55 protein-coding genes (2 of these 55 running past the window's edge) are annotated in these 56,805 nt (G+C 50.1%); 25 read left to right on the forward strand and 30 right to left on the reverse strand.

Annotated elements, in window-relative coordinates; genetic code table 11:
* The 3 genes from ACQ4MZ_RS20135 to ACQ4MZ_RS20145 all read right to left on the reverse strand — a co-directional run.
* Positions 1 to 303: the 5' portion of a hypothetical protein gene (locus ACQ4MZ_RS20135; protein WP_430847816.1), read on the reverse strand. The gene continues 102 nt to the left of window position 1, outside the view; 303 of the gene's 405 nt are visible here — the first part of the coding sequence; it begins with the start codon at positions 301 to 303; its stop codon lies beyond the left edge, outside the window.
* A gap of 2 nt (positions 304 to 305) precedes the next feature.
* Entirely contained in the window at positions 306 to 806 is a 501-nt protein-coding gene (locus tag ACQ4MZ_RS20140; protein ID WP_430847818.1) for a DUF4468 domain-containing protein, read from the reverse strand.
* A gap of 160 nt (positions 807 to 966) precedes the next feature.
* Positions 967 to 1,938 (reverse strand): GlxA family transcriptional regulator, encoded by a 972-nt coding sequence (locus ACQ4MZ_RS20145; RefSeq protein ID WP_430847820.1) that lies wholly within the window; start codon positions 1,936 to 1,938, stop codon positions 967 to 969.
* Between the two features lie 179 nt (positions 1,939 to 2,117).
* Between ACQ4MZ_RS20145 and ACQ4MZ_RS20150 the strand changes: the two genes are divergently transcribed.
* The 4 genes from ACQ4MZ_RS20150 to ACQ4MZ_RS20165 all read left to right on the forward strand — a co-directional run bounded on the left by ACQ4MZ_RS20150 (position 2,118) and on the right by ACQ4MZ_RS20165 (position 6,033).
* A complete protein-coding gene (locus ACQ4MZ_RS20150) occupies positions 2,118 to 2,609 on the forward strand; it encodes a VOC family protein (RefSeq protein ID WP_430847822.1) in 492 nt (163 codons plus the stop codon).
* Positions 2,610 to 2,617: 8 nt separating this feature from the next.
* Positions 2,618 to 3,028 carry a VOC family protein gene (locus tag ACQ4MZ_RS20155; protein WP_430847824.1) on the forward strand — a complete coding sequence of 137 codons (411 nt, stop codon included), beginning with the start codon at positions 2,618 to 2,620 and terminating at the stop codon, positions 3,026 to 3,028.
* A gap of 195 nt (positions 3,029 to 3,223) precedes the next feature.
* Entirely contained in the window at positions 3,224 to 5,479 is a 2,256-nt protein-coding gene (locus ACQ4MZ_RS20160) for an ATP-binding cassette domain-containing protein (RefSeq protein WP_430847826.1), read from the forward strand.
* Between the two features lie 122 nt (positions 5,480 to 5,601).
* A complete protein-coding gene (locus tag ACQ4MZ_RS20165) occupies positions 5,602 to 6,033 on the forward strand; it encodes an SRPBCC family protein (protein ID WP_430847828.1) in 432 nt (143 codons plus the stop codon).
* Positions 6,034 to 6,222: 189 nt separating this feature from the next.
* On the opposite strand, the gene ACQ4MZ_RS20170 is transcribed toward ACQ4MZ_RS20165, so the two are convergent.
* The 13 genes from ACQ4MZ_RS20170 to ACQ4MZ_RS20230 all read right to left on the reverse strand — a co-directional run bounded on the left by ACQ4MZ_RS20170 (position 6,223) and on the right by ACQ4MZ_RS20230 (position 16,088).
* Complete coding sequence (locus tag ACQ4MZ_RS20170) at positions 6,223 to 6,681, reverse strand: nuclear transport factor 2 family protein (RefSeq protein WP_430847830.1); 459 nt, start codon at positions 6,679 to 6,681, stop codon at positions 6,223 to 6,225.
* Position 6,682: 1 nt separating this feature from the next.
* A complete protein-coding gene (locus tag ACQ4MZ_RS20175; protein ID WP_430847832.1) occupies positions 6,683 to 7,075 on the reverse strand; it encodes a type II toxin-antitoxin system VapC family toxin in 393 nt (130 codons plus the stop codon).
* Positions 7,066 to 7,293: a hypothetical protein gene (locus tag ACQ4MZ_RS20180; protein ID WP_223405718.1), complete on the reverse strand. Its 228-nt coding sequence runs from the start codon at positions 7,291 to 7,293 to the stop codon at positions 7,066 to 7,068. Before ACQ4MZ_RS20180 ends, ACQ4MZ_RS20175 begins: the two co-directional genes overlap by 10 nt.
* Positions 7,294 to 7,382: 89 nt before the next feature.
* Positions 7,383 to 7,850 carry a GNAT family N-acetyltransferase gene (locus ACQ4MZ_RS20185; protein ID WP_430847834.1) on the reverse strand — a complete coding sequence of 156 codons (468 nt, stop codon included), beginning with the start codon at positions 7,848 to 7,850 and terminating at the stop codon, positions 7,383 to 7,385.
* 74 nt (positions 7,851 to 7,924) lie between these two features.
* The gene (locus ACQ4MZ_RS20190) at positions 7,925 to 8,506 is read right to left on the reverse strand and encodes a hypothetical protein (protein WP_430847836.1); all 582 of its coding nucleotides are present in this window, start codon (positions 8,504 to 8,506) and stop codon (positions 7,925 to 7,927) included.
* A 1-nt stretch (position 8,507) separates the two neighbouring features.
* On the reverse strand, positions 8,508 to 9,353 hold the full coding sequence (locus ACQ4MZ_RS20195; RefSeq protein ID WP_430847838.1) for a metallophosphoesterase family protein: 846 nt from the start codon (positions 9,351 to 9,353) through the stop codon (positions 8,508 to 8,510).
* Positions 9,354 to 9,364: 11 nt separating this feature from the next.
* The gene (locus tag ACQ4MZ_RS20200) at positions 9,365 to 9,754 is read right to left on the reverse strand and encodes a hypothetical protein (protein ID WP_430847840.1); all 390 of its coding nucleotides are present in this window, start codon (positions 9,752 to 9,754) and stop codon (positions 9,365 to 9,367) included.
* Between the two features lie 39 nt (positions 9,755 to 9,793).
* Positions 9,794 to 11,026 carry a hypothetical protein gene (locus tag ACQ4MZ_RS20205; RefSeq protein ID WP_430847842.1) on the reverse strand — a complete coding sequence of 411 codons (1,233 nt, stop codon included), beginning with the start codon at positions 11,024 to 11,026 and terminating at the stop codon, positions 9,794 to 9,796.
* A 126-nt stretch (positions 11,027 to 11,152) separates the two neighbouring features.
* Complete coding sequence (locus ACQ4MZ_RS20210; protein ID WP_430847844.1) at positions 11,153 to 12,052, reverse strand: hypothetical protein; 900 nt, start codon at positions 12,050 to 12,052, stop codon at positions 11,153 to 11,155.
* Between the two features lie 11 nt (positions 12,053 to 12,063).
* Entirely contained in the window at positions 12,064 to 12,630 is a 567-nt protein-coding gene (locus ACQ4MZ_RS20215; RefSeq protein ID WP_430847846.1) for a hypothetical protein, read from the reverse strand.
* 11 nt (positions 12,631 to 12,641) lie between these two features.
* Positions 12,642 to 13,151 carry an RNA polymerase sigma factor gene (locus ACQ4MZ_RS20220; RefSeq protein ID WP_430847848.1) on the reverse strand — a complete coding sequence of 170 codons (510 nt, stop codon included), beginning with the start codon at positions 13,149 to 13,151 and terminating at the stop codon, positions 12,642 to 12,644.
* Between the two features lie 193 nt (positions 13,152 to 13,344).
* Positions 13,345 to 14,982, reverse strand: coding sequence for an ArnT family glycosyltransferase (locus tag ACQ4MZ_RS20225; RefSeq protein WP_430847850.1), 1,638 nt, complete (start codon positions 14,980 to 14,982; stop codon positions 13,345 to 13,347).
* Complete coding sequence (locus tag ACQ4MZ_RS20230; RefSeq protein WP_430847852.1) at positions 14,907 to 16,088, reverse strand: hypothetical protein; 1,182 nt, start codon at positions 16,086 to 16,088, stop codon at positions 14,907 to 14,909. Before ACQ4MZ_RS20230 ends, ACQ4MZ_RS20225 begins: the two co-directional genes overlap by 76 nt.
* A 599-nt stretch (positions 16,089 to 16,687) precedes the next feature.
* Here ACQ4MZ_RS20230 and ACQ4MZ_RS20235 point away from each other — a divergent pair.
* From ACQ4MZ_RS20235 to ACQ4MZ_RS20250, 4 genes are all read left to right on the forward strand, one after another.
* Positions 16,688 to 19,966: a SusC/RagA family TonB-linked outer membrane protein gene (locus ACQ4MZ_RS20235; protein ID WP_430847854.1), complete on the forward strand. Its 3,279-nt coding sequence runs from the start codon at positions 16,688 to 16,690 to the stop codon at positions 19,964 to 19,966.
* 12 nt (positions 19,967 to 19,978) lie between these two features.
* Entirely contained in the window at positions 19,979 to 21,457 is a 1,479-nt protein-coding gene (locus ACQ4MZ_RS20240) for a SusD/RagB family nutrient-binding outer membrane lipoprotein (protein ID WP_430847856.1), read from the forward strand.
* Between the two features lie 69 nt (positions 21,458 to 21,526).
* Positions 21,527 to 22,624, forward strand: coding sequence for a sulfatase-like hydrolase/transferase (locus ACQ4MZ_RS20245; protein WP_430847858.1), 1,098 nt, complete (start codon positions 21,527 to 21,529; stop codon positions 22,622 to 22,624).
* 116 nt (positions 22,625 to 22,740) lie between these two features.
* Entirely contained in the window at positions 22,741 to 23,871 is a 1,131-nt protein-coding gene (locus ACQ4MZ_RS20250) for a metallophosphoesterase family protein (RefSeq protein ID WP_430847860.1), read from the forward strand.
* 6 nt (positions 23,872 to 23,877) lie between these two features.
* Here the strand turns inward: ACQ4MZ_RS20250 and ACQ4MZ_RS20255 are convergent, their stop codons facing one another.
* From ACQ4MZ_RS20255 to ACQ4MZ_RS20270, 4 genes are all read right to left on the reverse strand, one after another.
* Positions 23,878 to 24,654, reverse strand: a complete 777-nt coding sequence (locus ACQ4MZ_RS20255; protein ID WP_430847862.1) for a hypothetical protein — start codon at positions 24,652 to 24,654, stop codon at positions 23,878 to 23,880.
* Between the two features lie 91 nt (positions 24,655 to 24,745).
* Positions 24,746 to 25,531 carry a LytR/AlgR family response regulator transcription factor gene (locus tag ACQ4MZ_RS20260; RefSeq protein WP_430847864.1) on the reverse strand — a complete coding sequence of 262 codons (786 nt, stop codon included), beginning with the start codon at positions 25,529 to 25,531 and terminating at the stop codon, positions 24,746 to 24,748.
* Positions 25,532 to 25,535: 4 nt separating this feature from the next.
* The gene (locus ACQ4MZ_RS20265) at positions 25,536 to 26,645 is read right to left on the reverse strand and encodes a sensor histidine kinase (RefSeq protein ID WP_430847866.1); all 1,110 of its coding nucleotides are present in this window, start codon (positions 26,643 to 26,645) and stop codon (positions 25,536 to 25,538) included.
* Positions 26,646 to 26,828: 183 nt separating this feature from the next.
* Entirely contained in the window at positions 26,829 to 27,881 is a 1,053-nt protein-coding gene (locus ACQ4MZ_RS20270) for a sensor histidine kinase (RefSeq protein WP_430847868.1), read from the reverse strand.
* A 261-nt stretch (positions 27,882 to 28,142) separates the two neighbouring features.
* On the opposite strand from ACQ4MZ_RS20270, the gene ACQ4MZ_RS20275 reads away from it, so the two are divergent.
* On the forward strand, positions 28,143 to 29,420 hold the full coding sequence (locus ACQ4MZ_RS20275) for a PepSY-associated TM helix domain-containing protein (RefSeq protein WP_430847870.1): 1,278 nt from the start codon (positions 28,143 to 28,145) through the stop codon (positions 29,418 to 29,420).
* Here ACQ4MZ_RS20275 and ACQ4MZ_RS20280 read toward each other — a convergent pair.
* Positions 29,391 to 30,119: a hypothetical protein gene (locus ACQ4MZ_RS20280; RefSeq protein WP_430847872.1), complete on the reverse strand. Its 729-nt coding sequence runs from the start codon at positions 30,117 to 30,119 to the stop codon at positions 29,391 to 29,393. The genes ACQ4MZ_RS20275 and ACQ4MZ_RS20280 overlap by 30 nt on opposite strands.
* 177 nt (positions 30,120 to 30,296) lie before the next feature.
* A complete protein-coding gene (locus ACQ4MZ_RS20285) occupies positions 30,297 to 32,270 on the reverse strand; it encodes a glycoside hydrolase family 97 protein (protein ID WP_430847874.1) in 1,974 nt (657 codons plus the stop codon).
* Between the two features lie 809 nt (positions 32,271 to 33,079).
* On the opposite strand from ACQ4MZ_RS20285, the gene ACQ4MZ_RS20290 reads away from it, so the two are divergent.
* On the forward strand, positions 33,080 to 33,547 hold the full coding sequence (locus ACQ4MZ_RS20290) for a hypothetical protein (RefSeq protein ID WP_430847876.1): 468 nt from the start codon (positions 33,080 to 33,082) through the stop codon (positions 33,545 to 33,547).
* Positions 33,548 to 33,619: 72 nt separating this feature from the next.
* Here ACQ4MZ_RS20290 and ACQ4MZ_RS20295 read toward each other — a convergent pair whose 3' ends face one another.
* From ACQ4MZ_RS20295 to ACQ4MZ_RS20315, 5 genes are all read right to left on the reverse strand, one after another.
* On the reverse strand, positions 33,620 to 33,907 hold the full coding sequence (locus ACQ4MZ_RS20295) for a transcriptional repressor (RefSeq protein ID WP_430847878.1): 288 nt from the start codon (positions 33,905 to 33,907) through the stop codon (positions 33,620 to 33,622).
* A gap of 24 nt (positions 33,908 to 33,931) precedes the next feature.
* Positions 33,932 to 34,648 (reverse strand): DUF4198 domain-containing protein, encoded by a 717-nt coding sequence (locus ACQ4MZ_RS20300; protein WP_430847880.1) that lies wholly within the window; start codon positions 34,646 to 34,648, stop codon positions 33,932 to 33,934.
* A 161-nt stretch (positions 34,649 to 34,809) separates the two neighbouring features.
* Complete coding sequence (locus ACQ4MZ_RS20305) at positions 34,810 to 37,149, reverse strand: GAF domain-containing protein (RefSeq protein WP_430847882.1); 2,340 nt, start codon at positions 37,147 to 37,149, stop codon at positions 34,810 to 34,812.
* A gap of 117 nt (positions 37,150 to 37,266) precedes the next feature.
* Positions 37,267 to 37,602 (reverse strand): hypothetical protein, encoded by a 336-nt coding sequence (locus tag ACQ4MZ_RS20310; RefSeq protein ID WP_430847886.1) that lies wholly within the window; start codon positions 37,600 to 37,602, stop codon positions 37,267 to 37,269.
* A gap of 90 nt (positions 37,603 to 37,692) precedes the next feature.
* Positions 37,693 to 38,466 carry a helix-turn-helix domain-containing protein gene (locus tag ACQ4MZ_RS20315; RefSeq protein ID WP_430847888.1) on the reverse strand — a complete coding sequence of 258 codons (774 nt, stop codon included), beginning with the start codon at positions 38,464 to 38,466 and terminating at the stop codon, positions 37,693 to 37,695.
* A 163-nt stretch (positions 38,467 to 38,629) separates the two neighbouring features.
* Between ACQ4MZ_RS20315 and ACQ4MZ_RS20320 the strand changes: the two genes are divergently transcribed.
* The 3 genes from ACQ4MZ_RS20320 to ACQ4MZ_RS20330 all read left to right on the forward strand — a co-directional run bounded on the left by ACQ4MZ_RS20320 (position 38,630) and on the right by ACQ4MZ_RS20330 (position 42,847).
* A complete protein-coding gene (locus tag ACQ4MZ_RS20320) occupies positions 38,630 to 39,460 on the forward strand; it encodes an SDR family oxidoreductase (protein WP_430847890.1) in 831 nt (276 codons plus the stop codon).
* A 72-nt stretch (positions 39,461 to 39,532) separates the two neighbouring features.
* Positions 39,533 to 40,450 (forward strand): helix-turn-helix domain-containing protein, encoded by a 918-nt coding sequence (locus ACQ4MZ_RS20325; protein ID WP_430847892.1) that lies wholly within the window; start codon positions 39,533 to 39,535, stop codon positions 40,448 to 40,450.
* 93 nt (positions 40,451 to 40,543) lie between these two features.
* On the forward strand, positions 40,544 to 42,847 hold the full coding sequence (locus ACQ4MZ_RS20330) for a penicillin-binding protein 1A (RefSeq protein WP_430847894.1): 2,304 nt from the start codon (positions 40,544 to 40,546) through the stop codon (positions 42,845 to 42,847).
* A gap of 36 nt (positions 42,848 to 42,883) precedes the next feature.
* Here the strand turns inward: ACQ4MZ_RS20330 and ACQ4MZ_RS20335 are convergent, their stop codons facing one another.
* The gene (locus ACQ4MZ_RS20335) at positions 42,884 to 44,254 is read right to left on the reverse strand and encodes an FAD-binding oxidoreductase (protein ID WP_430847896.1); all 1,371 of its coding nucleotides are present in this window, start codon (positions 44,252 to 44,254) and stop codon (positions 42,884 to 42,886) included.
* Between the two features lie 292 nt (positions 44,255 to 44,546).
* Between ACQ4MZ_RS20335 and ACQ4MZ_RS20340 the strand changes: the two genes are divergently transcribed.
* Together ACQ4MZ_RS20340 and ACQ4MZ_RS20345 are read left to right on the forward strand one after the other, a co-directional pair.
* Complete coding sequence (locus tag ACQ4MZ_RS20340; RefSeq protein ID WP_430847898.1) at positions 44,547 to 45,581, forward strand: sensor histidine kinase; 1,035 nt, start codon at positions 44,547 to 44,549, stop codon at positions 45,579 to 45,581.
* The gene (locus tag ACQ4MZ_RS20345) at positions 45,578 to 46,621 is read left to right on the forward strand and encodes a sensor histidine kinase (RefSeq protein WP_430847900.1); all 1,044 of its coding nucleotides are present in this window, start codon (positions 45,578 to 45,580) and stop codon (positions 46,619 to 46,621) included. Before ACQ4MZ_RS20340 ends, ACQ4MZ_RS20345 begins: the two co-directional genes overlap by 4 nt.
* 3 nt (positions 46,622 to 46,624) lie before the next feature.
* Here the strand turns inward: ACQ4MZ_RS20345 and ACQ4MZ_RS20350 are convergent, their stop codons facing one another.
* On the reverse strand, positions 46,625 to 47,131 hold the full coding sequence (locus tag ACQ4MZ_RS20350; RefSeq protein ID WP_430847902.1) for a hypothetical protein: 507 nt from the start codon (positions 47,129 to 47,131) through the stop codon (positions 46,625 to 46,627).
* 303 nt (positions 47,132 to 47,434) lie between these two features.
* On the opposite strand from ACQ4MZ_RS20350, the gene ACQ4MZ_RS20355 reads away from it, so the two are divergent.
* The 5 genes from ACQ4MZ_RS20355 to ACQ4MZ_RS20375 all read left to right on the forward strand — a co-directional run bounded on the left by ACQ4MZ_RS20355 (position 47,435) and on the right by ACQ4MZ_RS20375 (position 51,716).
* Positions 47,435 to 48,229: a LytR/AlgR family response regulator transcription factor gene (locus ACQ4MZ_RS20355; RefSeq protein WP_430847904.1), complete on the forward strand. Its 795-nt coding sequence runs from the start codon at positions 47,435 to 47,437 to the stop codon at positions 48,227 to 48,229.
* A 126-nt stretch (positions 48,230 to 48,355) separates the two neighbouring features.
* Positions 48,356 to 49,216 (forward strand): c-type cytochrome, encoded by an 861-nt coding sequence (locus ACQ4MZ_RS20360; protein WP_430847906.1) that lies wholly within the window; start codon positions 48,356 to 48,358, stop codon positions 49,214 to 49,216.
* A gap of 192 nt (positions 49,217 to 49,408) precedes the next feature.
* The gene (locus ACQ4MZ_RS20365; protein WP_430847908.1) at positions 49,409 to 50,146 is read left to right on the forward strand and encodes a LytR/AlgR family response regulator transcription factor; all 738 of its coding nucleotides are present in this window, start codon (positions 49,409 to 49,411) and stop codon (positions 50,144 to 50,146) included.
* A 77-nt stretch (positions 50,147 to 50,223) separates the two neighbouring features.
* Entirely contained in the window at positions 50,224 to 50,559 is a 336-nt protein-coding gene (locus ACQ4MZ_RS20370) for a YegP family protein (RefSeq protein ID WP_106598971.1), read from the forward strand.
* A gap of 119 nt (positions 50,560 to 50,678) precedes the next feature.
* Positions 50,679 to 51,716, forward strand: a complete 1,038-nt coding sequence (locus ACQ4MZ_RS20375) for an AI-2E family transporter (RefSeq protein ID WP_430847911.1) — start codon at positions 50,679 to 50,681, stop codon at positions 51,714 to 51,716.
* On the opposite strand, the gene ACQ4MZ_RS20380 is transcribed toward ACQ4MZ_RS20375, so the two are convergent.
* On the reverse strand, positions 51,688 to 52,299 hold the full coding sequence (locus tag ACQ4MZ_RS20380; protein ID WP_430847913.1) for a hypothetical protein: 612 nt from the start codon (positions 52,297 to 52,299) through the stop codon (positions 51,688 to 51,690). The two genes, ACQ4MZ_RS20375 and ACQ4MZ_RS20380, sit on opposite strands and share 29 nt — an antisense overlap.
* Before the next feature lie 113 nt (positions 52,300 to 52,412).
* Here ACQ4MZ_RS20380 and ACQ4MZ_RS20385 point away from each other — a divergent pair, with 113 nt between their 5' ends.
* The 5 genes from ACQ4MZ_RS20385 to ACQ4MZ_RS20405 all read left to right on the forward strand — a co-directional run.
* The gene (locus ACQ4MZ_RS20385; protein WP_430847915.1) at positions 52,413 to 53,201 is read left to right on the forward strand and encodes a mechanosensitive ion channel family protein; all 789 of its coding nucleotides are present in this window, start codon (positions 52,413 to 52,415) and stop codon (positions 53,199 to 53,201) included.
* Between the two features lie 188 nt (positions 53,202 to 53,389).
* Positions 53,390 to 54,124 (forward strand): hypothetical protein, encoded by a 735-nt coding sequence (locus tag ACQ4MZ_RS20390; RefSeq protein WP_430847917.1) that lies wholly within the window; start codon positions 53,390 to 53,392, stop codon positions 54,122 to 54,124.
* A 42-nt stretch (positions 54,125 to 54,166) separates the two neighbouring features.
* Positions 54,167 to 55,105 (forward strand): hypothetical protein, encoded by a 939-nt coding sequence (locus ACQ4MZ_RS20395; RefSeq protein ID WP_430847919.1) that lies wholly within the window; start codon positions 54,167 to 54,169, stop codon positions 55,103 to 55,105.
* Between the two features lie 44 nt (positions 55,106 to 55,149).
* Positions 55,150 to 55,734: an RNA polymerase sigma factor gene (locus ACQ4MZ_RS20400; RefSeq protein ID WP_430847921.1), complete on the forward strand. Its 585-nt coding sequence runs from the start codon at positions 55,150 to 55,152 to the stop codon at positions 55,732 to 55,734.
* Positions 55,721 to 56,805 carry the 5' portion of a hypothetical protein gene (locus tag ACQ4MZ_RS20405; RefSeq protein ID WP_430847923.1) on the forward strand. Its footprint extends 325 nt past the window's final position, so only the first 1,085 of its 1,410 coding nucleotides appear in the window; it begins with the start codon at positions 55,721 to 55,723; the stop codon falls past the right edge of the window. Before ACQ4MZ_RS20400 ends, ACQ4MZ_RS20405 begins: the two co-directional genes overlap by 14 nt.

The raw sequence follows: 56,805 nt of genomic DNA on the forward strand, positions 1-56,805 counted from the left end.
GTTCCGGGAATCGTGGTAGTCGATGGCGGCGCAAAATGCGGTCGCGAGAGAGGTTATTCCCACTAAACCGGCGATGCCTATACGCAGCATGGACCAGCCCAGTCCCATTGGCGACCAACGGAGCGGCAAAAACGAGAGAACAATCGCCGCGAAGAGTACGTACCAGGCGAGGCTTTCGAGCCGGATGTTACCTGCTTCGGTGGCGGGCCGGTTGGGCGCAACGAGCAATAACGTCAGTCCGTACATCACCAGCCAGGAAAGTTCGGGACCAAGGAGAAACGTAGTAATGCGGTTGGTGTTCATGTTCAGAACGGCTTGTAGTCCTTCACATTCGATTGCAAATCGGCGAGTAATGCTTTGAGTTTGGCATCGAGCTCCGAAGCAGCGGCTTTGTTTTCGTTTTTCTGGCTGAAAACTTCCAGAGGGACAGAACGTCCGGCGTTTCCGTCCAGATATTCAACATTGGCCAGCGAAGCGCGGTATTTGCGGTTGGCGCATTCAACGGAAAGTACATAGTTGAATCTGTAAACACCACCCGCACTGTTTTCCGACCGTGGAATCGTGATGGTAATGTGCCCCTGCGTCACCAGGTCGCCCGTTTCCTTGTCGTCGACCAGGGTCTTATTGTCCGGCGCCGACTGGCTCACCCACAGGCGGGCGCGTCTGAAAATATCAATCAGGGAAACGCTGCCGCAGTCGACGGTTTCAGTGTAGGCGATTTTACTGGTCATAGCTGGTACAATGGAATGTGCGTGCGCAGAACCTATCATGCAGGCGAGCACGATGATCAAAATGGATTTTGACATGACGATAAATTGGTTCGATTTTTAAATTGGCGGTGCAAAAGTGCGCATTTGGAAAAGAGCGAGCAAATAAAATGAGCTACCGGTAAATCATTGTTTTGTGTTGAAAAACAAATGATTAGCGCAATGCCGTTCGATAAAAAAAGCGGCTTGTCGGCCGCTCTTAATTATCCTTGCTGTATTTGTTCCGGTATTCAATAGGTGTCAGGCCCGTGACCTTTTTGAAAACGTCCCTGAATGCCTTCGTATCGGTATAACCCACATCGTACATCACCTCGGTCACGTTCTTACGCGACACCTCGAAGCTGCGCTTGGCCGCCTCCACGCGCACGCGGCGCACGTACTCGTTGATGGTATTGTTGGTGGCATTCTTGAAGCGCCGCTCGAAGCTGCGGCGGCTCACGCTGGCAATATCGGCGAGTTCTACGATCGTCAGTTTTTCGGTGTAGTTCTTTTCGATATAATCCTGCGCGGCGAGGATACCGTCGTCGTTGTGGTTTTTCTGGCCTTTGAAAATCGTGAAGGCGCGCTGGTTGTCGCGATCGATGTCGATGGCGAAGTATTTGGCCGCCAGGATGGCAATATCGCGGCTTGTGTATTTTTCGAGAATATAGATCAGCAGGTTCCAGATCGAATTGGCGCCGCCGCTGGAATATACCTTCCCTTCGTCGGTGATGATGGTACCATCCACGACTTCGATTTGCGGGTATATTTCTTTAAATTCTTCATAATAAGCCCAGTGCGTGGAGCATTTTTTGCCGTCCAGCAGGCCGGTAGCACCCAGCAGAAACGCGCCGAGGCATAGCGATGCGATTTCTGAACCTTTTTCACGCATTTCAAGCATCCACGGAATGGCAGGCCTGTCGAGCTCGACGGACTCGCGCAGGTTACCGCATAATGCGGGGATGATCACGAGGTCGGTTTTATCTACTTCGCTCAGCAGCTTGTTGATACGAATGGTATATTCGCCATCCTGGGCTTTGATATCGTGGTTCAATCCTACAAATTCCACATTGAATTTGGGCTCTTTCCCTGATGCCCTCAAAAAATCATTGGCCGTGTTGAAAAGCCGGTAAGCAGGAGAAACCGCTTCGATGTAGGAGCACTGGGGGACATATACCGAGATATGTTTCATGACGATTTTGGATTTAGAAGACGTAAATATAGAAAAATATTCAGTTGGCATTTTTACCCCTTTGGTTAGGCGCTTTTACACCCCTTTTATTTTCCTATAACCCGCGACATTTGTAATGTCAATCATCAGCAAACTAAAACCGTTTTTATCCAAACCATTCACCTTCAACAATCCAAACAATGAGCGAATTGTCAACCACACAAGGCATTATCCCGTTTCTCTGGTACAATGGCCAGGCAGAGGAAGCGATGAACCTGTACACCAGCCTCTTCCCGAATTCACGGATCAAACAGCTGAAAAGATGGGGCGAAGGCAGCCACATGCCAGCCGACCAGGTCATGATGGGTGTCATCGAGATCAACGGTCTTACGTTACATCTGTTCGACGCCGGGCCGATGTTCAAGTTCACGGAGGCGGTTTCCTTTTTTGTCACTTGCAAGGACCAGCAAGAAATCGATCATTACTGGAACACACTCACCGCCGACGGCGGCCAGGAAAGCCAATGCGGCTGGCTCAAAGACAAATTCGGGCTATCGTGGCAGATCGTCCCCGCCATGCTGACCGAGCGGTTGACCAACGGTGATCCAAAACGCGCGGGACAAATGTTTCAGGCAGTAATGGGCATGCAGAAACTCGATATTGCTGAAATGGAACGCGCTTATAATCAATAAAATATAAAATGGCAATATACCCCTTCCTTACCTTCAACGGCAATTGCAAAGAGGCGATGCGTTTCTACCAATCGTGCTTCGGGGGGGAGCTGCACTTCACATACCTGGGCGATACGCCCGGCGGGAAGCAGTTTCCTCAGGAAATCAGGCAGCTGGTATTGCACGCGAGCCTGGTGTCGGAGCACGTCCGGCTTTTTGCATCCGACCTGGGCGGTGAGGAAGGGGTAGCTTCCGGTAACAGTATTTCGCTGTGGATCAGCATTACGGCTCCGGAGCAGTTGCAATCGGTGTTCAGGAAACTGGCGCGCAACGGCGAAGTGACCGCACCACTTTCCGCTGGTATCCTCCGGGGCCAATGGGCCACACTCACAGACCGTTATGCGGTGCAGTGGATTTTTTCGGCGGCCAATGCTTCCTGAATTTTGAATGAGTGAGTGACTGAATGATTGAATTTTGAATGAGTGAATGTGTAAATAATTTTAATGGGTGAATTTTGATAGAACTAATATTCCATAGAAATTCACCGACCGAAGATTGCTAATAGAACCATTTATTCAATCATTCAGTCATTCAATCATTCACTCATTACATTTCATCATCCAGACCGCAACATCATGAGTCATCAGGAGTACATCCGCATTCGCGGTGCCAGGGAGAACAATCTCAAAAATGTTTCACTCGACATTCCCAAACGCAAGATCACCATTTTTACCGGTGTTTCCGGTTCGGGAAAATCCTCCATTGTTTTTGACACCATCGGCGCCGAGGCGCAACGCCAGTTGAACGAAACATTCAGCATGTTTATCCGCAACCGGCTGCCGCGCATCAGCCAGCCGGAGGCCGACGCCATCGAAAACCTTTCCACCTCCATTGTCATCGACCAGAAACGGCTTGGCGGCAATTCGCGCTCGACCATGGGTACTATTACCGATATTTCGGCCGTTTTGCGCCTGCTATTCTCCCGATTGGGCCAGCCGCACGCCGGTTTTTCCAATGCATTCTCCTTCAACGACCCTGCCGGGATGTGCCCGGTATGTAATGGTTTGGGTAAAAAAGTGGAAATAGACCTTGAGAAATTTCTGGATCCTACGAAGTCGCTTAACGAAGGGGCGATTCTCTTTCCGGTTTTCGCCGTGGGAACCTGGTATTGGAAGGCCTACACTTTTTCCGGCATGCTGGATAATGACAAAAAGCTGGAAGATTATTCCGACGAGGAAATGCATACGCTGCTGTACGGAAAGGGGACCTACGAATCCAACTACAATGGTATGACTTTCGATACGAAGTACGAAGGGCTGGTAGACAAATTCAACCGTTTGTACATTCAGAAAGACAGCAGCGAGATTTCGGAGAAGACGGTCAAAAAAGTGGAACGGTTCCTGAAAATGGGTGATTGTCCCGCGTGCAAGGGCGCGCGCCTGAACGAGAAGGCGCTTGCGAGCCGCATTAATAGTTTGAACATTGCCGAAATGTCGGCGATGGAGGTTTCGGAGCTGGTCAAAATCATTCGGGAGATCCAAGATCCGGTTTCAAAACCGATGATCGACACCCTGACCGAACGTTTGGAACATTTGGTCGACATTGGCCTGGGCTACCTGAGCCTCGACCGTGAAACCGGTACATTATCCGGCGGCGAATCGCAGCGCATTAAAATGGTGAAGCATCTGAACAGCAGCCTGATCGACATTACCTACATTTTCGACGAACCCAGCATCGGCCTGCACCCGCGCGACGTGCACAGGCTGAATGAGTTACTTCAAAAGCTTCGTGACAAGGGCAATACGATACTGGTGGTTGAGCACGATCCCGATGTAATCCGCGTCGCAGATTATATTGTAGATGTGGGGCCCAAAGCCGGCAGTGGTGGCGGCGAGATCGTCTATTCAGGCGACTATAAAGGCCTCCTTCAAGCGCCGACGCTTACCGGCAGATTTATCAACCGGGATTTAAAGGTCAAATCGACATTCCGGAAGCCAACCGGTGCGTTAAAAGTAAAGAATGCCCGACTGCATAACCTTAAAAATGTGTCGGTGGACATCCCCACGGGCGTTTTTACGGTCGTGACGGGCGTGGCGGGCTCGGGCAAGAGCTCGCTCATCAATGGGGTGTTCCTCTTGCAGCATCCGGAAGCGATCGTGATCGACCAGTCGGCAGTGGGTACTTCCATTCGTTCCAATCCCGCGACCTATACAGGTATTATGGATGACATTCGCAAGCTGTTTGGCAAAACCAACAAAGTAAGCGCGTCACTGTTCAGCTTTAATTCCGACGGAGCTTGTCCCGAATGCCAGGGGCTCGGCTTTATATTTACCGACCTGGCATTTCTGGAACCAGTGAAAACGGTTTGTGAAACCTGCGAAGGCAAGCGTTTCAAGCCGGAGGTACTGGAATATAAGGTCAATGGCAAGTCGATCACCGACGTGCTGGATATGCCGGTGGAGGAAGCACTGGCATTTTTTAAAACCAAAGAAGTGGTCCACAAACTGACGGCCATGAATCAGGTAGGGCTCAATTACCTCACGCTGGGGCAGCCGCTGAGCACATTATCGGGCGGTGAATGCCAGCGCATCAAACTGGCGGGCGAGTTGCATAAAAATGGCACGATTTATGTGATGGACGAGCCTACCACCGGCCTTCACATGTCGGACACCGGCCATTTGCTCGAAATTATCGACCATCTGGTCGATCAGGGTAATTCTGTGATTGTCATCGAGCACAATACGGAAGTCATGAAACACGCCGACTGGATCATCGACCTCGGTCCCGAGGGTGGTCACAAAGGCGGCCAGATACTATTCGAAGGTACCCCGGCCGATTTGCTCAAATCGAAGGAGTCGCTGACGGCGGAGTATTTGCGGGGCGGGAAATAGCCGCGCGAGGCATTCGTGGGGAACCATTTGTCCCGGTTAACCCCTCGAATGTCCCGTTTCCCCAATGCATGGCATCGCCGCCGCTACTAGATTTGCCGATCACCGACGCAACAGCAAACGCCATGGAAAAGATCGAGCACATCAACTATATCAAGGCACCCATTTCAAAGATATACGAGGTATTAACAACGCAGGAAGGCCTGGGCAACGTCTGGACCACCGACCTGACGGTTCAAACCGAAGTCGGCGCTATTTCCGACTTCGGTTTCGGCGACGACGACCGCGTCTTAATGCAGATTGTTGAACTCTCAGAAAACAGGCGCATCGAATGGCTCTGTACCCATTCCGACCCGGAATGGATCGGTACCGGGGTGTCGTTTGAACTCTTTGAAAGGAAAAACGGCATCACCGCAGTCGTGTTAAAGCATTTCAACTGGCGCGAACTGACCGAGTTTTACCAATGGTGCAATTACAATTGGGCTATGTTTTTGCTCAGTCTGAAAGATTATTGCGAGAAAGGGAAGGGGCTGGCTTACCAGGAAAGGGAGTTTTAATGATCATAATTACCAATCGGATAACAAAAATCTTCGTAGGCTTTGATCAATATCAGTGCGGCTTGAAGATGGGCCCCTGCATCAGTTTTAATGCAAGGCGGATCGTCGAATTGTCTATCGACCCATTTAAGCATTTTGTCGTATTGTCCTTCCGTTGTAATTGGTCGCACTCTCATTGGATCTGTCTGTTTATTCACTGAAATTGTCGTAATAGGTAAAATCCTGGGTGATTTTTCCACTTTCGATCGTGAAAATGGTACAAATAGGCAGCGCAAATTTCGATTTGTCGGGCGCAGTGCCAGTTGAAACGAACTCGACGATCATGTGTTTGTCCCCCGAGGGATAGATTGTGATAACACTATCGCGTACATCCGGGATCACCTGTTGCAACTCGCCGTATTTTTTGATGATCTGTTCGTGGGTCTGCGTAACGATGCCTTCGCCGAGGGATGGGTCTTTGAAGTCGGCAGTGTCGGAATACATCGCGGCCATTTGCTGCCAGTCGTGGTTGTTGAAATGCTCAAAGTATTGTTTGACGAGGCTTTCGTTGTTCGAGCTTGCCGTCGCCGGTGTTTCCTGCCGGGTTTCTTGGGGTTGACAGGCGGTAATGGCGAAGATGACAAGCGGTAAAAGTAATTGTCGGCTCATGTCAGAGATCGAGAAGATGTAAAGTTGAAATATACGAAAAATGCCTGTCGCGGCTAAGTAACGGCACGTCGTGAGATTGACAGACGGCAGCTATCCAAATGTCGTTTTCAGGAATCGGATGTCCGGTTTCCTTTAGAATTAATTTGATTGAAGCATATTCAGAAGCCACAGGCGTTTTAACGTCTAGGATTTCACATGCATTTATGAATGATATGTACCGATCGAGGTTGCTTCGGGCTTTCCGGGAGTTTTTTGCACCGTAAATCAACTCGCCGCACACGGTTACAGGCAAGGCAATAATATCGTATTGTGATAGCACTTGCAATGTATTTTCATTACCGTTTAATATTTCAATAGCGATGTTGGTGTCGATTGCAATCTGTTTTAATGCCATTCACCGTCTATTCTGTTGAACTCGTCGTGGATGATTCTCAGTACTTCCTTTGCTTCGTTATCGTCAATAGTTCCGGCGTGGGACAGTATTTTGTCTCTGTTGGGCTGTTGCGGTAAAGTAGCTTTTAGGAATTGCAGGAAATCGAACAGTTTCAACCTAAGAAGAGTATCTTGGGTTACTGTTTCTACATCCTGCACGATCTGTTCATGGATAGTCATAGCATAGCTGGTTGATAAGCGATACCAATTTAACAATTTTGTTCCTCTGGTGGTTTATCGGATTCTCAACCGGCAATCAACCAATGATCCTAGGGCAATTCCAAATGCAAAACAGGAAACGGCAATCCCAAGCTATCCAGTGGCGAGCGGCGTTTTACTTCGAAACCCAGGTGCTGATAGAATGCCAGTGCATCAGGGTTCTGCTCGTTCACATCCACTTTGCGGACCGACCGTTTCTGCACTGCGTATTCCATCAGTTTTTTGCCAATGCCTTTGCCGAAGTAATGGGGATGAACAAACAGCATCTCAACCATTTCTGGGGAAAGCCCCATGAAACCCATTATCCGGCCGGATTCGTCACGGACGCAGAAAAGATCGACGGCGTCGAAATACTGATTCAGAATAAGCGGTTTAAAATGCTGGATATGTTCATCTTTTAAAAAATCGTGGGTAGCGCGGACGGCCGCTTCCCAGATATTGATCAGGACCGGATAGTCGGCTGAGGTCGGTGTCGAAATGGTGTAGTCGATGAATTTCATGGCTGTTGTATCGGACATACCGCAAGATAACAGTCCGGTGCGACTTTGCGGGTTAATGTATAATAAAGCAGAAAACCGGCGTCTCTACCTGCCTAAAATCCCAACCCTAGACCGATACCGGCCTTTACGACTTCCCTGATTCCCAGCGAACCTGCATTGAGCACATAGCTGACGAGGTACAAGTCGTTCGTGTTGAATTCAAGGTAGGCGCTTAACATGCGGATCCCGGAATTGGAGCGCAATTTGTAGGTCAGGGAGGATTCTGTTGCCAAATGCAGGCGAAACGCGGGTTTCCACCAGTAGTAGTTAGGTGGGTAGCGTGAGGGGAGCTTGAAAAAGTAGTCGTTGCCGAATTGATAGCTGCCTTTAAATCCAAAGTCGAGCGGGTTGATCTGGAAATGGGAACCTGATCGGATGCGTACCGGCTGATAAAAGATAGCGCCGGAGAATAGATGCAGGGGACCGCCCTTGGCCGGGGGCACATATCCGTATTGCAGGTTGGTGCGCAAGTGCCGGTGGAAGAATTCATACCCGGCACCGAGGCCTATCCAGCCGTTGCTGCCGGCATATTGGATTTGTGCAAAATCCGGAACCAGTTTCTTCGCGAATTGGGCGTACGAAGTGCTGGCTGCTCCCGCTGCAAGGAGCGCCGCCCATGCGAGCATTCTCATCATGTCAGTAGTCGATAATGGATTTCAGAACTTTGCCTTTAGAGATTTGGAGCAGGACAAAAGCGCTTTGCCCAAAGGAAAAACTGGTCATGTAATGCACCTTATTCCCAAATGGATAGAAATCCTGGTGTTGATGAACATGGCCGTGCAGGGAGAGCAGTAAGTTGGGCGTGTTTTGTAACAGGTCGGTATAAGGTTTCACTGATTCGGTGCCGAATTCCACTGCATTGAACGGCGGCACGTGGGAAATGGTAATAAGATAATCGGCCCCCTCGGCATTTTGCAATTCGTGCGCGAGCCAGCCGATGTCGGGTATATTTTCGCCGGGTGCTTCCAGTCCGTTGGTATTGTGGGCAATGAATTTGATACCCCCGTACACGAAGGAGTAATTTAATGGCCCGAACATCTGCTGGAAGATTTGCCGGCCATTCGCTACCATATCGTGATTGCCGATAATGCCGAAGTACGGAGCCCGCAGCGCGGACAGCCGCTTCTGCACCCATTTGAATTCCTGTAATAATCCAAAATCAGAAATATCGCCGGCCAGCAGTACCAGGTCGACGCTTTCGAGACTGTTCACCTTCTTTACAAACCGTTCCTGTTCATCATACCATCGCTGGGTGTCGCCGGCAAAAACGATGGTAACGGTGTCATTTTCGGCGTTCCGGCGGAGGCGGGCCAGGTTTTGCGCATTCAGGTTGGAAGGGCTGGAATGATCGAAAGATTGGTTGGGGCTGAATTCAAACTGATCGCAGGAAGTGGTAAGTGTCGCGAGTGTCAGGATGGTCAGGATTGTCAGGTATTCTTTTACATTTTGCAATGTATTGGTGAAGTTTTCTTTGTTTTTCATGGCGGTGATGGCTAGTCGGTATCATTGATTTGTTCAACTCGTTCGATTTCTTTGAATACGGTCGTCAATGGAGCAGTGTGGTCTATGAGTCGTTCCAGTTTAATAAGGCTATCAGACTGAAAAAGGCTTTTTTTGCCATTGATGATGTAGCAGAGCATGTCGCGATCGCTCCAGAGCTTTCTTATTTCAAGTGTGGTGTTTTGAGAGTGGTGTATTTGTTTTGTCCCCAATTCACGTCTGAGCCTCGTAAGCTGTTGTCCGATCTGGATCCGGACGCCCTGGTACTTTTCGTGCAGGTCACTTTGTGCCGGCACATCCGCGATTCTGTGCCGGATCAGGAGCGATAGGGCGATAACGACAGGCAAAGCGATGCCCACCCAGATTTTCGCAGTGCGTGTCATGGGATTGTTGTTTCGTGAAAATAATTGTCAAGGGGAGCGTCAAAAGGCCAGGCCTAAAGTGATATTCGTCCGGAATCCAAAATCTGTTTGAGTACTTTTTAGATAATCCTGAAAATTGTAGGAAGTATTGCAATCGAAATAGCCATGATTGAAGAGCCGGAGCTGAAATCCGATTAATGGACCGATATTGATTACGTTATCTTCGCTGTGAATGTTGTCACGATAGGGGTCTCCGTGGTCACCTTTGTAATAATAGTATTGGGTATTTAAGCCCGCATACAATCCGGACAATCCGTTGCGGCTTTTGCCCCTGAGTTGCTGAGCTTTTGTGAAAGCGTAGTATCTGGGTTGAACCGAGAATGAAACAATTTTCTCGCGGGAGTAAAGGTGCTGGTAGTCCCTTTCAACGCCGTAAAGGTTGTTTTTCCGCCTCAAAAAATTGAACCCGTTGTTCATCGCCGCGTCCAGCTGAAAATTGAGGCTTACGGGCCAACTGGATATCTTTTGTTCGAATGCAACGCCTGCTTTTAGTCTGTTGAGGTAATAACCCACAGTAATCTCAGGTAACCGTACTTTCCATTGGTTGTGAATTTGTTCGTCACAAAGAAGAATATCACAAAGCGGAGCTTTCTCGATTTTTTTCCAGTCACCGAAAGCAATGCCCAGAATTGCCTGTGTCGAACACTCAACTTTATCAACTTCCCGGTGAATTGAGAAGCTGAAATCCATAAATCCGCGGTGAAGAAATCGCCTTTGAATACCCAGCCTCAATCCAATTTTGGGGTCATAGTGATCGACGGTACCCGGGACATTGTAAAAGAAGCCAATATAGTTTCCGCTGAAATTATTGGCACTAAGCCCTTTCTTTATCCGCTTTCCCATTCCAACAAACCATCGGAGCTGAGCATCCATTACTGTGTATTGAACAAGTTCTCTCACAGGAAAATTTAGATCAAAAAAAGGCATGTGGCCTGCCAATGCGATTGAAAAGGCGGGTAGGAATTTGAATTCATATCCTAGTTGCAATGATGTGTTATTCAGTATTTTATCATCCTGCAACGGGAAGGCTACTGCCTGGTAGTATTGAGATAATCCGATCTTGACCTTATGCCGTGTCGGCACTTTGGTCATAAAAACATTCTCGTACCGGTCCAGGAAACGCTGTTTTACCAGGGTGTCGGTTTCTTCGGAATAGGATACGCTCACGGTATCCTGCGCGCGTGCAGCAGAGCAAACCAGCAGGAGCAGGGCAAACAATACGCCTTTTTGCATCGAATAACAGTTGGATCAGGTTTAAAGTGGTAAATGTGTTATCGATAGGCGGTTGTTTGTCAGGGTATTAAATGGTTAAAGAGGAGGGTTATTTTACCTTCATGGCTAATAGTTAAAGCACCCGTTTTATTTAATCGTAACCCTTCCGAACTCGGCGTTGATATCGACGCTGGCGAGCTGGTTGCGGGAAAAAAATGCTTCTTTGAAATCGGCGGTATTGCGCTTCCATTTAAAGCCGTTAGGCAGTTTCATGGTGGCATAGGCCCCGTTAATGGTGTAGTCGAAATGCTGCCAGTTCTTCGCCAGGAGCGTCACTTCCGCCTTTTTGGAATGGATACCCAGGCTGGTGAGGCCCGCCGTCGGGAAAATTTCGACGTTTCCGTACGCGGCATCGATCCGGACGGCCCCGGCGATCTGTTCGAGACGGACATTGGTGTGGTCGCTCGCAAAGGTGAATGTCCCTGCCAGTTCGTTGCCAGAAAGCTCACCGAATGTAGTTTGCAGGGCACCTTTGCCGCTCAATCCAGTCAGGTTTGTTGTACAGAAATCCGCTTTGAGGTTCAGTTGGTTGGTCAGTCCGCGCAGGATAATCGTGCCGAACGAATTTTTGAGGTCGACGGCGCATGATGCGGGCAAATGGATCGTATACCGCGCTTTCAGATTCGACACCGGCTTACTTTCCCCATCTTTTAGCACAATATAGTTGCGCAGGAAATAGTCCTTCCCATTACGGTCGGCAATATACTGCAACTTGGAAAGGTCCTGTGTAGCGGTAGCGCGGTCCGGATGACGGGCCGAAAGTTCCATGACCACGGTAATGTCGGAATTGTCCCAGGTCGCGATCTCAATGTCGGCCTTTTCCGCGCTGATATACAACGTACGCACAGTAGGCGCGCTCACTGTTTTTTCGATCCGCTTGGTGGCAACCTGCAACTTCCCCTGCGCGTACGCAGGCAGGCTCCCGAGCGCCCATGCAAGCAGCAGGGGCAATGTTTGTTTTCGAATATTTTTGAGATACATTTTCATTATTCAGGTGCTTAAATCATTTTGGCCATTGCATTCAGAATGTCCGTTTTTTGTCTTTCAATTTCATTGTACTGCCTAAGAAGGGCCGGTTCGGTGTTGTAATCGCCGATGGCCTGGACGAGCTGCTCCGACGCCGAACTGAGCCGTTCGTATTCCTGCTGCAGCGACTTGTATTCAGTGCTTTGGCATACCAGCGTTTCCGTCTCACAATAGGTTTTCAGGCGGTGATACTGCTGATCGGTCTTTAAATCGGCATCCATTTGCAGCCGTTGATCGACGGTTTCCTGCGAGTAGGCAATGTCCGCCGAATGCGCCGGCAGCATCACCCAGGCAATTCCGGCGGCCATCAGGAGCATGGCGGCCGCATAACCCCATTTCCAGCGTTGCTGCTGCGTATTTTTGCGGTCGATGAGGTCCCATAGTTTCTCGTCCGGCTCATAGGAGGGCATTTCTGAAAGCGCCTCGCGAAGCGGTTGCGCCATCAGGTTCTCATTAATCGCATTCCATACTTCGTCCCCCGGTTCGTAGGCCGGGAAGCGACGGATCGCATTTTGGAGGTTTATATAGTTCTTTTCCATGAGAATCAAGGTCAATTCGCCGAAAGCATCGCACGGAGCTTTCTTTTAGCATGAAATAATTGTGATTTCGAGGTGCCTTCCGAAATGTTAAGCATCACCGCGATTTCCCGGTGCGTGTAGCCCTCCACTTCCGCAAGTACAAAAATGGTCCGGAAGCCGTCGGGGAGCGATAAAACCGCTGTTTCAAGATGTGCTGCATTGATATCCGATTCACCCCAGTCAACCCCTTCACCTGTATAATCATCCACATTTTGCCAGATCACCAGCCGCTTCTTCTTCGTCGATTTCCGAACGACGATCTGTTTAACCCACGCGCCGAGCGTCGACTCACCCCGGAACTGGTTCAAATGCTTGAATACTTCCAGAAATGAGTCCTGCAAGACGTCGTTGGCATCGTCGAAATCACCGGTAATGCGGTAGGCGAGGGTGTACATCGCTTTTTTGTAGCGGTCGTACAGCTGTCGCTGGGCAATACGGTCATTTAAAAGGCAACCAGTAATCAGATCGGCTTCCGAAGTCATGCGGGGATTTTTAGCGTATTCGTATCAAAGAGGCCGCAAGATCAGGAAATGGTTGTATGGAGGTGAAAAAATGTAGCTGAAAGTTTATTTGTTGATCCAACCACCGATTGCGGTATGGCACCGTTGGGCGGTATTGGCCGGGATTGTCAGAAGTAGTCACTTGTCGTTCTTTAGCCCCATCTCCGGCCGTTAATTATCTACCCAGACTGCGCTTCGCATTTTTGAGTCGATACACAAACCAGTATCGCGCTACCCGCCCGTCGCGCCGCTGCGTAATCGTTCCGGCTTTTTCGAACCGCTCGAATTGCCCGGCAAACAGCTCCGCCGGATCGTTGAAATTGTTGGACGGGCTGATATACCAGGCGTCGGAGCCGGCAGCGACCTGCCCGTAGAGCTGGTTCAGCCAGGCGAACTGGTGAAGATCTTCCAGTTTCCCCACGCCGACAGTACGCATGCCGAGCGGGTATGCGACATGGTAATAGACGTGAGCACCCGGAAACCATTTGTGCACAACCATCGGCGCGTCGCGCCGCATTCGGCCGCTGGCAATATAGTCTTTGCGGAGCTTTTCAAATGCCGGTAATAGTTGCTCCCAACCGGCAACATCCAGGGTGGCATCGCCGGCTCCAGTGCGCGGAAACGGTTTGGGGCTCATTGTGCCCGGATAGCATCGAATGAGGATCGGCCCGACTGTGAATACGAAAAAGATCAGTCCAACCGAACCTGCCAGCAGCTTTTTAGGAGAGTTGTTGGGCCCTGGGAAAGTAAACTTGTCGATCCAGGCTGCCCCTAACAGCATGAGTCCGGGGAACCCGGGCCCGCTCCAATGCGGCAAGGTGTCGCGAAAAAGCGAAACGAGCGTAGTACAGAGAATGATGGGTAAACTGCACCACAATAACAATGCCGCCGAGGTTGCGTCAGCAGCTGTGGCGGAGATAACGGAACCCCTGCGTACCAGTGTTTTACCCATTAAGATAAATATGACTATCTGAAACGGATTAGCATACAAAACCTGGCCGATGGTTGTCCGTAAAAAGGATTTGATATGGATACCGCCACTGCCTATCACCACGCGTTCGCTATGGAACCGCCAGGTAATGAAGTCGTTGCTTATATTCCAAAATAGAATCGGCGAGGCCAGTAATGCGGTAATGACCACCGATACATATAAATAGGGGCTTTTAAGCAGGCCGCGGCGATCGAAAACGATAAAGCCGAGAAACCCGAACCAGAGGAACACGCCGTGTACCTTGCTCATCGTCGCTAAGCCGATCCACAGGCCGGTCAGCAGCAGGTGCCGGCGGATATCCGACGGATTTGTCGCCTTGATAGACCTCAGCATGGAATACAACGCAGCCAGCCAGAATGTAAGCTGCACTGAATCGGGAAGGATGAAAATGCCGGAAAGAATACTCGTATAAACGGAAGTATTATAGAGCACGGCGGCGATCAGGCCGACATTCCGGTTTTTGATCAGCGTCCCGCAACCGGCGATGAGCCAGGTATTAATAGCTGCGGCCACAATGCCGGGCATCCGCACAAATACTTCCGCGTTGCAATGGAGGTTGAAGGTGAAAATGCGGATAAAAATCCCGACCAGCGGCGGATGGTCGAAATGGTTCCAATCGGGCAGCACGGCGTAGGTGAAATAGTAAACTTCGTCGTTGCCGAGGTTGATAAGGTTGGCGATAAGGAGCCGGATCGTCGTAAAAACGATCACCAATGCGGTTAGCGGGTGTTTTTGGAGCTGCTCTATCACCATGACAGTCTGCGTCGTCCGTAGCGTTGCGGCCGCTGGCCGGTCATCAGGCGTGCCACAAGGAGCAGCCATCCGCCCAGAATGCAGGTACCGATGCTCCGGAAAAACATGGTCTCATGGAAATTCTCATAAACCGGCATAGGCTCGTACCCGTTTTTAGGGGTGAAAAACACAGGGTTCAGCAAAATCTCCGTGCCGTTTGCATACTTGAACGTCGCGCGTGCGTAGCGGTCGTCGGGCGTAATGCGGTAGCTGATGCGGTCGGTATGGCGGGCGAGTGCGAGTACCTTGCCGTTTTGACCGGTGATGGTCACTTCGTTGGCTGCTTGCGTCATCAGGGCGTGGATCGTGTCGTGACGTACTGTGAGGCTTTGCAATTGCGGAATGACATCGTGGCGCTGGTTATCGCCGACGATCACCCCGTAGCTCTGCCCGGTTTTTAATGCATGGATCACCTCGCGTGCCGAATTGCTCCTCACATTCACAAAGGTACACCTTGTACCGAGCCGTTTTTTTGAAATGACATCGTGGATATCATCGTCGCCTACTATAAATACGCGCTTACCGGCCGACAATGCCGCGTCCCATTGAGCTGTGGATGTCACCGAGGGGTTCAGTACCTCCATGCAATCGTAATTCGTGAGTTGGGTAAGGTCTTCGGTGGTATACCCGTTTTTGAGTGCCGGGTGGTTGAGGATCACCACGTTGTCGGGGCCGGACAGGTGTTTCAATACATGCTGCTTGTTGTGGGCGGTCTGCTGAAAAAGATAATCCAGCCATTGTATTTCAGTGCTTCCCAGCACGAGCTGGTGTGTTTTCCGGATATTATATCCGTGCTCATACGCCGGAAGATAATTGGCGTGAGTATAATGGGTAGTGTCTATATGATGATAGTTCGATACGCAATGCACGCCATAATGCAGCGCTTTGTAAGCATTGTGGATATCCGCTGCGGTCCCATGCCCATTGGTTAAGCCCTCCCATGCGTGCGAATGCGCGTGGAAATTGCATTTGACCCAGCGTGAGCCGCTGACCGAATCATAGGGATTGTAAAGGACGGAGCCTTCGAAAGGAATAGGGGTATTGAACTGATAACGAGGGCAGAATAAGAACTGGGACACGAGCAGCCAGAGTAGCCACGAACCAAAAACGAGCAGTATGACGCGGAATATTTTCATAAGTGCCGCAAAGATGCTCCCCTGGTATTAAGCCATTGTTAGGGAAATGCGAAGTTTTAATTGTTCTTAAATACTTAACAATCGCGGGCAATGCAGCAACGGCTTTAAGGGTTTGCCGCCAGACGAGAAAGTGGCCTTGGAAAGTTAAATATTAATTAACATTAAGATAAATTTCCTCTACAAACTTACAAGTATCTTTGTGCCGTTGGACGAAAATATAGAGTATTTGTAAACCCGAGGAGGTGTGTTCGAGCACAGAATGGCGTATTTTAAGATAAATATTGAAAAATGCTTTTGGTTTGTTTAATTATACTTTACTTTTAGGTCTCAGCCGCAGAATGTTTCGAAGTAGTGATAAATCAAAGACTGTTTAGTATTTGTTCACAATCCAGACTGTACATGAATTAACCGAAAACTTTGTTTTGGACGACCGCTGTTGGCCGGGATTAATGTGCCCGGCAATCGTGCTTGGGCACCAGGCTGACAGGTGCTAGTGCAGCGCTTTGCTCGTGTTTACCGCGCGCTCATTTGCAAGAAGGCTTTTTGGCCTTCGATGGGACCCTTTTGACTTTGAAATACCAGCTAATTAACAATCACTTATGAAAAGAAAGATTACGTTTTTAGAGCGGAAGCGCCCTGGCGGGTGCTGGTCTGTTGCGCTCACGCTGTGCCTGGGGATCTCGGCGATGCTTTCCTGTGAAGTGCACGCCTATGCTGCCAGGCCTACTGAGGGAAATGTTCCCGTCCGGGAGCATACGTATAAACTTGTACGTTCGACAATTAACACCGCGGAGAATGAACGGACTATTAGCGGTAAGGTAACGGAAGGAGCAGGCAAGGAAGGGCTAGTTGGGGTGAATATCCTCATCAAAGGGACGTCGCGCGGGACGGTGACCGATGCTACCGGGAGATACGTTTTGAGGGTTGATAGTGAGAAAGATACATTGGTGTTTTCCTTTCTTGGCTTCATTTCACAGGAGATGGCGGTTGGAAACAGAACGGTGATAGATATTGCTTTGACGGCCGATCAGCGGCAGCTGAATGAAGTGGTCGTCACGGCTTTGGGTATTAAAAAAGAGAAAAAGGCGGTCGGCTATTCGGTATCGGAAGTGAAGGGCGCAACCATGGTGAAAGCGCGGGAACCGAATGCGATCAGCTCACTGACGGGTAAAGTGGCAGGCCTTACCATCGCGCAAAGCCCGGATTTGCTATCCAGCCCGCAGGTGACCCTGCGCGGCCGCGACAGGGTATTATATGTCGTCGACGGCGTGCCGATGAACACCGATTCCTGGAACCTGAGCCCGGACGATATTGAGACCTATTCCGTTCTGAAAGGAGCAAGTGCGGCGGCATTGTACGGTAACCGCGGCCAGAATGGGGCGATCATTATCACCACCAAAAAAGGCAGCGGCGCGAAGAAAGGGTTCACGGTCGATTTCAATTCGAGTACCCAGCTGCAAACCGGATTTAACGCAATCCCCAAGTATCAGACGGAATACGGTCCAGGCAGCGATTACGAATACGCGTTCAAGGATGGTCGGGGCGGCGGGATCAACGACAACGACTATAATATCTGGGGTCCCCGTTTTGAAGGGCAGCTCATTACCCAATACAATAGCCCCAAAGACCCCAAGACAGGAGAGCTGGTGCCGATTCCATGGCTGGCGAGAGGGAAGGATAACCTCACCAACTTCCTTCGCAATGGCTTGCTGAGCACCAATAACCTGGCTATTTCGAGCAAAAACGAGTTCGGTGACTTCCGCCTTTCGCTTTCCCAGACATTCCAGCGCGGCCAGATGCCGAATACCAAACTCGGTGGTACCAACGTGAACATTTCAGGAGGAATTAATGCAGGTAAAAAGTTGCGCTTCGATGCGAGTATCAACTACAACCGCCAGTATTCGCCCAATTATCCGACGCTCGACTACGGCCCCGCAAGCCCTATTTACATATTCACCGTGTGGGGTGGGGTGGACTACGATGTGAACGACCTCCGCAATTACTGGCAGCCCGGCAAGGAACACGCACAGCAATACAACCGGGAGTATACCATTTACGACAATCCCTGGATGACCGCCTATGAAGCATTGAAAACCTATTACAAGAACGATGTGTACGGTTTCGCGCAAATGAACTACAAAATCAGCGACAAGCTGACGTTCAATGCCCGTACCAATGTGAGTACCTGGAACCGCAACCGCAGTACCCGTGCCCCGATTTCGTCAAACCTTTACAATTTCGGTTTCCCGAATCAGGCCGGTGGCTATTCCGAAATCTATGATACATTCTGGGAGAACAACACTGAGACTTCTTTGAAATACGAGAGCCGTTTCGGGCAGGATTTCGGATTGAATGCCTCGCTGTACGGAAACCTCCGCTCGGTGAAAGTGACTTCGCTCACCGGCAAGACTACCAAAGGCCTGCTCGTACCGGGTGTGTATGATCTTTCGAACTCCGTACAGCCTTCAACGTCCACCAACGACTATGCCAAGCGCTGGGTAGGAAGTGTTTATGGTTTTGTGGATTTGGATTACAAGGACTTCCTCTTCCTGAGCCTTACCGGCCGGGCCGATCGTTCGAGTACGATGCCGAAGAAGAACAATACCTATTTCTACCCGTCGGCTTCGTTGAGCGCGGTGCTTTCGGAGGTGATAGATCTGCCGCAGGCTATTTCTTTTGCGAAGGTACGTGGAGCCTATGCCAACGTGGCGAGCGATTTTGTAGATGAGAATTTTCAATATGATATTTACAAACTGCTTCCGACCTACACGAGCTCGGCGCCATGGAATAACTCCTACACCGGCGTGAGCTACACTGGCACGCTTTACAGCGACAACCTGCAAGCGGCCCGTGTGAAAACCTTCGAACTCGGTCTGGAAATGCGTTTCCTGCATAACAGGCTCGGTTTCGACGCGGCGGTGTTCCGGAACGTGGAAGGCCCCGGTATCGTGAGCGTGCCTACTTCCGTGACCTCGGGGGTGTCGGGCGTACAGCGCAATGCGTTCACATACGTACGCAAGGGGATCGAATTGGGCGTGGACGGAACGGCTGTGAAGAACGAAAATCTCACCTGGAATGTGTCGGCCAACTGGTCCCTGAACCACAAATGGCTCGACAAGATCGATGGTGTGCAGCAGCGTGACGGTAACATTCATGTTGGCGAGCGTCAGGATGCTTACTATATCAAAGATTTTCAGCGGGATGAAACCGGTAATATCATCGTCGGCTCGAACGGGATGCCTGCGTATAATCCGTACAATTCCAAAATCGGATATTACGACAACAAATTCACTGCGGGAATCAATAACACGTTCACGCACAAGTCGCTCACGCTGAGCTTTCAGGTCGACGGTCGCTTCGGGGGAAAGGTTAATAACTACATGTATACCAAACAATTCGGTAGCGGTACAGCGCCGGAATCAGCAAATGAATACCGCCTGAAAGATTGGCAAAACCGTGATAATGCGGACTATAAGGGTTCTGTTATGACCTCCGGCAAGCGTATCGTGAAAGGGCAGCTGAACACCGATCAGGACGGGAATGTGATCTCAGACACCCGTGAATTTGCGCCGAACGATGTGCCTGTGCTGTGGCAGGCCTGGGCGACGAATTACTATCAATCCAATTACATCGCGGCCAAGAACCGTACCTACGTGAAGTTGCGTGAAGTCGTGCTGACCTACAATTTCCCCGCGAAACTACTTTCCAAAACACGTTTCGCATCGGCGGCCAGCCTCTCGCTTGTGGGACGTAACCTGCTGTATTTTACAGGAAAATATACTAAAAACATCGACCTCGACCAGTTTACAGGCACGACTACCAGCTTCCAGACGCCGTCTGTGAAGAGCTTCGGGGCCAATTTGAATGTGACTTTCTAACCGGAATTACCAATGAAAAAGATCAAGTACATGATATTAACGCTGGCGCTTGGCCTGGGAAGTTGCCAGGATATCGATACGCTGCAAAAGGACCCGGGTGCGATTACCAATCCATCGGCGGACCTTATCCTCACGGGGATTCTGAACAATACCTGGGATTCGCCATGGAGTACCGATCACCGTCATAACCAGTTCATGACGCAGAATGAGGCCTATTACGATGGCCAGGCCTATGGCTGGACGACCGGTTCCTATGATGTTTTCTATAACTCGCTCCGCAATGTAAGCCGCATGGAGATTGAAGCTGCCAAAACTGGCGACGTGGGCGCGCATTACCTCACGCTTGCGAAGTTTTTCAAGGCGTATTTTTATAGCCGCGCCACCGAAATGTTTGGTGATGTACCGATGTCGGAGGCGATCAAAGGCGTGAGCGATGAGGTTTTTAAGCCTAAATATGACAGCCAGAAAGATATTTACATTCAGGTTTTGAAATGGCTGGACGAAGCCAATGCCGAAATGCCCGCACTCATCGCAAAAAAGCCGGCTATTTCGGGCGATTACCTGTACGGAGGCGACCTCGCCAAATGGCAGAAGCTGATCAATTCCTACCGACTGCGGGTGCTGATAAGTCTGAGCAAGCGTGCCGACGATACCCCCGACTTGAATGTGAAGCAGCAGTTCGCAACGATCGTGAACGATCCGGCGAAATACCCGCTCATTAATACCAATGCGGACAACTTCCAGGTTGTTTACAATACCATCAATACTTACCCGCTGTGGCCGAGTAACGGGGTAGTGGTGAAGAACGACAAACGCAACACCCTGGGGGCCACGTTTGTGAATATCGCCAAAACTACCCGTGACCCACGCCTGCTCGTAGTAGCATTGCCTGCCGAAGCTCTGAAAAGCAACCCGGATGTGTACCTGCGCTATGGCGGCGGCAAGACCGGCGACCTGCAATCGACATTGCTCGAAGAAGCGGGAAAAGGGCTGCTCTCGATGATTAATTTTGATTACTGGGAAGCGTCGGCAGCCGGTGTACCTGCGATTCAGCTGGGTGCGCACGAAGTGAATTTCAGCATTGCCGAGGGTATCAATCGCGGCTGGCTCGCGGGTAATGCGGCGGATTATTACAACAAGGGCGTTACCGAATCGATGAAGTTTTACAACATCGCCCAGTCTGAGATCGATAAGTTCCTGGCAGCGAACCCTTACCCCGGTAACACGGAAAATGGGTTGCAGAAGATACTCGAACAGAAATACATGGCATTCTTTGAAAACTCGGGGCGCCAGGCGTTTTACAACTATCGCCGGACGGGTGTTCCTGCATTCGATATCGGACAATCCAATGCGAACAACAATCAGATCCCGGTCCGCTGGGCTTACCCGACCTCTGAATACACGACCAACGAGGTGAATGTGAAAGCCGCGCTCAAAACGCAGTTCAATGGAGCCGACACCCAGAATGGCTTGATGTGGCTTATTAAATAAATTTATCCTTCCTTCGGATCGTCTGTCCGGAGGAAGTTTTTACTTTTCCGGACTCTTAACCTTAACATCATGAAAACCCTTATACTCACCCCGATCCTGGCGGCCCTGTGTATAGTAGTTCTGAGTACTGCCGCTACCGCCCAAACCAAAACGAAAAATGTGGTCATGATCTCCGTCGACGGCTGTCGCTGGCAGGAGATCTTCCGCGGCGCCGATTCGGTTTTGTTTTATACCAAAAAATACCGCCAGCAGGATTCGGCTGCGATGAGCGCGAAATACTGGGGCAAAACCCTCGCCGAGCGCCGCAACAAGCTGATGCCTTTCTTTTGGAATACTATTTCAAAACACGGACAGCTCTATGGTAACCGCGATTTGGGAAACCTGATGAACGTGCGCAACAAATACTGGTTTTCTTACCCGGGCCGCAGCGAAACGCTTTGCGGGTATTACGACGAGAAAGTCAATAGCAACGACTATCCAAACAACCCGAACGAGAATGTGCTGGAATTTTTCAACAAACAAAAAGGTATGGAAGGAAAAGTGGTCACGTTCGCTTCCTGGAATGCCCTTTCCCGCATTCTCAACCGCGATCGCAATGGCATGCTGGTGAACATTCCCGGTGAGAAGGTAAAAGGAAACAACCTCACCGAAGCCCAGAAACTGGCCAACGAACTTCAAAACTACCTGCCTGAATATTTCGGCAAAACGGTACGTTTCGACGCGCATACCTATGCATTGACGCGCTCGTACATCGAGGCGAACCACCCGCGCGTGGTGCATATCGACTTCGCCGATATGGACGAGTTCGGTCACCATGGCCAGTACGACTCATACCTCGACGGCGCGCATTACGTCGATGCGATGGTAGCAAGCCTATGGAACTACATGCAGGCCGATCCGTTCTACAAGGACAAAACCACCATGATCATTTACCCCGACCACGGCCGCGGTACCGGCGATCGCTGGACGAGCCACGGCACTTCGGCGCCGGGTTCCAACGAAACCTGGATGGCGATCATAGGCCCGGATACCCCGGCGAGCGGTGAAATGAAAAGCCGGTCGCAGGTTTACCAGGACCAGTTCGCGCAGACTGTTGCGCAACTGATGGGTTTGAAGTTTACGGCTAACCATCCGGTGGGAGGGGTGGTGAGGAGCGTTTTTAAATAATATCAGCAGCTTGGGGCCGGCCGGAATTAATACAAATTTTACGCCCCCAAGCTCTGTTTTTTTACTAGCTTGCCATCAGCAAATACCAAAAGGCTGATAAATGGCAGCCATCCGTAATGAAATCAGATTTTTCCAAGAAATTCTCCAAACCCGTTTTCAAAAGAGACGTTCCCGACGATACATTCAAGTACCAGCCTGCCCCGAAACCGTCCGGGAAATATCCCTATCATTTAGATCTTGAATCGGTTGACCCGGTTCCGGACCAGAACAAGCTGGCGTTCCATATGGTGGGCGATACCGGTAGTATCCGCACGCCGGATTTTCAGAAGCTGGTGGTCGGGGAGATGGTGAAGCAGTTTGAGGCGACCGAAAGAACGGGGTACGAGCCGCAGTTCCTGTTTCACCTGGGCGATGTGGTCTACAATTTCGGCGAGGCGAGCCAGTATCAGCGCCAGTTTTTCGAACCTTACCAGCAATATCCCGGCCCGATTTTCGCCATCCCGGGCAATCACGACAGCGATATTAACCCGGATAGCCGCGTCCGCTATCATAGCCTGGATGCATTTACGGCAGTTTTCTGCGATACCGAACGGCGGACCGTCCCTTTCAGCGGCAATGCACAACGCAAGAGCATGGTGCAGCCTAATGTGTACTGGACGCTTCTAACGCCATTGGCAAATATCATCGGGATGTACAGCAACGTTCCGAAGTTCGGAGTGGTGACCGACGAGCAACGCGACTGGCTAGTCCATGAACTCAAACGCGCGGACAGCGAACGCCCAGATAAAGCGGTGATCCTTTGCCTCCACCATTCGCCATATTCGGCAGATATCAACCATGGTTCCAGTATGCCGATGATCGAACTGCTGGAAGGCGTTTTCGAAGAGACCGGCATTTATCCGGACATCGTTTTCAGCGGGCACGTGCATAATTACCAGCGTTTCAGCCGGCATTACAAGGGTAGCGGTCGAGTGCTGCCCTTCATCGTGGCAGGCAGCGGCGGCTACGACGAGCTGCACCCGGTGGCGTATACCAGCGACTACCGCTTCCGCAGCGACCTGCCGGAATTTGACGGCGTCAACCTCGAATATAGCTGCGACACCAAGCACGGCTTCCTGAAAGTGCTTCTGGAAAGAACTGCCGGCGGCATCACGATTACCGTGGAGTTCTACGCGCTCCCGCACGAGCGACGCACGGAGCCGGGTGTAAACGCGTCGCTCGAAGACCGGTTGGTACTAAAAGTCTGAGTGCCGCTACCGGTTGTAGATGTATTCCTGTTCGAGCAGCTTTTGGTTGTTGGCCAGAACCTGATACTTTTTAACCGGCCAGGGGCCCTGATAATCATACGCATACCTGACTTCGGAGTTGACGGATTCTCCATTCCGGAAAAGCGTTTTGACGACGGTTACATTGCTTTGTGAGCGAAACATCGGAAGTCCATTCCTACCAGTCAAATTGTAGTAAGGGTTGGGACGTTCGTCGTATTCGAGTTGCACCTCTTCTATAACGCGGTCGGTAACAGGGTCGAGCGTTTTGCTTCTGACAACGTTGCCTTGTTGAAAATATAAGTAAGTGTGCTGCACCGCCTTCGTAAGCATGTTTTGTTCCGCAATCAGTACCATGTTCTTTTCGGGATAGGAATAAGTCCTCGTGAAATGCTGTGGCCTGGGACTTGTGGCAGCATCCTTGTACTCCGCAGCGACAAGGGTGTCACCTTTATATCGATAGGTAAATCCGGCTACTTTGGGGTTGGTGCCGATTTGCTGCTCTGTCACCTGGTAATTAACGTATTTGTACTTATTCACGGAGAGCGTGTCTCCGTTTTCCTTGAACTGGATTTCCGCTTCAACCAAGCCGATTGCATTGCGGTGGTATTCGACTTTATAATGCGACTGGTCGGTGAAGTAAAAGCGCGCGGCGATAATTACTGGTTCAGCAGGCGGATCGATAATGATTTCCGGTTCAGTGGAGGATTCGGTACATGCCGCGCAGCATAGGGCCAGGAATAGTAGCAGTCGAGTTGGTTTCATTTCAATACTGGTTTTACTTCCTGATGCCGTGCGTTGCATAATGGTTGTAACCGACTGTTGTATATTTTGATATATCGCCGGGCCTATTTGGTTATTTACCCATCCATATCTTAAAGTCTCCCACTTTTTCCCGGCTTACAAGCACTTCCTTGTTATGTGCGGGCCGGAGCGTGAGGGCGAGGCGGTTGCCGAAATAGGGATCTATTTTGTCGACCGAGCGGTGGGTGACCATCATACCGCGGTTAATACGGAAAAAGCGGGAAGGGTCGAGCGATTCGGCGAGTTCATCGAGGGTGTAGTCGACGAGCATTTTCTGGTTGGAATCGGTCATGAAGAAGCTGTACCGGTCGTCGGTAAAGAAATAGGCGATTTCTCCGACCTCAATGGAGAGCATTTTCTGTCCTTGTTTCACGAGGAAGCGCTGCCGGTATTCCACGGACGACGCCTTTTTGAAATCTTCCAGCAGTTTCCGGATGCTTGCCAGCGAGTGATCGGCGACGGGCTGGCTTTTCATTTTTTCATATTTCTGCAAAGCCCGCTGCAAATCGTCGCGATGCACGGGTTTGAGGAGGTAGTCGATGCTGTTGTGTTTGAAGGCCTGCAATGCGTACTCATCGTAAGAGGTCGTGAAGATGATCGCACACGTCACTTCGATCCGGTTGAAAATTTCGAAGCTCTGGCCGTCGGATAACTCGATGTCGAGAAAGATCAGGTCCGGATCGGATTTGCCGGCCGCGCGGTTTTCGTGTACCCATTCCACTGTTTGCTCGATGCTGTCGGTAACGCCCACTACATCCAGCGACGGTGCTACTTCCCCGATCATTTTTTTCAGGCGGCGGACCGACAAATCTTCATCTTCAACGATAAGCGCATTCATACTTTCAGGAAATCAGTGGTAAGGTTACTGTAAAAAACTCGTGGTTGCTTTCGATCACAGGCTGGGGCAGGCCCTGCCGGTACTCGCTGAGCAGTTGGTATTTGGTTATGATGTTGGTCAATCCAACGCGTGTAGACTCGATGTTTTCTGCGCCCGCCGTCAGGTTTTTCTTTTGTAAATTATTACGCACCATCAATTGTCCGTCTACGGTGCTTAATATGAAAATAGTCAGCGGCCTGCTGGCACGGATCACATTATGCTTCACGGCATTTTCGACCAGCAGCTGTAATGTCAGCGGCGGAATGCGGCAATCCATAAAGCACTCCTCCACGTGGATGTAGAGCTTCATACCGTCGCCGTAGCGCGTTTTGAGCAAATGTCCATACGATTCGATAAACGATAGTTCCTTTTTTAACGTCGTTAACTGCCCGAAATCTCCCTCGTCGACGGACGAATGGTTGGTTTGTAGCAAGTACCGGTAAACGCGTGCCATTTCGTCCACAAATTCCTCGGCTTTTTCCGCGTCCTCGCCAATTAATGCAGAAAGCGAGTTTAATGTGTTGAAAAGAAAATGCGGGCTGATCTGCGCTTTCAGGCTTTCGAGCTGTCCGTTTACATTCTCTTTCATCATCCGCTCGGTATTGATCTCGTGCTGGCGCCAGCGCGCGAGGGCATCGAACGTTTCCCACAAACCGGTGATCAGCACAATGGCGGCCAGGTTCACAATATAAATCATGACCAGCGAGTGAACGCTCAGTGTCGATCCGAACAGCCGCTTGTCGATGTAGAGCCAGGCAGTCAGCAGCACGAATACGCCTGAAATCACGGCGTAGGCCGAAATGGATAGTGCCACGCGAATGAGTGTTTTCTGCAAATCGCTGTAATGGGTCGTAATGTAGCGAGCCGCACGTAACTGCCCGGCGTAGACTGCCGCCAACAGCGCAACGTTCAGCGATGTTGCTTTCAGAAACAGACCAATATCGCCGAAAACATGCGCTCCGACGGTGATGAAGTTGAAAAACAGCAGGAATACCAGCGCAGCTGCGGCGTAAGCTGGTGCGTTTCCCGAAGGGATTTTATCCGGAAGTTTTTCAAACAATGCTCTTTTCTTCATGGTTAGGTAGCCGCGGCCTGTTACAGGCTTGCTGGGTTTCACCGAGGCAGTTCCACTGAGGCAGTTCCTCTGGGGCAGTCCCACTGGGGCAGTCCTAGTGCGGCAATTCCAAAAATAGTGTAATGCGTGGAACGGCAAGCACAGAAGTTACATCAACTGCATTTTTATTGGAATGAATTGTCATTACACCGGAACCCGTGCGGGAATTACGTCGGGCAGGAGCGGAATTGTTACGGAGAACGTTTCGCTATTTTCTTCGATCTCTAGTTTTCGGGGTGTGAAGGTCAGCAGTTTCGCCGAAAGCCCTCGCAAGCCGACGCCGGTGGCGCCAAGGGTGCGGTGACGCATCTGTACATTATTGGTAACCCTTACGGCCCGATCGCCGGTGAGGCTGATCGTCACCGTTAGCGGTCGACCAGGCGATAGTACATTGTATTGAACCGCGTTGTCGAGCAGGATTTGCAGCATCAGCGGCGGGATCATCAGATCGGCGGAGCAGCGTTCGGGGAGTTCGACGAGGAGCGCACCGTGGTAACGGACTTTCAGCAGCCGGACGTATACTTCCAGAAAACTGAGCTCGGATTGCAGCGGTACGAGCTCGGTACGGCCGCCTTGCAGCATATAGCGGTAAATGCGCGCAAGATCTTCTACAAAGTCCTCAGCCTGAGCGGGATCGGCACCGATGAGCGACGAAAGCGTATTCAGGCTGTTGAACAGAAAATGCGGGTTAACCTGACCTTTCAATGCATCAAACTCGACTTCCAGCGACTGTCGGGCTAGTTTTTCGTCGTCGGCCTGGTCGTTTTTCCATTGCTGCAATGCGTAGAACAAGCCGAGCAATGCGCAAATGAATGCATCGCAGAGCAAGCCGACGAGCGCCACCGGCCAGATTTTCGACCAGCTGAAAACGACGTCGAGGCCGGGTACCAGGCTATAAATCCAGATATCGAAAACCATCAGCAATACCGTCGCCGCTGCCAGCTTCCAGAGCATTTTCAGCATTTGTTCAAGGATCTGCCCCTCGGCTGCGCTGCCAGCCGTCCTCCGGATGACGATCGTCAGGATTACCACCGAGGACCAGTAGAGTATGAATGCCAGCGCAGAGGCCGTCAGGAAGGTAGGCAAATGCACAAAATAACGTTCCCCGAGCAGATAATAATTGCCTAGCGCGAAGCAGACGGGCATCATCGCGAGATGGTACCGCCATTCGTACTTCGAAAAAAAAGCAGGCTTCATATTGGGCGTCTGATAATTTGCTGAACAGCCCGCAAATTTAAACAAATCCCGAAGTACACCTGCCATCGTGATGTGCCCTGCTAGCTTCCGGTATCTATTTACTTCTCTATTTTTATTTTGAATGAAAATAATGAAGGTTGTTAAGACTAATAATTTGTAATTAAACTAAATAGGGTATTTCTTTGCTGCAAAAGCGTTCAAATACGTTTTTGAGTTATTTAAGCGCCTTTTCAAGGCCGCTATCAAATCCAAACTGCATTCATGTCTCAGAAAAAGACAGTCCTCGGCAAGTTTATCGGAACTTTACACCTCTGGTTGGGGCTGGCGTCCGGGATGGTAATAATCGTGATCGGCCTTACCGGTGCCATTTACGTTTTTACAGACGAAATCAAGCCGTTGGTTTACGGGGACCGTCTTTTCATTCAACCTGAAAACAAGCCGAAACTCTCGCTGAGCCAGTTGCTGGCCGTGGCGCAACAAGCCGTAGGAGAGAAGCGGCCCGTGACGCGCGTCGAAATATCCTCACAATCCGACAGAACGTATATTTTCCGGGCATTGAAGGTGGATAAAGAAGGTTTTTCGCATTGGGATTATTACAAATACTACCAACGCGCCTATGTGAATCCTTACAATGGCAAGGTTGTAAAACTGGAAGATTCAAAAAACGAGTTTTTTACCATCATACTCGGGCTGCACATGCGGATGCTGTTTGGTGAAAAGATCGGGCACGCGGTGGTAAGCTACTCGGTACTGGCATTTGTGCTTATCCTGATTTCCGGACTGGTGTTATGGTGGCCTGCCAAATGGAATAGATCGGGCAGGAATAAGAGCTTCAAAATCAAATGGAATGCAAAATGGAAGCGCGTTAACTATGACCTGCATAATGTGCTCGGCTTTTACGCTTGTGTAATCCTGTTCGTATGTGCGGTTACAGGTCTGGTGTGGGCGTTCGACTGGTTCGAAAAAGGAGTGAAGACGGTCGCTGACGGCGGAAAATTGGTGGAGGTGCCCGCCGTTTTTTCAGATACAACTCGAAACAAGGATGTGCAAGCAGTCGACCGGGTATTTGCCGCATTGCAAGCCGACCAGCCCAATGCATACGGGTACCTGATCAACTTTCCTGCGAAGGGCAAACTGCCCATCAATACATCCACCTATCTGACTGCACGCAACCGCTACGACCGCATCCAGGGCCAGTATGACCAATTTACCGGTGCCAAACTGCGCTCACGCTCTTTCGGAGAACTGACCAACGGCGAGAAAGCCTACGCCATGAATTTTGACCTGCATGTGGGCGCCTGGGCCGGGTTACCGGGCAAGATCCTGACTTTTTTCGCAGGATTGATCTGTGCCAGTTTGCCGGTTACCGGCTTCATGATCTGGTGGGGACGTCGTAGGAAGGAGGGCAAGGGAGGAAAAGGAGGAAGGGGAGTAAAGGAAGGAAAGGGAGTGGTTGCGGGTAGTAAGTCGAGCGTACGGACGTTTCCAAAACCGGCTTACGTATCGATCTCATCCCGCCTGTCCGAGGAAGAAAAATAAGCCGATCACCGCGGAGGAGAATATCAGCCAGCCCCAAAACAGCCGGGCGGGAGGCATACTCCCATGCGCCAGTACGCGTACGCCCAAGGGAACGAGCGCAATGCACAGGCACGACGTCGCGATCACCGACATCACTGTTCCGCCCTTCAATACCCCGATCATGAGCGCGGACATCATCGCCAGCGCCACTACACCGATCGGCCGCAATGTTCCCGACAGCCAGGCTCCAATGGCCAGTACCGCCCAGCCGAACAGGATCGCGCCGGAGAGCGTCGAAACAATATGAAACGCACCGTAGGACTGCGCGACGGTTTCCGTTGCTTTCGGCAAACTCAGGATGTTGACCAGCTGAAATGCAAGGTGATTGATCCCGGAATGGAATGTTCGGGCAAAAAGCCCGAACAATACCAGGCTACCGCCCCAAACGGCCCATACCGGCTTGGTACGCCCTATCAGGTTAGCAAGGGTGACAATGGCTGGCCACAGCAGGATATTTCCCGCCAGAAAGAGGCTGTAAGCCGTAAACATCAATGTAGGGTGGCTTTGGTAGGCCCTGAGCTGCTCCGGGAAGAAGTAATCGAACCGGAATTTCAACAGCTCGCCCGCGAGCAGCAATACGGGCGCGAGCACGAGCGAAATACCGCCCAGCCAGCGCCCGGGAAATGGCAGGTGACCGAAGTCTTCTTTAAAAGTTTTCATGGCTAATAGTTTTTACAAAGCTATGTAATGTTAGGTACTATGCATTGCATACTACATGATTGGTGTTATAGATGTTTGTGCGGCACGTAGAGGCGTCCTCCTACGAAACAAAATAACCGGATCGGGCCAGCCTCGCCAAATATTGTAGATCAACAGCGTAAATAGCAGATAAACTGCCTATTGCCGTCGCAGTCGAGCCATAAACCCGCCTCCCGGCGCCAGTTTAACTTTCAGCGAGCTTTTAGAATTGAGCACAACCCTGGAAATGCGGTAATCGGCGGGATAACGATCGGCATTGACGCCGTCCTCGCAGATCGTAGCCTCGAAATGGCCTTTGGGAAGGAAATCGAGCGGTATGGCAAGTTCCCGGGCTGTCGAATCGTTGAGTGCGCCGATGTACCAGTCGACGCCCTTTTTCCTTGCGGTGACCACGTAGTCGCCCAGGCGCGCATCGACAATGCGGGTGGTATCCCAAACGGTGGGAATGCTCCCGAGTAGTTCCATGAATGCGGGTTCGTTCAGGCCTTGTGATGGATTGCCTGCGAAAAACTGGATCGGGCTTTCGTACACAACGAACATCGCTAGTTGTTGCGTCCGGGTAGTGAGCGACATTACGTTTTCAGGCATTGCATGGAAACCTTTGGGCGTGGCATTGTTTAGCATCCCGGGCTCATAATCCAGCGGGCCGGCGAGCATACGGATGAATGCGAGCAGCACATTATGCTCCGGCGTGGCTTTGGCGCTCCACATATTGTACTCCGAGCCCAGTACCGCCTCTCGTGCGATCGCGTGCGGGAATGTGCGGTTGAAGCCAGCGGGTTTGAATGCGCCGTGAAACATCAGCATGATCTTGTGCCGGGCACATGCTTCCGCTATCTTGTAATAAAACTGTACGGCTTTCTGATCGTCGCGGTTGATGAAATCGGTCATAATAAAATCCACGCCCCATTTGCTGAACTGTTCCAGGGCTGGTTCCAGCTGTTTATCGAGTGTTAGCGCGAGCGTCCACATGCTTACGCCGATGCCTTTGCTTTTGGCATACGCCATAATCTCCTCCATATTAATGTCGGGATTGATCTTGAACAGATCATTATTATCGCTCCAACCCGCGTCCATCATAATGCGTTCGAACCCGAACCGTTTCGCGAAATCAATGTAATATTTGTAAGTGGCGGTATTGATGCCGCTTTTAAAAGGCACATTGAAAATATTGGAAGTGATAATCCATTCGTCGGTTGCCTTCCCAGGCTTTACCCACGATAAATCGGCAACACGCGAAGGGCTCGCCAGTCGGTACACCAGGTCGTTACCGGGTAAATCTTTGTCTTCCGGCGCGATGATCAGTACCCGCCATGGAAATACACGCGTTCCTTTGGTTTTAGCCAGGAAATCGGCCCGTTTGGAAACATAACGTGTAGAATAGAGCTCTTTGGTTTCCGTTTCTTCGGCGGGGTAGGGCGCAAAGTGGCCGAAGAGGGCCTTCTCTGCGTTGCCGCTGAGGAACATGCCCGGGTAATCTTCCAGGTCCGATTCAGTAATACCGATTTTGGGCGAGCCCTCCGGCGCAACGAGGACAGGCGAGAAAAGCAGGTTTCTGGAATGGATCTGTTCCAGCGGTTTGATCGTGTACGGCTCTTCGAAGCTCGTATGATAAATGTCCATACCCGACGACGGTGCCACTTCCGGGAAATACACCGGATGATTGGCCGGAAACCGGAACGCGGCGGTTTCGGAACGGACGGTAATATTGCCGGCGAATGACGTGGCGATGCGGTAGGCGACACCATCGTCGTACACTCTGAAAATGACGGCGAAGGCATTTGAAAAAGTAATTTTTAGCTCCTTGTATCGGTCAGGAATGTGGGTCCGCTTTTCAGGTACCGGCGAAATAATGGTTTCGTTGACGCTTCTTTCTGTAAACTGTGGCCTGGAAAGGCCGTTCGAAAGCTTCTTGCCATCCAAAAGGACCATGTCGATTTCCGAGGGCGATATAATCAGTTGGTTTTTGAAATAGACGCTGTATCGTAACTGGTCGCCCGCCTGGGCGATCAGCCTGATCGTGCCGTTCGGAGACAGGACTTCCCGCACGGCTTGTGCATGTGAGCAGGAGAAAGTGAGCAACAGGAAATTCAGCAGAAGCAGTTTTCTCATAGCAGGTATGGTTGAGGATCCGGTAGCTGCAATGTACGGGATTAATATGCTACCAGGAAAGTTTAGTAAGGCTAAAAATCGCTGAAACAACATTTATGCCGTGTAATAATAATTGCTACAAGTAACTGTTCAAGTACTTATTGTAACCAGCATATCAAATTGAAGCGTGTGAAAATCCAATTTCAGCCATTGTCGCATTGAGCATTGATGGAGAGTTACTTTTCGGTTTTTTCGATAAATGTCGCACCGGATTTTTGCTTCCGACTTATTAATATAACGTAGTTCTTAGGTGAAAAAGCGGCGGCCAACTAGTTCTACGCATTGCAAATGCTAGCGCTGTTTTAGCGTAGGGGCGGCGACCAATTTCAAAACAATAAAACTCTGGCACATCGCATCGTTGTACTTCGGCCCGTCATTTATTGAATTACTAATTGCAGACAGAGTTTTGTAACCGTATGAGACAAGTTTGTTCGTAAACGGCGTTGCTAATACAAAGGACAGATCTCCGTTATGCTGCCGGTATAAAACCCGTCCCGGCGAAGAGTCTAACGGATGCGAAGGAATCGTATATTGGAAACTGATGAAAATTGAGCCTGCCGGAATAATGATGGCAGTACTGGTTCTAATTAAAATCAATTTGGAAATCGAAAGTGAAAAACGCTTAATAAAAATGGTGCAGGGAGCATTTATGCAGTGATTTTTTTCGTCAGTTTTGGCAGATTATTTATTATAAAAAAATTATTTTAATAAAATGTTAACTTCATTACTTTTGCGAAAGTAATAATCCACCAGCAACCCGTAATTTATTTATGAAAGCAAGAGCAATTAGATTTTTTTCTCCCGAGGATAATGTTTCAGTAGCGAAAAAGCCTCAGGAGAAACCAAAGCCAACCGGCTATGTTTCATCTTCGGGTAAGCTAGTTCTTCCTCCCAAAACTTTGGAAGAATTAGGTATCGAACCGGAAACAGCTCGCTTTAAAATCGGAGCACAGCAAGGTAAGAGAACCTTGAAGCATCTGTATCTGATTCCGAGCTCGGATGAAAACGGAACATTCGCCCTTACCAGAAGCGGCCGCGGATATTCTATCCCGCTGGAACTGATTCTCCGTAAAGGCGGTGTGGATTTTGAAAATACAAAGTACGTTTTTGACGTAACCCTTTTTAATTACGAAGAAGGCGTTGTCGGTTTTGAACTCACGTTGGGAACCGAAGAACCCAAACCGGCATACACCGGCAAACCCAGAGGCCGCAAACCGAAGAATGCAGTGGTTGCTTAATGATATGAACAAAGAAGGGTCCGTTTTCCGGACCCTTCTTTGTTTAGTACTGATAAACAGGAACAATCGTTTTCAATTGTTCAATGTATTCCGGACAGGCTCCGGGATTCCAAACAGATTTTTGCGACTGTCGGTCGCAAAACGCCGCTCTGCAAATCCTGCGGTTACCAGCCAGTTAAGCGACTCATAAACAGTCGCGGGACTGATTTTAATCCCCCGGCTGCGCATATCGCGCCATAATGTATCACCATCGGTAAATTCGTCGGCGACCAGCAATTGATCGGCCACAATGACCCGCTTTTCGGCCAGTCTTATTTTGTGACGGATGCAATAGGCACTGATTTGTTCGTACAGGGACATGCGAATGAATAACGCTTTAAAAATCTATTCTCCAACTTCTACCAGCAAAGTGGCGCTGCGCCAAAATGCGTTGTATTCTTTTCCGTTCAGGTTGCCGGTTTCTTTCCAGCTTTTGGATGCCTCGATATAATAGGTGCCTGGCCAAAGCGGAACAAATTCGGCCAACCCTTTTTCATCGGTGCTGATCTGTTTGCTCCATCCCGACGGCGAAGCCACGGTGATGTACAGCTTTTCATTTCCATTATTCTTGAAAAGTCCGCGCAGGTTGAGCAGGTTATTGACTTTGTTGGTTTTCGCCGGGTCTGCAAAAACATTCAACTCGTTCGCATTGGCGGCCGGAGTATTACCGCCATCGGCTCTCCCTACCGTTACTAATGCGCTGGCATTGAACTGATAAACCGTCGTTCCGCCGAGGTCTTTTGCCGTGTGGCCTACCGATAGCGTGTATACGCCTTGCTGGTCGGGTGTGAACTCTGCCGTGAAATGGTCGTCAGCAGCAACGGTGGCCAATTTAGTACGCTTCTGATCGGGAGCGGTGAGCCAGAGCTCGAAATCCTTCACGTCGGAATACCATTCACCAAGTTTTTCAGGTTTATCTCCGGGCTCGGCGTAGATGATTTTAATCGCTTGTTTCTGGCCGGCTTTGCCCTTTGGGGCAGTCTGTATCCAGAGGGCGTGAGCAAAGAGTTGCGCCGAGCAGCAGAGCAGGAATGCGGCAGTAAGAAGTTGTTTTTTAAACATGATTTGAGAAAAATGAGTAGTAAAAAAGCGAGAGCTGAGCGCAGGGCACGCTTCGCATGTGGACTTACAAATATAATTTATTTATAATAAGTCCAAATAATATTTAATTCAAATTGCTGCGAAAGCAATACTGTGCGTTAAGTGCGATAACGCCGGATTGATTAATACACAACTCCTAAGCGCAGCGCCCGCAGGCCGCTGAGCCCTTGTAAATCTTCCAGTTCGAGCTCTTCGGTAGTGGGTTCGAGGGCGTTTGTCTCCTGCAAATAGTGGATGAAGGGTAGGTAATCTTCGACATCACGCTGGTGCAGGTAAATGAGCGCGATTTTATCGGGTTGGGTGAGCCGTTCCTGGGAATTTTTGATCCTTACTTTGTCGATCCGTTTCTTGATCATCTGGTAGCGGATATTATAGGCGCCTTCCACATCGAATTTCCGTTCGTCGCTCCGAAAGCTGATGTCGATCATGTGGTTATGCACAAAAATCAACTGTGTGGTATGCAGTTCTTTCGGCATTTGCCCGAGCAATGCACGGGTAATTTTCGCCACTTCGATCATCGACGAGAGTTGCCACAGCCGCAGGTTTTTGAGATGGAAATGGTTGAATGGCTTATTGGGGGCAATGGATTGGCCGATGTAAATGTCGTATTCGATGCCGTCGGTCCTGAACTTCTCGAAATAGCAAGGATACGACTCCTGTAATAGCTCCTTCTGATCTTCGAAATACCGGTTCACGGCCGTATTGATCAGCTCCATGGAGTGGTCGAGCTCTTGCCGGTGGCGGTGTACCTCTCCCTGAGAGGGGTGGGTGATCCCGATGTATTCATCGATGAGCGGCGCGGTACGCGGATCCTGCTGCGACAGGTGAATGAGGTAGTTCCTGGCCTCTTCATTCAGAAACGTATTCAGGTTATTCTCCGACGTACTGTTCAGTTCGCCCTGGCTGACGGCCTTTTGCCATTTGGTACAATGAAAGCGCAGCTCTTGCATGAGCGACGACCGGTCGAAGTTGGCAAGCGCGTTCAGCAGGTCATTCAGCAAATCGAGGTAATGACCCAGGTCGGCTCGGATGGAGACATTGCGTTCGTTGGTAGAATTGCGGATGTCGATCGCACCATACAGGGGGTAGACGTCGTAGAATGCAATGTTCTCATTCACTTCGGGGAGGCCCTTTTTTCTACGATGCAGGTAATGCCAGGCGGCATCGTTGAACTTCCATTGCACGGCGGGCTGTATCGAGGTGAATTTTTCCTTGATAATGCTTTCAAGTTCCAGATTGAACTCCTCAATATAAATATCGAGCAACTGCGCTACGGGCGCGAACGCCATTTCGAGCGAAGCCAGTTTTTTCTCGTCGAAACGCTCGTCTTCCCAAGTATGCATGCAAAGGACACCCACGAGTTTCTGATCCACAAAAAGGGGTATCAATGCAAGTGAGCGTACATTCAGGTCGCGGAATGGTGCCAGCCAGCCGATCTGACGTTCGTCTTCACCCTGAATGTCGGGCGAAAAGAACGAATTCGGTTTGGCGGCGTAGCCCTCTGCCTGGCGACGGAATTCTTCGGGCGTCAGGCGGTTTTCGCCCCAGATCTGAAAAAGTACGCCCGTACCAACCTGCCCGTACCCATACACGGCCTGCCCGTTCACGCGCACGAAAGGAAAAAGGTCGAATTCGATACGATTGTTCTGTACCAGCGTTTTCAGCGATTGGATAATGCGTTGGTAGCGGTTCGGACTGTCGCCCGGTACCCGGTTGAACTGGACCTTTTTGATATTTTCCACCGCCATTTTAGCCGTAACGTCCGATACGGTGATGACTGCAAAGCCCCGAAACCGGAACATGTCGAGTGGCAGCACCTTTTGCAATTGCAGATGCCCGTCCTTTTCGCTGAAATGCGCGTAGATTTCCACGAAGTTGAGATCCGGTAAGTCCCGCGTAGCACTCACTTCGACAAATTCGGGGCTTACCAGCACTTCATAGTACCGGTACAACCCGGTTTGGGTGTCCGTCCAGGCGTGGTATTGCTGTATTTTCACCGGAACCTGGAAATTATAAAGCCTTTGGAGGATCAGTGTGTAGATCAAATGCAGGCGTTCGCGCTGGTAGTCTTCGGGGTTCTTTTGAAGCTCGTACTGCGAATCGGCCGGCTTCATATTCAGCATTTCGAAAAGCAGGTCGGTACCGTAAAAAATATGCGGGTACAGCGGCTGGCACATGCCCCAGGCCAGCTTATGCTCCGATGCCAGCGGCGCAGAGAGGCTGCTGTAAACGTATTCGAAGAAATCCCCGTACAGGTGCGCCTCGTCGAGCGGTACATCCCCCTGGGGGAGCTGATGTTCGTGGAAATAGGTCAGTATGTTTTTGTAAAAGGTAGATTTCAATGTCTTTTCTTCCGAAACCCGCTGTTCGAGGAAGCGGATATAGGGCATAAAAGAGATGGCGGAGTCGAGATCGAGCGGGAGTGCCCTCATTCCGGAGACGTCGAGTACTTCGTTTTTCATGGTGCTAAGGCTGGCAATGCGAGCCTAAATATACGACACGCTATCTGAAAAAAGTGCGTTCCGGCCCTTACAGCCGAAACGCACCCCGCAGATTACATTTCCTGCTTTGGACCAAGGTTAACGATGGTCTTCGCGAAATAGCCCCGGTTCCATTTGAATTTGAAGTCTTTTCAGCATTTCAGCGCGGTCGAATCCGGTTCTCAGGTTTTCGGCCTGCACCGCATCTCTGGCATTATTAATGGCTTCTTCGTTTACCCAGGTGGCGATGGTAATGTATTCGGTATCACCGGTTTCGGTGATGCGCTCGTAGGCATAGTCGCGCACGAAGCCGTCGAGCGAGTGGATAAAGGCCCGCGCAATGTGCTGTCGTTCAAGGAACGTTTGTTTCGAAGCAGCAGGGATGAGGTATTTGCTGATAAATGTGATTTGCTGGTTTTCTGATGGTGTTCCCATGTTTTTTGCGTTGAATAGCGGTTATACTTTGGTTTTACTGATACAAAATTCCAAAGCTGCTGCCGGCCATTCTTGTAAAAAATCATTGATTTACCAGAACACGGGAGATTTAAAAAACTCGGTGGGGGTGAGCCCGGTGAAGAGTTTGAAGTCCTTATTGAAATGCGGCTGATCGAAATAGCCCGCGTCGAGCGCTATCTGCGCTAATGTCTGTCCTGAGCGGCCCTTTTCTATCACCGTTTTCATTTTAACGATATAGGCGAACTGTTTCGCGGAAAGCCCGGCTACCCGTCTGAAACGCTTCTCGAATACATCCTGGCTCACGTGCAGCGACGCCGCCAGCTCCCTGATGCGCAGTTGGCCGCCCGCGCTACGGATCTTTTGAATGGCCACCAGTACCATATTATCCGGCGTCTTGTCGCTCAACCGACTGAGCAGGAAGCGCTCGATCAATGCGATGCGCGCAACGTGCGACGGCTGCTCCGCCAATTGCGCTTCCAGCAGGCCGGTATCCCGGAAACCATCGAGGCAATCCATCGCAATGCTCGTGTCGCTCAGCTCATGCAGCGGTTCGTGGATGAATGGAGCAATGCCGCCTTCCCGGAAAACGACCAGGATATTGGTCGTGCCGGAATGATACTGCATAGCCCTCCCGGATTTACGCAAGCCCGAAACGACGAACGGTTCGAGCACGCTGGTACCGCCGTGGTGATTAACAGAAACCTGCCCACTCAGCCTGAACACCATCACCGGGGATGTTTCGGGCAGGACATGGTTGACCACCTCCGCAGGCGTTTCGATCACCTTGTAGGATTGAATAAACGGGCTGAGCTCCGGCGTCGGGAAATAGGTCTCGATGGTCATTATTCCCGCAACGGGAATGCGACTTTAACGGTTCCCGTGGCCTGTTAAATCGTGTCGGCAGGGGCACGTAAAAGTGTATCACATTTCCGGATTTTTGTATAAGTCGCCGGCGGAAGCGACCCGGTAAATTTGTAGCATCAAAACACCAAAACAATTGTCAATCATGTCAAAAACAATTTTTATCACCGGCGCTTCCAAAGGATTCGGCCGTATATGGGCCGAGGCTTTTTTGAAAAGAGGGGACAAAGTAGCGGCTACCGCCCGCAATACCGAAACGCTGAAAGACCTCGCAGCGCAATATCCCGAAACGCTTTTAACCATTCAGCTGGACGTAAACGACCGGGCGGCGAGTTTCGCCGCGATCGAGCAGGCTAATCAGCATTTCGGCAGCGTCGACGTGGTGATCAACAACGCAGGTTACGGCTTGTTCGGAGCCATTGAAGAAACCAGCGAAAAAGAAGCCCGCGACCAGATTGAAACCAACGTTTTTGGTTTGCTGTGGGTGACGCAAGCAGCCATTCCCGTGATGCGGGCGCAGGGTGGCGGTCATATTATCCAGGTTTCCAGCGTGCTGGGCGTGGCTACGCTACCGGTGCTGGGCCTTTACAACGCTTCGAAATGGGCGGTGGAAGGACTGAGCGAAACGCTGGCCTCGGAAGTGAAAGACTTCGGGATTAAAGTGACGATCGTGGAACCCAACGGCTTCTCGACCGATTGGGGAGGTGCTTCTGCTTCCCACAGCGAGCCGATCGCATTGTACGACGGCATCAAAGAAGCGCTTTACGCCGGGTTGACACCCGATACCATCGGCGATCCGCAGGCTACACCGGAGGCGATCCTGAAAATAGTCGACGAAGAAAATCCGCCATTGCGAATCTTCCTCGGTAAAGTTGGGTTTCCATGGTTGAACCAGGTATACGCCGAACGCCTTGCAACCTGGGAAGAATGGAAAGAGGTAGCTGACGCCGCGCACGGCGGCCAGGTAACCGCCTGATTTTAGTTAAATTTGATTAAACTCATCAAATCTGCACCTTATGCGGGTGCAGATTTAACCGTTTTAAAAACCATGGACCATTATAAAAGCATCAGCGAGCTCCATCGCGCCAGCAATATGCCTGCTCCGGAGCATCCCATGATCAGCATGTTTACCTGCGACGAGCTGAGAAGTTGTACGCTGGGCTGGCGGGAGTTTACGACGGACTTTTACATGATCGCATTCAAAAAGATCAAAGCCGGGCATATCCTCTACGGACGTACGAAATACGACCATGAAAACGGATCGATGCTTTTCTCGAAGCCGCGGCAGGTAATCGAAATGAATAATATCGAGCTGGAAGAAAAAGGCTTTATTCTTTATGTGCATGAAGATTTCCTCAACGGTCATCCGCTGCACTCGGAGATTCGTAAATATGGTTTTTTCGATTATGAAGCCAATGAAGCATTGCATTTGTCGGAGCGGGAGGAGCAGATCATCTGGGACCTTTTCAGCCGCATTCAAAGCGAGTATTTCAATAACACCGATGAGTACAGCCGCGACATTATGCTCACCCACCTGGATTCGATGCTGAAATATTCGCAGCGTTTTTATAAGCGCCAGTTTATCAACCGCACGCAGCTTTCGGGCACCACCGTTTCGCGTTTCAATGCAAGCCTGGCCGCCTATTTTGAAGATGGGAACTTCCAGGAGAAAGGATTGCCCTCCGTCAAACTGATGGCCGATATGCTCAATACTTCGCCACGCTACCTGAGCGATTTGCTGAAACAGGAGACCGGTAAAACCGCCATTGAACTGATCCATATTTTCCTCGTGTCCGAAGCGAAAAATATGCTGCTCAGCACCGACAAAACCGTGGCAGAAACCGCTTATCTTCTGGGTTTTGAGAACCCGCCTTATTTTTCGAGGTTATTCAAGAAGGAAACCGGTTTCAGTCCGAATGAATATAAAAAGCGGGTGGAATTTCCAGGACAGGCCGGGGTGGCGTAATATTAAATACCGCCCCAGCGACGTTCTAATAGCTGATTTGTAAACCAAATTCGTTTATTTGGTCGATTTATTGGACGTTACTCTGGAAAATACATGATTCAATTCAAACCCGGGAAATACCGGCGTCGCATTCTTTTACTTTGGCGTGCCTTCGGCATCGGGCTGGCGCTGCTGATACTTTACATTGCCGCTGTCAACTACAATTTCTTCTGGCTTTTCGGCGGAATGCCGGATTTGAAGGCGTTGGAAAACCCTAAAAGCGAGATCGCCTCCGAGCTGATTTCGCTGGATGGAAAGTCGCTCGGTAAATACCTGATCGAGAACCGTTCACCGGTAGAGATATCCGAAATTTCTCCCAACCTGATCAACGCATTGCTGGCGACGGAGGACACCCGCTTCATCAGCCATTCGGGTATCGATCCGCGGAGTCTTTTACGGGTTGCGAAAGGCATCCTCACGGGTAATTCCAGCTCCGGTGGTGGCAGTACGCTTACGCAGCAAGTCGCGAAAAACCTGTTCAATACGCGTTCCGAAGAGTTTGAAGGGACATTAAGTAAAATCCCCGGTGTGCGGATCGTGATCGCCAAAACGAAGGAGTGGATACTTTCGATTGTCCTCGAACGCAAGTATACCAAGCAGGAGATTATGCAGATGTACCTGAACACGGTATCGTTCGGGAACAATGCATTTGGTATCAAAGTCGCTGCTAAAACCTATTTCAACAAGGACGTTTCCGAGCTCGATATTCCGGAATCGGCGCTGCTGGTGGGAATGCTTCAAAATCCTACCATCTATAATCCGGTTCGCTTCCCGCAGAATGCGCTCAACCGTCGTAATACCGTACTCGCGCAAATGCGGAAATACGACGATATTACGGACGACGATTTCAAGGTGCTCAGCGCGAAGCCGCTCGGGCTGGAATTCGCGATGGAAACGCACGCGAACGGTCCGGCTCCGTACTTCTGGGAGTCGATGCGCGGCTACCTGAAAGCATGGGTGAAAATGTACAACGAGGAAAATGGTACCGATCTGAACCTCTACACGAGCGGCCTGCGGATTTACACGACCATCGACTCGCGCATGCAGGGATACATGGAGGAAGCGCTCACGCACCACATGCAGGAGCAGCAAAAGATATTCAACGACCACTGGAAGGGCCGCAATCCATGGATTGATGAGAACGGAAAGGAAATCCCGGGTTTCATCAACACCGCCGTGCGCCGCCTGCCCTATTTCAATGTCTTAAAAAACAAGCTGGGCGAAGAAGAGGCGTGGAAGGTGATGAACAAGCCCTATAAAATGAAAGTATTCTCGTGGGATGGTGAAAAGGAAATGACCATGAGTCCTATCGACTCCATCAAATACTATAAACGCTTCCTGCGGGCAGGCATGATGGCTATGGATCCGCGCAACGGGCACGTGAAGGCGTGGGTAGGAGGGATTAATTTCAAATATTTTCAGTACGACCATGTGAAGCAGGGCAAACGCCAACCCGGATCGACATTCAAGCCGTTTGTGTATACGGCTGGTCTGGATAAAAACTTCATTACCCCTTGCGAAAAGATCATGGATTCGCCTGTTACATTCCAGGCGGGAATCGACGATGTGAACGAAGACTATACGCCGAAAAACTCGAACGGCGTGTATTCCGAGCAGCCGCTTTCGCTTCGTCAGGCGTTGGGGAAATCGGTAAACTCGGTGACGGCCAATATTATGAAAATGGTGAAAGCCAATACGGTAGTCGATTATGCGCACAAGCTGGGGATCACCAGCGAGCTGCCGGCCACCCCGGCCCTTTGCCTCGGAACCGGCGACGTGTCGGTGTACGAAATGGTGTCGGCCTATTCGTCGTTTGCGAACGGAGGCTATAAGGTGATGCCGATGACGATCCTGCGCATTGAGGACCGCCACGGCAAGCTCCTGGCTGAATTCCACGAGCAGCAAAGCCAGGAACTCAGTGAAAATATGGCCTATAATATGCTGTACCTCATGCGCGGCGCAGTGGAAGACCCGGGCGGTACCGCCGGTCGTTTGCGGCAATACGGCGTTACCGACGGCAATGAAATAGCTGCAAAAACCGGCACATCGCAGAATCATTCCGACGGCTGGTTTATGGGTATGACGCATAACCTCGTAGCCGGCGTCTGGGTTGGGGGCGAGGACCGCAGCATTCACTACCGCAGCCTTGCACTCGGACAGGGCGGGCGCGTAGCAATGCCCGCGTGGGGCGCGTTCATGCAAAAGGTTTACAACGATCAGACGCTCATTCAGTACCGCAAAGGTCCTTTCCCGAGACCCGAAGGATATACCGGTGAATGCGCCACCGATTCTACCCAGGTTTCAGAGGATGTATATACACCTCCCGCCAAATCGGATGATGAAGGGGTGTTATTCTAAAAAACAGGCAGGTCCGTAACGGCCTGCCTGTTTTTTTTACGCGGGTTTGATATTCTGGTTTACCCGAAACAGATTATCCGGGTCATATTTGGCTTTGACTTGCCTTAGCCTTTCATAGTTGCTTCCGTAAGTTGCCTGTACGCGATCGGAACCTTCATCCATCATAAAATTGACGTAGGCACCGCCGGCGCCGTGTGGGTGAAGCTCCTGCCAATAGTCGCGCGCAAAGCTGGTAACCAGGTCTTTTTCGGAATGGTCGGGCGAAATGCCGACGATCACCATCGACCAGGTGGCATCGCGGTAATTCCAGGCGGTGGCATCGTTACTGACCCTGGCGGCAGCGCCGTTGATAGGGTACAGGTGCATTCCCGAGAAAAAATTAGGGATTTTGTGCGCATGTTTGATATGTACATCCATTACTTCGGGACTCAGGTGCTTCACAAAATCGCCTTTCCAGTACCAGTAGTATCCGGGTGCGAAAAGCTCGTCGAACATCGTTTGCAATGCCGGAACAGGCAGCGGCCCTACGGCGTCGATCAGCGGCTTGCGGAATTTGCGCACCATTTCGAAAACTTCCAATGCTTCCTCCTCGTCGATGCAGCACCACACGATACCGCACATCAGTTGCAGGTGATATTGCTCGGGAAATATAGGTGCAGGTGGTATTTTGTGAAAATTGAAGAATCCGCTAATACTATCGGGTGCTTTCTTGATAAAATCCTGGTACCATTCCATCATCGCCTTGGCGTCATTGATATCCCAGAACATCGGTCCGCCGTACACGGTATGCACCTCATGCGCCCGGAAAAGAAAGGACGTTACCACCCCGAAATTGCCTCCGCCGCCGCGGATAGCCCAAAATAGATCGGAGTTGTCGGTAGGCGATGCCTTTACTCTCGTCCCATTGGCCAACACCACTTCCGCTTCAAGCAGGTTGTCGATGGTCAGGCCGCCGAAGCGTGTCAAATGTCCCAAACCCCCTCCGAGCGTAAGCCCTCCGATGCCGGTAGTTGCATTGATTCCCGTAGGTACGGCCAATCCGTAAGGGTGACCGGCCTTATCCAGATCCCCGAGCAGGCAGCCGCCTTGTGCCCGTATCGTACGGGCTACCGGATCTACCGTCACATTGCGCATCGCCGACAGGTCGATAACTAACCCATGGTCACATACGCCGAGGCCGGCCCCATTATGGCCTCCGCCTCGCACGGCCACGAGCAGATCATTTTCGCGTGCAAACCGAACGGCTTGCACCACATCTGTTTCATCCGCGCAACGCACAATGAACTCGGGACATTTATCCACCATGCCATTATGGACTTTTCTGGCGGTATCGTAATCGGCGTCACCGGGGGTAATAACCCTGCCCCTGAAATGGGGGATTGTTTTAGAGGAACTGTTTGTTTCCATCTGAGAAGGGGTTTAAATAGAAAACAAGAAAACCTACTGGTCCGCACGGACCGAATTTCAGATGATTGTGGTGTAGCAAAGCGTAGGAATGCGTAAAGACCGGAGCTTCCGCGATCGAACTGCGAAGTGGCGGCGGTTATAAATATACTAATTTTTGTATTGAGGCTCAAAAAGTTATGATTTTGTGGCAGGCAAAATGTGAGAGAAAGTATTTGATAAATCGTTCCGGCCGGTTTAGTTTTATATTTGGGAATGCAAATCGCGGCCCGTACCCTAATCTGTCAGTAATAAGTTGAAAAATCCTTCACAATGGAAATGGTTCCGTCCACTCGTAATCCTCGTCTGGACAATGCTGCTGAACCTTTTTCTTGTACAGAAATTTATCGGAAGCCACTGGAAAAGTCTCACCATTACGCTGGCATGGCTTGGGTGTACGCTCATTACCTGGCAACTCATGGCGCAATGGAGCGAGAAGTGGCGCGCCCGATATCCTGACATTACCCAAACCCGGCAACGGATCCTCGGCACTTTTTCGGGCTATCTGGTGATCGAGGTACTAAGCCAGATATTCTTTTTTCTGCTTATGTATTTTGCCCACTGGGACTGGGAAGTTTTTACCATAAAGGAATACAGCATTTACATCACCATTTGCGTGGTGACGCTCTTCGCGGTAGGCGCTATTTATGAGTTGATCTACTCTCTGAACCAATATGGCATAGCATTGCAGGAAGAAGAGGCTATCAAGAAAAAGGCACTCCAGAATCAGTTTGATAACCTTAAAAATCAGGTTAACCCGCATTTCTTGTTCAATAGCCTTAATTCCCTTTCTGCATTGGTTGAAGAAGACCAGGTGCAGGCGGGCGCGTTTCTGGACGAACTTTCGAGCGTATACCGGTATTTGCTCCACACGAGCGAGAACGGGCTGGCGTCGGTCAAAAGCGAGAGTGAGTTTATCCACTCCTACCTGTTCCTGACGAGCACCCGTTACGGCTCCGCTATTGAGGTGGAAATGGATATCGATGAAAGCTGCTCACATTACATGGTACCGATGCTTACATTGCAGACGCTCGTCGACAATGCGATCCGGAATAATGTAGTAATGAAGCAAAAACCGCTGAAACTAGCGATTACTACGCAGGGCAGGCAGCTTGAAGTCCGGAATTCGATCCAACCGAAGCACGTGAATGCAGCCCGGGAGGGGCTCGAAATGCTGATTTCCCGGTTCCGCGACCTGAACCTCGAAGAGCCGATGCTTTTCGACGATGGGGAGACATTTACCGTAAGAATACCCGTAGGAACAACCCGTAACCAATTCGAAACGACGTGAAGCTACTGGTCAGTTATACCAAACAGGATATATGGATCGCCCTGGCGCTGCTTCCTGCTTACATCGTACTGATGAATTACTTGCTGGTTGGGGGAATTTATTTTTCGGACGTTTCTGTATTTGCAAAGGCAACAATCTTCTCTACCGTCGTTTTCGGGCTTGCCTACCAATTGGTCCACGCCCGTATTGGATACTGGTTCCGCAGGCAATTTTCGCATTTCAAGCAGACGCCCAAAAGGATGTTGCTCATGATTCCGGCACACATCGTTTGTAACCTGGCCATCATCAGCGGGTTGTTCTTTCTCTATAAAGCGGCCGGCTTTGAGGGCTATGTTTACGACCTCACCAGCTTCGAATGGGCACTTGCATTGGGCGCGCTCATGAATATCGTGGTCACCTGCATACACGAGGGCGTGTATGCGTTCGAGCTGTGGCAACAAAAGCTGCTTGAAACCGAGAAACTGCGCAAGGCAAATCTCCAAAGCCAGTTCGAGAGCTTGAAACAGCAGATCAATCCGCATTTCCTGTTTAATTGCCTCAACTCGCTGTCTTCGCTGATCGAGGAGGATGCTGAACTCGCCACACAGTTTATCGATGAAATGAGTAACGTTTACCGGTATCTGCTGCGGAGTAATGAATCGGAACTCACTACTTTAGAATCCGAACTCAACTTTGCGGGCTCTTATTTTCACCTGCTCAGCACGCGCTACGGCAGTAATCTGCGGTTGGAGGAAGAAATCGACCCAGCCTACCGCAACCATATGCTGCCGCCGCTCACATTACAACTGCTGATGGAAAACGTGGTGAAACACAATGTGATCATGCCGCAGCAACCGCTGTATATCCGGCTGAATACGACGATTGACGGCAGGCTTGTCGTCTCAAACAACCTTCAAAAGCGCTCGGTTACAATCCCATCCAGCCGGATCGGGCTGGCCAATATTGCTTCAAAATACAGTTTGTTGGGGCAGGGGGAGATCAATATCGATGAAGACCCGCAACGCTTTTCGGTGAGCCTCCCCCTGCTGGTGTCGGTATGACGGTCACATCTTTTTCAAAATCATCACGCTCTTGATTGCTCCCGACGCTCCGTCTTCGGGAAGCAGGTTGAAGCGTACTTTCAAAGTTGTCTCGGTGAGTTCAAGAACTTCCCAATCGTCTTTTTCCAGGCCGCCGGGCACGCTTTTCATTTTGATGATCTTCGCTCTTTCATCATAGGTCCAGTCGGCGGAGTAGCTTTCCTGTTCCTCAGCTGCATTGCATCGTTTGTTGCCGGTATTGGCGATCAACTTGCCGTCTTTTTGAAATACAATGAAACCGTCAAGGTCGCATTCGATGAGCAACTGCGTGAGATCGGTTTCCTTGTCGCCGTCCTCGTCGAGGTCAAGCGGCTTGACCAGGTCCCAGGTTTCGGTCTTCCATTTTTTGTCGGTGAAAGTGATTTTGACAGGTTCCGGCGTAACGTCTTTTTTGTCGTCGTCTTTACAAGCGGAGGTCGTGATGGCGAGCAGGGAAAACAGGGTAATGTAAGTGTAGAGTTTCATTTTCATGGCTAACAGATTTGCATTTGATTGAGTCAAAATTAGAATGGCTTCATGGTCAATGCCGCGGGTATTATGCGTCAAACGGGACAAGCAGGGGATGAAGCGTACAAGGCGGCGTATGGAGTGCTTGATCGGCGTAAATGTCGGTTCAGACTGGTATTTTACTGGTGCCGGTCGGGGTAGTGACGTTTCATAGCCCTTAAATGCCGCTTCATAGGACGTTTATGTGTTTCCGTTTCCCAGAGGTTTCAGGAATTGGTTATCTTGGCCTAACTTTTGATCCTAAAACACGAACTGCAAAACCAATTTATGAAGGTATTATTGATTGAAGACGAGGATCTGGCTGTGAGAAAACTCTCCAAACTACTGACTGAAATTGATAGTAATATAGAAATCGTCGGCAAGGCTGCCAGCGTGCAGGAATCAGTGGATTTCCTGAAAGAAAATGAAGCTCCCGATCTTATTTTGATGGATATCGAACTCGCCGATGGCCAAAGCTTCGAGATCTTCGACCAGGTGAAGGTGGAATCACCGGTGATATTCACCACTTCCTATGACGAATATGCGCTCAGGGCATTCAAAGTCAACAGTATCGATTACCTGCTCAAACCGATCAAACGGCAGGAGCTGGAAGCAAGTCTGGCGAAATACAATCGACTTACAAAGGGCGCTGAGAGCGATGTTTCCAAAAACTCAGCCAATGTAGACCGCGATGCGATCGATTCGCTTGTCAAGCAGCTGCGCCAGCAAATGCAGCCGTCGGAATACCGGAAGCGTTTTCTGGTAAAGCATTTGCAGCAATGGGTGCCCGTGGAAGTAAGCGACATCGCCTATTTCTATTCAGAAGAGGGGACAAGTCTTTTCAAGTCAAAGAATAACCAGAAATACCCGGTCGATTACACACTCGACGAGCTTGAAAAAATGCTCGACCCGGACTGCTTTTTCCGCGCTAACCGCCAGTTTATCATTAGTGTGCATTGCGTGCAGCAAATCAACCCGTATTTCAACAATAAAATCAAGCTCGCCCTCACGCCTGCCCCTGAAAGTGAGGTGATTATCAGTCGAGAGAAAGCGATGGATTTCAAGAAGTGGCTTGGTAAATAGCATTACCCAATTCATGCAACGATAATGACGCTTCAAAGGATTTAACAATGGGAATCGCTAGCCGGCGGGGCATTTTTGCAACGTCGGCCTTGCCGGCAGTTTTTCAAACTGTTATTTCCAAAAGCCATGTTAAAAAAAATCCTGAAATGGACCGGTCGCACGCTGCTGGTCATCGTGCTGCTTGCACTCGGTTACTACACCAAAGCCTACATCGCAATCAGTAACCGGAAAAGCAAAGTTTACCCGATAAAGCCTGTCAAACTCGACATCCCGACTGATTCCACCACCATCGCCCAGGGACGGCGCCTTGTTACTACCAAAGGCTGTCATGACTGCCACGGCAAAGACCTGGGGGGCCGTGTCCTCTTCGAGCAAGATGGCGTAGGGCGGCTGGTCGCCCGGAACCTTACCAAGGGGAAAGGGGGCATATCCAAAGACTACGACACCGACGACTGGGTAAGGGCGATCCGTCACGGCGTGCAGCAAGACGGTACGCCGCTTATTTATATGCCATCGGCTGGCTTTAATAAGCTCAGTGAAACGGATCTGAAAGCGGTGATTGCTTATTGCGCACAGGTTCCGCCCGTCGACCGCGTGAACCCGCCCAGCGAAATCGGTGTCGGGGCGACGATCCTGGCCGATCTTGGAGAGCTGGAACTGTTCGAAGCGGAGAAAATCGATCACAATGCAGCACCTCCGCTGGTGATACGTGAAGGAGTTACCGCCGACTTCGGTAAATATGTGTCACAAATTTGTACCGGTTGCCATAAATCCGATATGAAAGGCACAGCGGGAGAAGGTGGTACTCCCGATATATCTTCAACCGGGAAAAGTGCCCGCTGGACTGACGAGCAGTTTTTCCGGACGCTTCGCACGGGCAGACGGCCTGACGGCACTGAGCTGAAAGCCCCGATGCCCTGGCAGATGACCGCCGCGTTTTCGGATACCGAAATGCGGGCGCTGCGGATGTATTTGAAAAGCATCTGATCACACTAATTTGCAGCACCGCGGGGATGGCGTTGGAGTTTTCCCGAATTATTTGGAAATTGAGCGCCATCCTACTCAATTCGTTTCTTCTCATTAACCAGCCGGCTAATCTGTCGGACTCGCCTTTGGTAGCTTGTATGCCGCCCCTGTGGGTTAGTCTTTTGGAGTACAGTTATTTCACCGGATTTTTTTATGAGCAGAATCAAATGTTTGATCATCGACGAGCCGTATGCTTCGAGCGTTCTCGAATCCTACATCGGCGAGGTGGATTCCCTGGAACATGTGGGAACATTTTACCACGCGATCGACGGGCTGATGTATCTTCAGCAGAATAAGATCGACCTCCTTTTCCTGGACATTATGCTCCCCAAAGTGACGGGAGAAGCATTTTTGAAACTGTTGCCCTGCCGACCCAGGGTCATTTTCCTGTCTGAGAAAAAAAAGCGATGGCGGCGTAGCGACGACGACTATATACTCGATTGCCTGGTGAAGCCTATTACTTTCGAAAGTTTCCTGGCAAGCATTGACTGCTACTTCGCGGCAGTTCCACCGCCGGTTATGAAACGGAATTCATCCACCAGGCGTAAGCGGTCCGCGCCGGATCGGGGCCCGTTCATTTACCTCTTTTCGGGCAGGTCGGCAGTGAAGGTATATGTTAATGAAGTGCTTTACGTCGAAGGGGTGAAGAAGTACACGAAGATCAAAACGACTGAAAAAGAGATGATTGTTTATCAGGGGCTGACGGCGATCGAAGAACGGTTTGCCGGAAGGGGATTTATGAGGGTACATCGCTCACTGATCGTGGCGATTAACAAAATAACGGCGTTTACCGAACACACTGTCGAGGTTGCCACACACATCCTACCGGTGAGCGCGCCCTACCGCAGGCAGGTTGCGAGGGTGATCCGCGCCGGGTTGAGAAACGTATAGCGTATTTTACCTGACGTATACTATTGCATTAACAAAAGATAATCGTACTTTGAAAGCCTAATCCAATCTTTTCAAATATGGGAAAATTCGTAATTACAAAAAGAGCTAACGGAGAATTTCAATTTAACCTGAAAGCCGGAAACGGTCAGGTGATCCTGGCAAGCGAGGGTTATACTACCAAAGCGGCTTGCGAGAACGGGATCGAATCGGTGAAAAAGAATTCGCAGGACGACGCACGTTTCGAACGTCTTACTTCGAAAAATGACAAATTCTATTTCCTTTTAAAAGCGACCAATGGTCAGGCAATCGGAAGCAGTGAAATGTACGAAAGCGTTGCAAGCCGTGACAACGGGATCGAATCCGTGAAAAAAAATGCGCCTGAGGCAGAGGTAGATGATCAATCGGCGGCGTAGGCCATTCAGATATACAGCAAAAGCGCAGGATAACGACTTGTCCTGCGCTTTTCTTTTGCCGATTCCGGCGATATTGGTATAATAATTGCATTACGTATATTGACCCAAATTGGCATTTAATGGTTTCTGATTTCAACAATCGCATTCGTCAAATATCCTTCCTGCTGATTGTCACCGCATTGGCGGTAATTATTTTTAAGCAGCTTTATATTTTCTTCCCTGGTTTTCTGGGGGCACTCACCATTTATATCCTTTGCCGGAGGTACTATTTTCATCTTACCGAACAGCGAAAGTGGAAGAAGGGCCTCACGGCGGTGCTGTTTATGGTGCTGTTTATGGCCTGCATTGTGGCACCCGTATATTTCGCGGGCCAGATGATATTTCAAAAGATTAATATGATTGCGGAGAATCCCGAACAGGTGAACCACGCGATTGACGCGATTTCTGCGCAGCTTCGTGAATGGACCGGACAAGATTTGCTTACGAAGGAAGCGACGGCGGATATCCGTAAAAGAGCAGCGGGTTTTATCCCTGGGATACTGAACAGTTCCGCAACCATGCTCGGTAATCTGCTGATGATCCTATTCCTGTCTTATTTTATGTTCAAAAATGGCCGGTTTATGGAAGAAACGCTGGAACATTTCATCCCGCTCAAGCATAAGAATATCCAATCCCTGGCCGACGAAACCTGCGGTATGGTGCGTGCCAATGCACTAGGTATTCCACTCATTTCGCTTATCCAGGGGTTGGTAGCACTGTTGGGGTATTGGATCGTCGGGATCGAGGACTTTGTGTTGCTGGGGCTGATCACCGGCTTATTCGCATTCTTTCCGGTGATAGGGACCGCTATGATATGGCTGCCGTTGGTGATATTCCTCTTCTCTAAAGGCGAAACCGGAAAGGCGATCGGTCTGGCCATATACAGCGCGACCATCATTGGCAACATTGATTACGTAGCCCGCATTACTTTTTTACAAAAGGTAGGCGATGTGCATCCGGTTATCACGATCCTTGGCCTGATCGCCGGTTTGAAACTGTTCGGTTTCTGGGGGTTTATCTTTGGTCCTTTACTGATCAGCTATCTGCTATTGCTGATCAAAATTTACCGCAGCGAGTTTGGAGGAGCCGTCAAATCTCCGAATCCGCCTTCGACTTGATCTCGTAATTACGGTAGCCATCGGGTGCATCCGACCATTTGTATACAATTTTCTTAAACCGCAGGTCATTCACGACTCCATAAATATTCTTCATAAAATCCTCCTGTACTTGCTGCGGCTTGAACATTTGGCCTTCGAATGTGAGTATTTCCTGATTTTTCCCAGCCAGGCCAATCCCTACGTGCTGCTCTTCCAGCGCTTCCTTCTTCGATTCCACATAGGCCGTGCGTAGCTCTGGGAAGTCGCGTTGCTGTACTTGCGCCATTTTCTTTTTCAGGATCTCGCGTTGCGCCGTAATCTTTTTGTCGGTGTTGGTTTTGGCTTCGTTGTATAAAGCCGTGTTCGACTTGTGCCATGAAAGCCGCGTCGCGAGGTCGGTATTGTTCCATTCGTCTTTGAGTTTCAGGTCAATGTCGCCGATCGCGTTTTGAAGGAAGAGCAACATGTTCTCATTCGCGGCCTTGTTCACCGGTTTCGGTGCATAGAAGTAAATGGCAATGCCCGCAGCCACTGCTGCCAGCAGGAAATATACGATATATCGGCCTCGCTGTAATTCTGTTTGTTGATGATGACGAATTTCCATGTCTGTTGGGTTTTCTCCTTAACTGATGGGAGCTTGGGGATCAAAAAACATGCCAACTGGCTTTGGAACGGATTTTTTCCCGGGGACGGCATTTTAGTCAATGCACTCTGATCATGAAAATTCAACAGTTTTATAACAAGGCTTACGCGTGGATATTGGAAACGGGGCCTTCTGTTCTCGTAGGCATAGCCGTGCTGATAGCCGGCTTCTGGCTCATCCGCTTATTGTCGCGCTGGCTCAACGCGCACATGTACAAGCGCAAAATCGATCCCTCCCTCACACCATTTCTTCTCAGCCTTGCCGTTACCACACTGCGGGTGCTGCTCATTATTTCGGTCATGCAGATCATAGGCATTCAAATGACCGTTTTTGCGGCTCTGATCGGCGCAATCGGTGTCGCTGCTGGTCTGGCGCTGTCAGGCACTTTGCAGAATTTTACGAGCGGCGTACTCATCCTGATTCTCAAACCTTTCGAGGTGGGCGACAACATTATAGCACAAGGGCAGGAGGGGACGGTGCAGGCTATCAAAATCTTTTATACGGTCGTGAAAACGTATGATAACCGCACGGTCGTGATTCCGAACAGCAAGCTCTCGAACGAGGTAATCATCAATATCAGCACTTCGGGAAACAGACGGTTGGATGTGGAAATGAAATTCACCAACGGCATTGACTTCCGGGAGGTCAGGAATATTGTCAACAATGTCCTCGATCATGCCCAAAGTGCCCTTAAAGTCCCCGAAAGACGCATTGGAATATCGTCTATCGAGCCCGATGGTTACAAAGTAATGGTGAATGTGTGGCTCGACGCCCACGGTTTCGTAGATACAAAAATGGAAATCCAGGAGAAGCTGATGGAGGCATTGAAAGGCTCCGGTCTCAAATTACCCGGATTGAGTTAAGTTTTTTTCAGCTTCGTGCAGCGTTTTTTTTGAAGGGTGTGTCTTCCTGCATGCTTCGCCGGTAGGGCGGATAATCGGAAGGCTTTTTCAATCAGACTATTAGCCATGAAAAAGATAGTCGGGCCAGAGTTGGAAAAAACCGGATTTCCGGATAGCTTCACCGGCGATGTAAATAAAATGAATTTGAGATGATGAAGCATGGAAAAGCCGGTCGCGGACGGCGGATCAGGACATGCATAGTGAACAGCCTCCTGTTTGCGACGCTTTCACTGTTGTCCTGTGATACGGAGAGTGAAATAAAACCGGAGCCGAATCCGGGACTAACGAAGGCCGAGTTTCTGGGCAGGATGACCGTGCAGGAAAGGTATTGGCGTATCGAAGAAATATCCCGCCAGGAGGAGGACCAGATTGCCACGCTGAATGTGAGAGAGAAAACGACGTTGCTGAGCAACCATTACCTGAATGAAGTAATTCCGTTCGTGGCAGTGCAGTTTGGCCGGGGCTACTACGGAAAAGGGACAGTAACCGAATCACAAATGACCGGTGCATACGGCAAAGTCCCTTTTGGCGAATTTCAATGTGTTTTAATGCTGAGATCGACGAAAAAAAGCGGTGAATGGAGCTGGGACAATGAACGCAAAATGATGAAACTGCCCTTACCCGAAAGCATTCAGTCGCTTGTAGCAGCGATGTCCGGCACCGATTGGCAACCTGATAGCGGATATGTAGCCAGCGAACCTGCCCCATTGTTCAGAGGAGTGGAGGAAGCTCGCAGGGCAGCCAGCCCCGAGCGGATCAAGATCCTGGTGGAGGAGCAAACGGTACAGGGAAAAATCACTTACGCTTTTATTATGCGCGCTGCCTGGTTGACGGACGTCGAAACACGAGATGCGGAGCACAAATTTGGAGTATCCTTATATTAATTAAATAAACTGGCACCCCGGCGATCAAAATCATTTGATGCTATGAATGAAAGAATGTTTACTTACAGATTACTTCTTTTAATTGTTCCCATCCTCTTTCTGAACGGATGCAGCGATTACAGAGATCAGCAAGTGATTCCGCCTGAAATATTGCCGGAAGCGATTATCAAGGTGATGTCGAATGCATATCCGGATGCAACGGACGCTACATTCCAGGCAATTGAAAAAGACAAGCTGTATGAAGTCTATTATAAATTGAAGGGTGATCCTTTTTACGCCGCATTAAATACCAAAAAGGTATTAAGTGTTTACCGTATGCATGGTGCACTGCCTGATTCGATGAAGCGGGCGCTTCCTTCGAAGAACATGAACGGGGGAGTGGCTGAGGCTTATAAAGAGCCTGAAATTCAGTCTGGTAATAGTAGGGCATATAGTGCCAGATACACGTTGAATAACCAGGTCTATTTGTTGAGCTGGCTCCAATACGATCTTCATAATCCCCAAAAAATGTCAATTACATTGGAGCCTTATATCAAGTTTTCGTATACGATCGGCAAAGATGAATTGATTGTTTTACCCGGACCTGTGGTCAGTTTCCTGGAAAGGGAAAAGCTGAGATTTGCGGCTGCAACGATTAATATTAACGACAAGAATGAAAAAATATATGAGGTAAATGCCCGTACCGCATCGAGTACCAGCTATGACTTTACTTTCAATGCCGCGGGAAAGCTTACCAATACGATTTATAGGGCCGAAGCATTTTATTATAATATTGATGAATACCCTGAAAAAATACAGAACTTTGTAAAGAACTCGTGGGTATTTTCTTCCATGAAATTACTGGAAGGCTATAAATTTTCAGACCCGATTGGGACAGGTTATGGGATGATTATGCAGGGAACGGATGAAAATTGCCGGTTCACTTTCGATCAGGATGGCAACTTCGTAGATATGAAGTACCAGTCTGTGGTTGATCCGTGAACGAGAAAAAATTGTTTCAACGATACACTTCATAACCCTTCTGAATGACATTTTTCCGCAGCAAGAAATACGGTTCGCTGGCCGATCTGGTTCGGGCATGTCAAGCCGGCGACGCCAGGGCGCAGACGGCATTCTATGAACGGTACAAATCCAGATTGCTGGGACTCTGCCTGCGTTATGCGAAAACAAAGGCAGAGGCGGAGGACATATTTCAGGACGGATTTATCAAGGTTTTCAAGAGCATCAATGATTTGAGGAATGTGGAAGTGATTGATGCGTGGGTGAAATCGGTGGTTATCAGGACGGCGATTAATTACTATCACCGGACTACAAAAGAGCAGCAGCTGCACTCAAATCTCGAAGATTTTCAGCGGGAGATTGATTCGGGAGATTATGGAAAGATTATCACTCAGATTGACATGAATGTGCTGCTGAATGTGATCAACACATTACCGGATGGCTACCGGATGATCATCAACCTGCATTTGATAGACGGTTATACTCACAGCGAAATCGGAGAGATGCTGTCCATTGCCGACAGCACGTCCCGCTCGCAATTTTTAAGAGGAAGAAATTTGTTAATGAGGAAGTTACAGGAAAAAGGAATTACGCAATATGAAATCTTCTGACGAGCGTATCGACGAGGAGTTGCGTAAAGCTCTCCGTGAACGATTCGATAATTTTGAAAGACTGCCTGATCCGACTCTTCGGGAAAAGATTTTCCAGGGGCTTGGTGGCGGAACCAGCATGGTGCAAACGGGCCTCGTCGCGTCCTTGCTGTTACTCATTGCGCTCACGGCTACCGTGTACCTGGTATCCTATTCAGTGGAGAAAAAAAATGAAGTGGTAGCAGGCGCAAAGCAGGTAAAAAGGGAGTTTTCCAATGCCCTGACTGCGGTCTCCCCAAAGCCGGCACGGCAAGAAGAGCGGCCAGAGCTGAAACCTGCTGCTATAAAACAGGAAGTTCGATCGGTCAGCGTCGATCTGGCAGAACCTCATCCAGAATTGTCTGTTGAATCCGGTGATGTGGGCAGAGCCGGAGAAGTTGTACAGGTTGGTACTTCACGCGCCACCCGCCCGGCCGCGCAGTCGTATAGATACAAACGGGAGGATGTTGTGAAACGGATCGAAGCGGTCCGGCGGAAAGGATCGCCGTTTGGTTCAGTTTGGGTAAGAAATAAGGACATTTCACCGGCCGATAGAGAGTTCCTGGAATCGGCAATGACGAAAGCAGATTTTGGAAATGTCTTGCCGGACAGTGCGGCAAGCATTGAAGACGATATTAAAGAACTGGAAGGGCCGTCGTTGGCCGATCAAGACATCGGGGTGCTGGATCACAGGCCATTGGCCCTTCCAAAATATAATTGGCAGCCCGACAGCCTCATAACGCCTGGAGAACCGCAAAAGCGCTATGAATTTCTGTTCAGAGAACACTGGAGTTTTATTGCGGGGTTTACGCCGTTGCGTACCTTCCAGATTCTGACGGTCCGGCCGGGGAATGGGGTTGTTTACCAGAATTTCGTTTTGCCTGCCAAAATCTCGGCGCAGACTGTCGGTTACAAATTTTCGGCCGGGGTAGAGCGGAAGGGATTTCAGTTGTTGCTCAATTATGGACAATTCAAGCAGTCGTACAGGTATGAGATCGCCACCAGCGAGTTTGCTGTGGGGCCGGATCTCACCGGAAACTATGAAGTGGTGCG

This window comes from Dyadobacter sp. BHUBP1, assembly GCF_050587785.1.
Taxonomy (GTDB): Bacteria; Bacteroidota; Bacteroidia; order Cytophagales; family Spirosomataceae; genus Dyadobacter.

Coding starts and splice junctions, on each gene's coding strand:
- ACQ4MZ_RS20315 (WP_430847888.1), bottom strand. CDS start 38,466: ATGACCATCGAGACCTATTTCCCGACGCCGGAGCTCAGCCCGTTTATT.
- ACQ4MZ_RS20380 (WP_430847913.1), bottom strand. CDS start 52,299: ATGGAAATTCGTCATCATCAACAAACAGAATTACAGCGAGGCCGATAT.
- ACQ4MZ_RS20375 (WP_430847911.1), top strand. CDS start 50,679: ATGGTTTCTGATTTCAACAATCGCATTCGTCAAATATCCTTCCTGCTG.
- ACQ4MZ_RS20310 (WP_430847886.1), bottom strand. CDS start 37,602: ATGGGAACACCATCAGAAAACCAGCAAATCACATTTATCAGCAAATAC.
- ACQ4MZ_RS20370 (WP_106598971.1), top strand. CDS start 50,224: ATGGGAAAATTCGTAATTACAAAAAGAGCTAACGGAGAATTTCAATTT.
- ACQ4MZ_RS20235 (WP_430847854.1), top strand. CDS start 16,688: ATGAAAAGAAAGATTACGTTTTTAGAGCGGAAGCGCCCTGGCGGGTGC.
- ACQ4MZ_RS20280 (WP_430847872.1), bottom strand. CDS start 30,119: ATGAAAACTTTTAAAGAAGACTTCGGTCACCTGCCATTTCCCGGGCGC.
- ACQ4MZ_RS20220 (WP_430847848.1), bottom strand. CDS start 13,151: ATGACTTCGGAAGCCGATCTGATTACTGGTTGCCTTTTAAATGACCGT.
- ACQ4MZ_RS20330 (WP_430847894.1), top strand. CDS start 40,544: ATGATTCAATTCAAACCCGGGAAATACCGGCGTCGCATTCTTTTACTT.
- ACQ4MZ_RS20260 (WP_430847864.1), bottom strand. CDS start 25,531: ATGAATGCGCTTATCGTTGAAGATGAAGATTTGTCGGTCCGCCGCCTG.
- ACQ4MZ_RS20320 (WP_430847890.1), top strand. CDS start 38,630: ATGTCAAAAACAATTTTTATCACCGGCGCTTCCAAAGGATTCGGCCGT.
- ACQ4MZ_RS20200 (WP_430847840.1), bottom strand. CDS start 9,754: ATGACACGCACTGCGAAAATCTGGGTGGGCATCGCTTTGCCTGTCGTT.
- ACQ4MZ_RS20395 (WP_430847919.1), top strand. CDS start 54,167: ATGAATGAAAGAATGTTTACTTACAGATTACTTCTTTTAATTGTTCCC.
- ACQ4MZ_RS20265 (WP_430847866.1), bottom strand. CDS start 26,645: ATGAAGAAAAGAGCATTGTTTGAAAAACTTCCGGATAAAATCCCTTCG.
- ACQ4MZ_RS20225 (WP_430847850.1), bottom strand. CDS start 14,982: ATGGCTGCTCCTTGTGGCACGCCTGATGACCGGCCAGCGGCCGCAACG.
- ACQ4MZ_RS20275 (WP_430847870.1), top strand. CDS start 28,143: ATGTCTCAGAAAAAGACAGTCCTCGGCAAGTTTATCGGAACTTTACAC.
- ACQ4MZ_RS20400 (WP_430847921.1), top strand. CDS start 55,150: ATGACATTTTTCCGCAGCAAGAAATACGGTTCGCTGGCCGATCTGGTT.
- ACQ4MZ_RS20355 (WP_430847904.1), top strand. CDS start 47,435: ATGAAGGTATTATTGATTGAAGACGAGGATCTGGCTGTGAGAAAACTC.
- ACQ4MZ_RS20180 (WP_223405718.1), bottom strand. CDS start 7,293: ATGACTATCCATGAACAGATCGTGCAGGATGTAGAAACAGTAACCCAA.
- ACQ4MZ_RS20290 (WP_430847876.1), top strand. CDS start 33,080: ATGAAAGCAAGAGCAATTAGATTTTTTTCTCCCGAGGATAATGTTTCA.
- ACQ4MZ_RS20285 (WP_430847874.1), bottom strand. CDS start 32,270: ATGAGAAAACTGCTTCTGCTGAATTTCCTGTTGCTCACTTTCTCCTGC.
- ACQ4MZ_RS20215 (WP_430847846.1), bottom strand. CDS start 12,630: ATGGAAAAGAACTATATAAACCTCCAAAATGCGATCCGTCGCTTCCCG.
- ACQ4MZ_RS20365 (WP_430847908.1), top strand. CDS start 49,409: ATGAGCAGAATCAAATGTTTGATCATCGACGAGCCGTATGCTTCGAGC.
- ACQ4MZ_RS20160 (WP_430847826.1), top strand. CDS start 3,224: ATGAGTCATCAGGAGTACATCCGCATTCGCGGTGCCAGGGAGAACAAT.
- ACQ4MZ_RS20145 (WP_430847820.1), bottom strand. CDS start 1,938: ATGAAACATATCTCGGTATATGTCCCCCAGTGCTCCTACATCGAAGCG.
- ACQ4MZ_RS20255 (WP_430847862.1), bottom strand. CDS start 24,654: ATGAAACCAACTCGACTGCTACTATTCCTGGCCCTATGCTGCGCGGCA.
- ACQ4MZ_RS20325 (WP_430847892.1), top strand. CDS start 39,533: ATGGACCATTATAAAAGCATCAGCGAGCTCCATCGCGCCAGCAATATG.
- ACQ4MZ_RS20175 (WP_430847832.1), bottom strand. CDS start 7,075: ATGGCATTAAAACAGATTGCAATCGACACCAACATCGCTATTGAAATA.
- ACQ4MZ_RS20240 (WP_430847856.1), top strand. CDS start 19,979: ATGAAAAAGATCAAGTACATGATATTAACGCTGGCGCTTGGCCTGGGA.
- ACQ4MZ_RS20155 (WP_430847824.1), top strand. CDS start 2,618: ATGGCAATATACCCCTTCCTTACCTTCAACGGCAATTGCAAAGAGGCG.
- ACQ4MZ_RS20390 (WP_430847917.1), top strand. CDS start 53,390: ATGATGAAGCATGGAAAAGCCGGTCGCGGACGGCGGATCAGGACATGC.
- ACQ4MZ_RS20305 (WP_430847882.1), bottom strand. CDS start 37,149: ATGAAAAACGAAGTACTCGACGTCTCCGGAATGAGGGCACTCCCGCTC.
- ACQ4MZ_RS20150 (WP_430847822.1), top strand. CDS start 2,118: ATGAGCGAATTGTCAACCACACAAGGCATTATCCCGTTTCTCTGGTAC.
- ACQ4MZ_RS20185 (WP_430847834.1), bottom strand. CDS start 7,850: ATGTCCGATACAACAGCCATGAAATTCATCGACTACACCATTTCGACA.
- ACQ4MZ_RS20300 (WP_430847880.1), bottom strand. CDS start 34,648: ATGTTTAAAAAACAACTTCTTACTGCCGCATTCCTGCTCTGCTGCTCG.
- ACQ4MZ_RS20230 (WP_430847852.1), bottom strand. CDS start 16,088: ATGAAAATATTCCGCGTCATACTGCTCGTTTTTGGTTCGTGGCTACTC.
- ACQ4MZ_RS20295 (WP_430847878.1), bottom strand. CDS start 33,907: ATGTCCCTGTACGAACAAATCAGTGCCTATTGCATCCGTCACAAAATA.
- ACQ4MZ_RS20205 (WP_430847842.1), bottom strand. CDS start 11,026: ATGCAAAAAGGCGTATTGTTTGCCCTGCTCCTGCTGGTTTGCTCTGCT.
- ACQ4MZ_RS20360 (WP_430847906.1), top strand. CDS start 48,356: ATGTTAAAAAAAATCCTGAAATGGACCGGTCGCACGCTGCTGGTCATC.
- ACQ4MZ_RS20250 (WP_430847860.1), top strand. CDS start 22,741: ATGAAATCAGATTTTTCCAAGAAATTCTCCAAACCCGTTTTCAAAAGA.
- ACQ4MZ_RS20165 (WP_430847828.1), top strand. CDS start 5,602: ATGGAAAAGATCGAGCACATCAACTATATCAAGGCACCCATTTCAAAG.
- ACQ4MZ_RS20140 (WP_430847818.1), bottom strand. CDS start 806: ATGTCAAAATCCATTTTGATCATCGTGCTCGCCTGCATGATAGGTTCT.
- ACQ4MZ_RS20195 (WP_430847838.1), bottom strand. CDS start 9,353: ATGAAAAACAAAGAAAACTTCACCAATACATTGCAAAATGTAAAAGAA.
- ACQ4MZ_RS20170 (WP_430847830.1), bottom strand. CDS start 6,681: ATGAGCCGACAATTACTTTTACCGCTTGTCATCTTCGCCATTACCGCC.
- ACQ4MZ_RS20385 (WP_430847915.1), top strand. CDS start 52,413: ATGAAAATTCAACAGTTTTATAACAAGGCTTACGCGTGGATATTGGAA.
- ACQ4MZ_RS20210 (WP_430847844.1), bottom strand. CDS start 12,052: ATGAAAATGTATCTCAAAAATATTCGAAAACAAACATTGCCCCTGCTG.
- ACQ4MZ_RS20190 (WP_430847836.1), bottom strand. CDS start 8,506: ATGATGAGAATGCTCGCATGGGCGGCGCTCCTTGCAGCGGGAGCAGCC.
- ACQ4MZ_RS20335 (WP_430847896.1), bottom strand. CDS start 44,254: ATGGAAACAAACAGTTCCTCTAAAACAATCCCCCATTTCAGGGGCAGG.
- ACQ4MZ_RS20270 (WP_430847868.1), bottom strand. CDS start 27,881: ATGAAGCCTGCTTTTTTTTCGAAGTACGAATGGCGGTACCATCTCGCG.
- ACQ4MZ_RS20350 (WP_430847902.1), bottom strand. CDS start 47,131: ATGAAAATGAAACTCTACACTTACATTACCCTGTTTTCCCTGCTCGCC.
- ACQ4MZ_RS20245 (WP_430847858.1), top strand. CDS start 21,527: ATGAAAACCCTTATACTCACCCCGATCCTGGCGGCCCTGTGTATAGTA.